The sequence below is a fragment of the Pseudomonas sp. FG13 genome (genome assembly GCF_057809755.1).
The window spans coordinates 57,672-113,412 of record NZ_JBMDKO010000002.1 but is presented as its reverse complement, the minus strand read 5'-3'; the positions used below and the strand labels follow the sequence as shown (position 1 = coordinate 113,412).

At 61.8% G+C, this 55,741-nt stretch carries 57 protein-coding genes (2 of these 57 only partly in view); 25 read left to right on the top strand and 32 right to left on the bottom strand.

From position 1 onward, the window contains the following. Together cysZ and ACODTO_RS03035 are read left to right on the top strand one after the other, a co-directional pair. Positions 1-256, top strand: partial view of a sulfate transporter CysZ gene (gene cysZ / locus ACODTO_RS03040; protein ID WP_139645815.1) — the 3' end only. The gene continues 500 nt to the left of window position 1, outside the view; the window shows 256 of its 756 coding nt (coding positions 501-756); its start codon lies off the left edge, out of view; it ends in the stop codon at positions 254-256. 40 nt (positions 257-296) lie between these two features. Beyond that, positions 297-1,493 (top strand): glycosyltransferase family 4 protein, encoded by a 1,197-nt coding sequence (locus ACODTO_RS03035; RefSeq protein WP_175385513.1) that lies wholly within the window; start codon positions 297-299, stop codon positions 1,491-1,493. 116 nt (positions 1,494-1,609) lie between these two features. Here the strand turns inward: ACODTO_RS03035 and ACODTO_RS03030 are convergent, their stop codons facing one another. The 3 genes from ACODTO_RS03030 to ACODTO_RS03020 form a co-directional block, all read right to left on the bottom strand. After that, a complete protein-coding gene (locus tag ACODTO_RS03030; protein WP_139645811.1) occupies positions 1,610-2,713 on the bottom strand; it encodes an NADH:flavin oxidoreductase in 1,104 nt (367 codons plus the stop codon). Positions 2,714-2,959: 246 nt separating this feature from the next. Continuing rightward, complete coding sequence (locus ACODTO_RS03025; RefSeq protein ID WP_024777508.1) at positions 2,960-3,442, bottom strand: glutathione peroxidase; 483 nt, start codon at positions 3,440-3,442, stop codon at positions 2,960-2,962. A gap of 103 nt (positions 3,443-3,545) precedes the next feature. Beyond that, the gene (locus ACODTO_RS03020) at positions 3,546-4,031 is read right to left on the bottom strand and encodes an FKBP-type peptidyl-prolyl cis-trans isomerase (RefSeq protein ID WP_024777507.1); all 486 of its coding nucleotides are present in this window, start codon (positions 4,029-4,031) and stop codon (positions 3,546-3,548) included. On the opposite strand from ACODTO_RS03020, the gene ACODTO_RS03015 reads away from it, so the two are divergent. The 3 genes from ACODTO_RS03015 to yihG are packed head-to-tail and all read left to right on the top strand — an operon-like array spanning position 4,000 to position 7,407. Continuing rightward, entirely contained in the window at positions 4,000-4,338 is a 339-nt protein-coding gene (locus tag ACODTO_RS03015) for a DUF3565 domain-containing protein (protein ID WP_139645809.1), read from the top strand. The two genes, ACODTO_RS03020 and ACODTO_RS03015, sit on opposite strands and share 32 nt — an antisense overlap. Before the next feature lie 60 nt (positions 4,339-4,398). Then, positions 4,399-6,498 carry a phosphate acetyltransferase gene (pta, locus tag ACODTO_RS03010; RefSeq protein WP_489105944.1) on the top strand — a complete coding sequence of 700 codons (2,100 nt, stop codon included), beginning with the start codon at positions 4,399-4,401 and terminating at the stop codon, positions 6,496-6,498. After that, entirely contained in the window at positions 6,499-7,407 is a 909-nt protein-coding gene (gene yihG, locus ACODTO_RS03005) for a 1-acylglycerol-3-phosphate O-acyltransferase, YihG family (protein WP_175385514.1), read from the top strand. Between the two features lie 174 nt (positions 7,408-7,581). Here yihG and cysN read toward each other — a convergent pair whose 3' ends face one another. The 3 genes from cysN to ACODTO_RS02990 form a co-directional block, all read right to left on the bottom strand. Next, positions 7,582-9,480, bottom strand: a complete 1,899-nt coding sequence (gene cysN, locus ACODTO_RS03000; RefSeq protein WP_175361737.1) for a sulfate adenylyltransferase subunit CysN — start codon at positions 9,478-9,480, stop codon at positions 7,582-7,584. A gap of 9 nt (positions 9,481-9,489) precedes the next feature. Further along, entirely contained in the window at positions 9,490-10,407 is a 918-nt protein-coding gene (gene cysD, locus ACODTO_RS02995) for a sulfate adenylyltransferase subunit CysD (RefSeq protein ID WP_024777503.1), read from the bottom strand. A 249-nt stretch (positions 10,408-10,656) separates the two neighbouring features. Next, complete coding sequence (locus tag ACODTO_RS02990; protein WP_139645801.1) at positions 10,657-11,415, bottom strand: Nif3-like dinuclear metal center hexameric protein; 759 nt, start codon at positions 11,413-11,415, stop codon at positions 10,657-10,659. A 104-nt stretch (positions 11,416-11,519) separates the two neighbouring features. On the opposite strand from ACODTO_RS02990, the gene algW reads away from it, so the two are divergent. From algW to ACODTO_RS02975, 3 genes are all read left to right on the top strand, one after another. Continuing rightward, positions 11,520-12,680: a Do family serine endopeptidase AlgW gene (algW, locus tag ACODTO_RS02985; RefSeq protein ID WP_139645799.1), complete on the top strand. Its 1,161-nt coding sequence runs from the start codon at positions 11,520-11,522 to the stop codon at positions 12,678-12,680. Positions 12,681-12,928: 248 nt separating this feature from the next. Then, entirely contained in the window at positions 12,929-15,034 is a 2,106-nt protein-coding gene (locus ACODTO_RS02980) for a TonB-dependent siderophore receptor (RefSeq protein WP_489105943.1), read from the top strand. Between the two features lie 15 nt (positions 15,035-15,049). After that, positions 15,050-15,769 carry a DUF4198 domain-containing protein gene (locus ACODTO_RS02975; protein WP_139645795.1) on the top strand — a complete coding sequence of 240 codons (720 nt, stop codon included), beginning with the start codon at positions 15,050-15,052 and terminating at the stop codon, positions 15,767-15,769. Positions 15,770-15,913: 144 nt separating this feature from the next. Here ACODTO_RS02975 and hisC read toward each other — a convergent pair whose 3' ends face one another. From hisC to ACODTO_RS02925, 10 genes are all read right to left on the bottom strand, one after another. Beyond that, positions 15,914-16,966 carry a histidinol-phosphate transaminase gene (gene hisC, locus ACODTO_RS02970; RefSeq protein WP_175361741.1) on the bottom strand — a complete coding sequence of 351 codons (1,053 nt, stop codon included), beginning with the start codon at positions 16,964-16,966 and terminating at the stop codon, positions 15,914-15,916. Position 16,967: 1 nt separating this feature from the next. Next, on the bottom strand, positions 16,968-18,305 hold the full coding sequence (gene hisD, locus ACODTO_RS02965) for a histidinol dehydrogenase (RefSeq protein WP_139645792.1): 1,338 nt from the start codon (positions 18,303-18,305) through the stop codon (positions 16,968-16,970). 123 nt (positions 18,306-18,428) lie between these two features. Beyond that, positions 18,429-19,064: an ATP phosphoribosyltransferase gene (gene hisG / locus ACODTO_RS02960; protein ID WP_041020859.1), complete on the bottom strand. Its 636-nt coding sequence runs from the start codon at positions 19,062-19,064 to the stop codon at positions 18,429-18,431. 125 nt (positions 19,065-19,189) lie between these two features. After that, positions 19,190-20,455, bottom strand: coding sequence for a UDP-N-acetylglucosamine 1-carboxyvinyltransferase (gene murA / locus ACODTO_RS02955; protein ID WP_139645790.1), 1,266 nt, complete (start codon positions 20,453-20,455; stop codon positions 19,190-19,192). 22 nt (positions 20,456-20,477) lie between these two features. Beyond that, positions 20,478-20,717, bottom strand: a complete 240-nt coding sequence (locus ACODTO_RS02950) for a BolA family protein (protein ID WP_041020861.1) — start codon at positions 20,715-20,717, stop codon at positions 20,478-20,480. A 115-nt stretch (positions 20,718-20,832) separates the two neighbouring features. After that, positions 20,833-21,138 carry an STAS domain-containing protein gene (locus tag ACODTO_RS02945; protein ID WP_139646128.1) on the bottom strand — a complete coding sequence of 102 codons (306 nt, stop codon included), beginning with the start codon at positions 21,136-21,138 and terminating at the stop codon, positions 20,833-20,835. A gap of 8 nt (positions 21,139-21,146) precedes the next feature. Further along, positions 21,147-21,800, bottom strand: coding sequence for an MlaC/ttg2D family ABC transporter substrate-binding protein (locus ACODTO_RS02940; protein ID WP_139645788.1), 654 nt, complete (start codon positions 21,798-21,800; stop codon positions 21,147-21,149). A gap of 11 nt (positions 21,801-21,811) precedes the next feature. Next, positions 21,812-22,279 (bottom strand): outer membrane lipid asymmetry maintenance protein MlaD, encoded by a 468-nt coding sequence (mlaD, locus tag ACODTO_RS02935; protein ID WP_041020863.1) that lies wholly within the window; start codon positions 22,277-22,279, stop codon positions 21,812-21,814. Further along, positions 22,279-23,076 carry a lipid asymmetry maintenance ABC transporter permease subunit MlaE gene (mlaE, locus tag ACODTO_RS02930; protein ID WP_489105942.1) on the bottom strand — a complete coding sequence of 266 codons (798 nt, stop codon included), beginning with the start codon at positions 23,074-23,076 and terminating at the stop codon, positions 22,279-22,281. Before mlaE ends, mlaD begins: the two co-directional genes overlap by 1 nt. Further along, the gene (locus tag ACODTO_RS02925; RefSeq protein ID WP_489105941.1) at positions 23,076-23,885 is read right to left on the bottom strand and encodes an ATP-binding cassette domain-containing protein; all 810 of its coding nucleotides are present in this window, start codon (positions 23,883-23,885) and stop codon (positions 23,076-23,078) included. The genes mlaE and ACODTO_RS02925 overlap by 1 nt, the downstream gene beginning before the upstream one ends. 275 nt (positions 23,886-24,160) lie before the next feature. Here ACODTO_RS02925 and ACODTO_RS02920 point away from each other — a divergent pair, with 275 nt between their 5' ends. The 10 genes from ACODTO_RS02920 to ACODTO_RS02875 all read left to right on the top strand — a co-directional run bounded on the left by ACODTO_RS02920 (position 24,161) and on the right by ACODTO_RS02875 (position 31,223). Then, a complete protein-coding gene (locus tag ACODTO_RS02920; RefSeq protein ID WP_139645782.1) occupies positions 24,161-25,135 on the top strand; it encodes a KpsF/GutQ family sugar-phosphate isomerase in 975 nt (324 codons plus the stop codon). Then, positions 25,136-25,660, top strand: coding sequence for a KdsC family phosphatase (locus ACODTO_RS02915; RefSeq protein WP_175385519.1), 525 nt, complete (start codon positions 25,136-25,138; stop codon positions 25,658-25,660). A gap of 7 nt (positions 25,661-25,667) precedes the next feature. Next, positions 25,668-26,240, top strand: coding sequence for an LPS export ABC transporter periplasmic protein LptC (gene lptC / locus ACODTO_RS02910; protein ID WP_139645778.1), 573 nt, complete (start codon positions 25,668-25,670; stop codon positions 26,238-26,240). Beyond that, the gene (lptA, locus tag ACODTO_RS02905; RefSeq protein WP_041020869.1) at positions 26,227-26,772 is read left to right on the top strand and encodes a lipopolysaccharide transport periplasmic protein LptA; all 546 of its coding nucleotides are present in this window, start codon (positions 26,227-26,229) and stop codon (positions 26,770-26,772) included. Before lptC ends, lptA begins: the two co-directional genes overlap by 14 nt. Continuing rightward, complete coding sequence (gene lptB / locus ACODTO_RS02900) at positions 26,772-27,497, top strand: LPS export ABC transporter ATP-binding protein (protein ID WP_041020870.1); 726 nt, start codon at positions 26,772-26,774, stop codon at positions 27,495-27,497. The genes lptA and lptB overlap by 1 nt, the downstream gene beginning before the upstream one ends. Positions 27,498-27,713: 216 nt before the next feature. After that, a complete protein-coding gene (locus ACODTO_RS02895; protein ID WP_139645776.1) occupies positions 27,714-29,210 on the top strand; it encodes an RNA polymerase factor sigma-54 in 1,497 nt (498 codons plus the stop codon). 76 nt (positions 29,211-29,286) lie between these two features. Beyond that, positions 29,287-29,595 carry a ribosome hibernation-promoting factor, HPF/YfiA family gene (gene hpf, locus ACODTO_RS02890; RefSeq protein WP_003178005.1) on the top strand — a complete coding sequence of 103 codons (309 nt, stop codon included), beginning with the start codon at positions 29,287-29,289 and terminating at the stop codon, positions 29,593-29,595. A 12-nt stretch (positions 29,596-29,607) separates the two neighbouring features. Next, on the top strand, positions 29,608-30,072 hold the full coding sequence (gene ptsN / locus ACODTO_RS02885) for a PTS IIA-like nitrogen regulatory protein PtsN (protein ID WP_024777484.1): 465 nt from the start codon (positions 29,608-29,610) through the stop codon (positions 30,070-30,072). A 2-nt stretch (positions 30,073-30,074) separates the two neighbouring features. After that, entirely contained in the window at positions 30,075-30,932 is an 858-nt protein-coding gene (gene rapZ / locus ACODTO_RS02880; protein ID WP_139645774.1) for an RNase adapter RapZ, read from the top strand. Positions 30,933-30,947: 15 nt separating this feature from the next. Next, positions 30,948-31,223, top strand: coding sequence for an HPr family phosphocarrier protein (locus ACODTO_RS02875; protein ID WP_139645772.1), 276 nt, complete (start codon positions 30,948-30,950; stop codon positions 31,221-31,223). Positions 31,224-31,379: 156 nt separating this feature from the next. Here ACODTO_RS02875 and ACODTO_RS02870 read toward each other — a convergent pair whose 3' ends face one another. The 6 genes from ACODTO_RS02870 to pmbA form a co-directional block, all read right to left on the bottom strand. Then, positions 31,380-32,270 carry a ZIP family metal transporter gene (locus ACODTO_RS02870; RefSeq protein ID WP_489105940.1) on the bottom strand — a complete coding sequence of 297 codons (891 nt, stop codon included), beginning with the start codon at positions 32,268-32,270 and terminating at the stop codon, positions 31,380-31,382. A gap of 29 nt (positions 32,271-32,299) precedes the next feature. Next, positions 32,300-32,911, bottom strand: coding sequence for a superoxide dismutase (locus tag ACODTO_RS02865; protein WP_139645768.1), 612 nt, complete (start codon positions 32,909-32,911; stop codon positions 32,300-32,302). A 2-nt stretch (positions 32,912-32,913) separates the two neighbouring features. Beyond that, the gene (locus tag ACODTO_RS02860) at positions 32,914-33,354 is read right to left on the bottom strand and encodes a DUF2753 family protein (protein WP_139645766.1); all 441 of its coding nucleotides are present in this window, start codon (positions 33,352-33,354) and stop codon (positions 32,914-32,916) included. Between the two features lie 27 nt (positions 33,355-33,381). Then, positions 33,382-34,758: a class II fumarate hydratase gene (locus ACODTO_RS02855; protein WP_489105939.1), complete on the bottom strand. Its 1,377-nt coding sequence runs from the start codon at positions 34,756-34,758 to the stop codon at positions 33,382-33,384. Further along, positions 34,751-35,146 carry a FagA protein gene (locus ACODTO_RS02850; protein WP_139645762.1) on the bottom strand — a complete coding sequence of 132 codons (396 nt, stop codon included), beginning with the start codon at positions 35,144-35,146 and terminating at the stop codon, positions 34,751-34,753. Before ACODTO_RS02850 ends, ACODTO_RS02855 begins: the two co-directional genes overlap by 8 nt. Positions 35,147-35,450: 304 nt before the next feature. Then, entirely contained in the window at positions 35,451-36,797 is a 1,347-nt protein-coding gene (gene pmbA / locus ACODTO_RS02845; RefSeq protein WP_139645759.1) for a metalloprotease PmbA, read from the bottom strand. Between the two features lie 107 nt (positions 36,798-36,904). On the opposite strand from pmbA, the gene yjgA reads away from it, so the two are divergent. Further along, positions 36,905-37,429: a ribosome biogenesis factor YjgA gene (gene yjgA, locus ACODTO_RS02840; RefSeq protein WP_041020876.1), complete on the top strand. Its 525-nt coding sequence runs from the start codon at positions 36,905-36,907 to the stop codon at positions 37,427-37,429. Positions 37,430-37,473: 44 nt separating this feature from the next. Here yjgA and tldD read toward each other — a convergent pair whose 3' ends face one another. The 8 genes from tldD to mreB all read right to left on the bottom strand — a co-directional run bounded on the left by tldD (position 37,474) and on the right by mreB (position 48,895). Next, positions 37,474-38,916, bottom strand: a complete 1,443-nt coding sequence (gene tldD / locus ACODTO_RS02835) for a metalloprotease TldD (protein ID WP_003197828.1) — start codon at positions 38,914-38,916, stop codon at positions 37,474-37,476. 5 nt (positions 38,917-38,921) lie between these two features. Beyond that, positions 38,922-39,785: a carbon-nitrogen hydrolase family protein gene (locus ACODTO_RS02830; RefSeq protein WP_489105938.1), complete on the bottom strand. Its 864-nt coding sequence runs from the start codon at positions 39,783-39,785 to the stop codon at positions 38,922-38,924. A 160-nt stretch (positions 39,786-39,945) separates the two neighbouring features. After that, entirely contained in the window at positions 39,946-43,749 is a 3,804-nt protein-coding gene (locus tag ACODTO_RS02825) for a YhdP family protein (RefSeq protein WP_489105937.1), read from the bottom strand. 61 nt (positions 43,750-43,810) lie between these two features. Beyond that, a complete protein-coding gene (gene rng / locus ACODTO_RS02820) occupies positions 43,811-45,268 on the bottom strand; it encodes a ribonuclease G (RefSeq protein WP_041024433.1) in 1,458 nt (485 codons plus the stop codon). Positions 45,269-45,324: 56 nt separating this feature from the next. Then, positions 45,325-45,921: a Maf family protein gene (locus tag ACODTO_RS02815; RefSeq protein WP_139645754.1), complete on the bottom strand. Its 597-nt coding sequence runs from the start codon at positions 45,919-45,921 to the stop codon at positions 45,325-45,327. Positions 45,922-46,076: 155 nt separating this feature from the next. Beyond that, a complete protein-coding gene (gene mreD / locus ACODTO_RS02810; RefSeq protein ID WP_041024434.1) occupies positions 46,077-46,565 on the bottom strand; it encodes a rod shape-determining protein MreD in 489 nt (162 codons plus the stop codon). Further along, positions 46,562-47,719, bottom strand: coding sequence for a rod shape-determining protein MreC (gene mreC / locus ACODTO_RS02805; RefSeq protein WP_139645752.1), 1,158 nt, complete (start codon positions 47,717-47,719; stop codon positions 46,562-46,564). Before mreC ends, mreD begins: the two co-directional genes overlap by 4 nt. Before the next feature lie 138 nt (positions 47,720-47,857). Further along, positions 47,858-48,895, bottom strand: a complete 1,038-nt coding sequence (gene mreB, locus ACODTO_RS02800) for a rod shape-determining protein MreB (protein ID WP_002555108.1) — start codon at positions 48,893-48,895, stop codon at positions 47,858-47,860. A gap of 238 nt (positions 48,896-49,133) precedes the next feature. Between mreB and gatC the strand changes: the two genes are divergently transcribed. From gatC to ACODTO_RS02770, 6 genes are all read left to right on the top strand, one after another. Next, on the top strand, positions 49,134-49,421 hold the full coding sequence (gatC, locus tag ACODTO_RS02795; RefSeq protein ID WP_053152244.1) for an Asp-tRNA(Asn)/Glu-tRNA(Gln) amidotransferase subunit GatC: 288 nt from the start codon (positions 49,134-49,136) through the stop codon (positions 49,419-49,421). A gap of 16 nt (positions 49,422-49,437) precedes the next feature. Then, positions 49,438-50,889 carry an Asp-tRNA(Asn)/Glu-tRNA(Gln) amidotransferase subunit GatA gene (gene gatA / locus ACODTO_RS02790; protein ID WP_139645750.1) on the top strand — a complete coding sequence of 484 codons (1,452 nt, stop codon included), beginning with the start codon at positions 49,438-49,440 and terminating at the stop codon, positions 50,887-50,889. Between the two features lie 10 nt (positions 50,890-50,899). After that, positions 50,900-52,345, top strand: coding sequence for an Asp-tRNA(Asn)/Glu-tRNA(Gln) amidotransferase subunit GatB (gene gatB / locus ACODTO_RS02785; RefSeq protein ID WP_041024438.1), 1,446 nt, complete (start codon positions 50,900-50,902; stop codon positions 52,343-52,345). Between the two features lie 133 nt (positions 52,346-52,478). Next, on the top strand, positions 52,479-52,856 hold the full coding sequence (locus ACODTO_RS02780; RefSeq protein WP_047699503.1) for a septal ring lytic transglycosylase RlpA family protein: 378 nt from the start codon (positions 52,479-52,481) through the stop codon (positions 52,854-52,856). A 49-nt stretch (positions 52,857-52,905) separates the two neighbouring features. Further along, positions 52,906-53,967 (top strand): calcium/sodium antiporter, encoded by a 1,062-nt coding sequence (locus ACODTO_RS02775; RefSeq protein WP_139646125.1) that lies wholly within the window; start codon positions 52,906-52,908, stop codon positions 53,965-53,967. Continuing rightward, the gene (locus ACODTO_RS02770) at positions 53,964-54,344 is read left to right on the top strand and encodes a carboxymuconolactone decarboxylase family protein (RefSeq protein ID WP_041024440.1); all 381 of its coding nucleotides are present in this window, start codon (positions 53,964-53,966) and stop codon (positions 54,342-54,344) included. The genes ACODTO_RS02775 and ACODTO_RS02770 overlap by 4 nt, the downstream gene beginning before the upstream one ends. 139 nt (positions 54,345-54,483) lie before the next feature. Here the strand turns inward: ACODTO_RS02770 and ACODTO_RS02765 are convergent, their stop codons facing one another. Continuing rightward, a complete protein-coding gene (locus tag ACODTO_RS02765; RefSeq protein WP_139645747.1) occupies positions 54,484-55,425 on the bottom strand; it encodes an AEC family transporter in 942 nt (313 codons plus the stop codon). 180 nt (positions 55,426-55,605) lie between these two features. Continuing rightward, positions 55,606-55,741: the final stretch of a galactarate dehydratase gene (garD, locus tag ACODTO_RS02760; RefSeq protein ID WP_139645746.1), read on the bottom strand. It continues 1,418 nt past the right edge of the window; the window shows 136 of its 1,554 coding nt (coding positions 1,419-1,554); its start codon lies off the right edge, out of view; it ends in the stop codon at positions 55,606-55,608.

The following is a 55,741-nucleotide window of genomic DNA, read 5'->3' as shown; positions in this document are numbered from 1 at the left end:
GTTGCTGTTCGGCGTGTGGATGATGGCGATCCAGTACATCGACTACCCGGCGGACAACCACAAGCTGGGCTGGAACGAAATGCTCGCCTGGCTGCGCCAGAAGCGCTGGCAGAGCCTCGGTTTTGGCGGCAGCGTGTACCTGGCGCTGCTGATCCCCGTGGTCAACATCCTGATGATGCCAGCGGCCGTGGCCGGAGCGACCCTGTTCTGGGTGCGCGAGCAAGGTGCCGAGACGGCGCTGGCCCGCCAAGGCTGAACCGGTCACAAATCCATCATCAAGGCGTCACACTGACGAAATGGCCCCGGTCGACACTGGGGTCATGAGCACACACCTGCATATCACCCTCATCACTGAAACCTTCCCGCCGGAAATCAATGGCGTGGCCAATACCTTGGGCCGCTTGCACGAGGGCCTGCGTGCCCGAGGGCACCGGGTGGAGCTGGTGCGTCCGCGGCAGGCTACCGATCTACGCCAGGCCAGTGACGAGTTGCTGTTGTGCAGGGGCTGGCCGTTGCCGGGGTATCCGGGGTTGCAGTGGGGCCAGGTGTCCATGCACAAGCTGTTGCGGCGCTGGAAGCGTCAGCGGCCCGATGTGCTGTACATCGCCACCGAAGGGCCGCTGGGTTTATCGGCACTGCGGGCGGCGCGACGCCTGGGAATCTCCGTGGTCAGTGGCTTCCACACCAATTTCCAGCAATACACCCGGCAGTACGGCCTCGGGTTGCTGAGTCGCGTACTCACCCATTACCTGCGCTGGTTCCACAACCGCTCCAATCTGACCCTGGTGCCTAGTCTCAGCCAGCAACTGGAACTGGAGCGGCGGCATTTCGAGCGCGTTACGCTGTTGTCCCGCGGCGTGGACAGCCAGTTGTTCCATCCGGTCAAGCGCTCGGTCAGCCTGCGGGAAAGCTGGGGCCTGGGCGATGACGACATTGCCGTGGTCCACGTTGGGCGCCTGGCGCCGGAGAAGAACCTCGGCTTGCTCAAGCATTGTTTCGACAGGCTGTGCAGTGCGTTCCCCGAGCGGCGGATCAAGCTGGTGGTGATCGGCGACGGCCCGCAACGGTCCGCCTTGGAGCAGGAATTGCCCGAGGCGATTTTCTGCGGCACCCAGCGTGGCGAGACACTGGCCAGCCACTATGCCAGCGGGGATGTGTTCGTCTTTCCTAGCCTGACCGAAACCTTCGGCAACGTCGTGCTGGAAGCCCTGGCCTCCGGGCTGGGCGTAGTGGCCTATGACCAGGCCGCCGCGGCACAGCACATCCGTCATGGCTACAACGGCGTGCTGGCAATGCCAGGGGATGAGGAAGCGTTCTGCGATGCGGCCCGTTGGCTGCTGGAGGAGTCCGAAACGTTACGTTGCGTGAGGCTCAATGCCCGTCAGCATGCCAGTCGCCAGGGTTGGGCGTCAGTGATCGAGCAGTTCGAGGCGCAATTACGGGGGGCTTGCCAGGCCATATCGACACTGCCGCAGGCAGTGCCGCATCGCTGAAAGCGCCGCGGGCAAGCCTTGCTCCCACAGGGTAATCAGCAGCTCACAAATGACCCGTCCGCTGAAGATCCAATATGGGAGCAAGGCTTGCCCGCGATGGCGTCGGCGCAGGCGATTCAGACCAGCGTCATCAGTGCTTCACGGCTGAACGGCAGGATTTCCTGCTCGCGACCTTCACGCACTTTCTGGGCCCAGTCCGGATCCACCAGCAGCGCACGGCCTACCGCCACCAGGTCGAACTCGTCATTGTTCAGGCGCTCCAGCAGTTTCTCCAGGCTGGCCGGTTGCGCGACCTTGTCGGTATTGACCATGAACTGCAGGAACTCGCCATCCAGGCCAACGCTGCCGACGGTGATGGTCGGCTTGCCGGTCAGCTTGCGGGTCCAGCCGGCCAGGTTCAATTCGGAACCGTCGAACTCCGGCTCCCAGAAGCGACGTGTCGAGCAGTGGAAAATATCCACGCCAGCCTCGGACAGCGGCTTGAGGAATTCGCCCAGGGCTTCGGGGGTCTGCACCAGACGTGCCGTGTAATCCTGCTGTTTCCATTGAGAGAAGCGGAAGATGATCGGGAATCCTTCGCCAACGGCGGCTCGCACGGCACGGATCAATTCGATGGCGAAGCGCGAACGGTTGGCCAGGCTGCCGCCGTAACCATCAGTGCGTTGGTTGCTGCCTTCCCAGAAAAACTGGTCCACCAGGTAACCATGGGCGCCATGGATCTCCACGCCATCCATGCCGATACTCTGGGCGTCTTTCGCTGCCTGGGCGAAGGCGGCGATAACATCGTCGATGTCTGCCTGGGTCATACCGTGGACCACCACCTGGCCGTCCTTGAGCTTCTCAGTCGGGCCATAACCCGGCACGCTGGCATCCGGTTCGGTCCCGGTGCGGCGCACACTGCCCACATGCCACAACTGTGGGACGATCTTGCCGCCTTCGGCATGTACTGCATCGACCACTTGCTTCCAACCGGCGAGCGCTGCATCGCCATAGAAGTGCGGCACGTTCGGATACCCGTTGGAAGCCTTGTGCCCGACCGTCGTGCCTTCGGTGATGATCAGGCCAACCCCGGCCGCTGCGCGGCGACGGTAATATTCGATGACCTTGGCATTCGGCACGCCGCCCGGTGAAAAGGAACGGGTCATCGGCGCCATCACGACCCGGGTCGGCAGCTCGAACGCACCGAGTTGGAAAGGTTTGAACAGGGCTTTTACAGGCATGGGACACTCCACGGGACAAGGTCGCAGTCGATATGACGACGATAATATGCAGCGTGGGGAGTGCTGGGTAGCACTATTGATTGGAGTGATAAAGGTTAAAAAGGGTGCGCAAAGGCAGCTGAATGTGGGAGCAACGCTTGCTCGCGAACCAGGCACCCCGATTTCTGAAAGGTCCCATCACCTTCATCGTGGGCAGCCTTGCTCCCACAGTACGCAAGCAAGCTCCCTCGCCACAACGGTGAAGGTTCAGCCCAGCGCTTTTTCAATCGCCTGGATCACCGCAGGGTCATCCGGTGCCGTGCGCGGCGAAAAGCGGGCCAACACGCGGCCGTCCTTGCCGAGCAGAAACTTCTCGAAGTTCCAGGTAATGTCCCCGGGGAACTCGGCGCCCTCGCCCGCCAGCAGGCGGTAGAGTTGATGCCGGTCATGACCGTTCACCTCCAGCTTGCTGGACAGCGGAAACGTCACGCCATAATTGTTGCTGCAGAACGCCTGGATTTCCTGCTCGGTACCGGGCTCTTGCCCGGCGAACTGATTGCAAGGCAGGCCCAGGATGCTGAAGCCCCTGGATTTGTACTGCTGATAGAGATTTTCCAGCGCAGCGTACTGAGGCGTCAGGCCACATTTGGAGGCAACGTTGACCACCAGCACGACTTGCCCCTTGAAAGGCGCCAGAGGAAGCTCCTGACCATCCAAGGCTTTCAGTTTAAGGTCGTGAAAAGCACTCATGACGAACTCCAAGTTTGCAGATCTTCGAAACAACCATGGCAGGTAACCGATTAAAAAAGGCGCCCATGGCGCCTTTCCGGTTCACTTCAGCGTAGCGCAGAAATCAGTGGTGATGACCACCTTCGCCATGGACGTGACCATGGGCAACTTCTTCCTGGCTGGCATCACGGATGTCGACAACCTTGACCTTGAAGTTCAGGCGTTGGCCGGCCAGAGGATGGTTGCCGTCCACAGTGACGTCATCGCCGTCCAGGTCGCGGATGGTGACGATCTGCATCTGGCCATCCGGCGCCGACGCGTGGAACTGCATGCCCACTTCCAGCTCATCCACGCCTTCGAACATGCTGCGGCTCAGGGTGCTGACCAGTTCGGCAGAGTACTCGCCGTAGGCGTCTTCCGGTTCGACGGTCACGTTCAGCTCGTCACCGGTGGTTTTACCTTCCAGGGCTTTTTCCAGGCCCTGGATGATGTTGCCTGCGCCATGCAGGTAGACCAGCGGAGCGCCGCCGGCAGAGCTGTCGATGACCTCACCAGCGTCGTTGGTCAGGGTATAGTCGATGGAGACAGCCTTATTGGCGGCGATCAGCATGGGGCGAGACCTTTTGCATAAGAATGAAGAACGGACAAGTCTAAACAAGGATTTGCCCGAAAGCGAACGGAACCCTGACAAACGGGCTTGCTCACACAGACCGACGGTCACCGGCTTCCATCAGGACGAGGAGGGTCACTGGGTGGCCGAGCTGTCCTGCGGGCATACCCAGCACCTGCGCCACCAGCCCCCTTGGCAATCCCGGGCGTGGGTGCTGGATCCCACGCAACGTATTGAAAAAATAGGCCAGCCCTTTGATTGCGGCTGGTGTGCTCAGGCACCGGTTAGCGATAATCTTGGTGACTGAATGGATGGTAGACGGCTATACATAGGCCTCGCCTTTGCCATGCTCCCTTAGAGAATCCGCATGCAAACTTTTTTTATCGCGCCCACCGATTTTGGTGTGGGCCTGACCTCCATCAGCCTCGGGCTGGTGCGCACCCTTGAACGGGCCGGGCTGAAGGTCGGATTTTTCAAACCCATCGCCCAACCTCACCCCGGCGATACCGGCCCGGAACGCTCAACCGAACTGGTGGCCCGCACCCACGGCCTCAAGCCGCCTCAGCCGCTGGGCCTGGCTCACGTCGAGCGCATGCTCGGCGACGGCCAGCTCGATGAACTGCTGGAAGAAATCATTACGCTTTACCAGCAGGCAGCCATCGGCAAGGACGTACTGGTGGTCGAAGGCATGGTCCCGACCCGCAACGCCAGTTATGCCGCCCGGGTCAACCTGCACCTGGCCAAGAGCCTGGACGCCGAGGTGATCCTGGTGTCGGCGCCGGAAAACGAAGTGCTGACCGAGCTTTCCGGGCGGGTTGAGTTGCAGGCGCAATTGTTCGGCGGGCCGAAAGATCCGAAAGTCCTCGGCGTGATCCTCAACAAGGTCCGTACCGACGAAAGCATGGAAGTGTTTTCCGCCCGGCTCAAGGAGCACTCGCCCTTGCTGCGCAGCGGCGACTTCCGCCTGCTGGGATGCATCCCCTTCCGGCCCGAACTCAACGCCCCGCGTACCCGCGACGTGGCCGATTTGATGGGCGCCCAGGTGCTCAATGCCGGCGATTACGAAAGCCGGCGCATGAGCAACATCATCATTTGCGCCCGCACCATGCGCAACACTGTGGAACTGCTCAAGCCCGGTGTGCTGGTGGTGACCCCCGGCGATCGCGACGACATCATCCTGGCCGTGAGCCTGGCCGCCATCAACGGCGTACCGCTGGCCGGTCTGCTGCTGACCAGCGATACCCTTCCCGACCCACGCATCATGGAGCTGTGCCGTGGCGCCCTGCAGGCGGGCCTGCCGGTACTGTCGGTGAGCACGGGCTCCTATGACACCGCCAACCTGCTTAATGGGTTGAACAAGGAAATCCCGATCGACGACCGCGAACGTGCGGAGATCATCACCGATTTCGTCGCCAGCCACCTGGACGCCCAGTGGCTGCACCAGCGCTGCGGTACGCCGCGGGAGATGCGCCTGTCACCGGCGGTGTTCCGCTATCAATTGATCCAGCGCGCCCAGGCCGCCAACAAGCGCATTGTCCTGCCGGAAGGCAGCGAACCGCTGACGGTCCAGGCTGCCGCCATTTGCCAGGCCCGCGGCATCGCCCGCTGCGTACTGCTGGCCAAACCGGCCGACGTCGAGGCCGTGGCCCGGGCCCAGGGCATCGAACTGCCGCCAGGACTGGAGGTTCTCGACCCGGACTCGATCCGCGAGCGTTACGTCGAACCGATGGTGCGGTTGCGCAAGAGCAAAAGCCTGAATGCCCCGATGGCCGAGCAGCAACTGGAAGACACCGTGGTGATCGGCACGATGATGCTGGCGCTGGACGAAGTCGACGGTCTGGTGTCCGGCGTTGTCCACTCCACCGCCAACACCATCCGTCCGGCCCTGCAGTTGATCAAGACGGCGCCGGGCTGCTCCCTGGTGTCATCGGTGTTCTTCATGCTGTTTCCCGAGGAAGTGCTGGTCTACGGCGACTGCGTGATGAACCCGCACCCCAGCGCGGCGGAGCTGGCGGAGATTGCCCTGCAAAGCGCCGACTCGGCTGCCGCGTTCGGTATCACGCCACGGGTGGCGATGCTCAGCTATTCCAGCGGTGAATCGGCCAGCGGAGAGGAAGTAGAGAAAGTCCGCGAAGCCACCCTGCTGGCCCACGAAGCGCAGCAAGGCTTGCTGATCGACGGCCCGCTGCAATACGACGCCGCCGCCAACGAAACCGTGGCACGACAACTGGCGCCCAACAGCCAGGTGGCCGGTCGGGCGACGGTGTTCATCTTTCCGGATCTGAACACCGGCAACACCACCCACAAGGCCGTCCAACGCAGTGCCGATTGCGTCAGCCTCGGGCCGATGCTCCAGGGCCTGCGCAAACCGGTGAACGACTTGCCCCGTGGCGCCCAGGTCGATGACATCGTGTACACCATCGCCCTCACCGCGATCCAAGCCGCCAACCGACCCATGGATATTTAAATGCTGGACTTCCTGCCTGCCCCGGCGCGAGGCGTCATCGCTTCGCTGCTGTTGGCGCTCAATACCATTGCCTGCTGTACACCGCTGTTCATCGTGGCGATCCTCAAGCTTCTGCTGCCCTTCCCCGCCGCCCAACGCTTCACCGACTGGCTCATGAGCCACATCCATGAAGCCTGGATCAGCAACAACAAGGCCTGGATGAACCTGCTGCGCCGCACCCGCTGGCACCTCAGCGGCCTGGAAGGCCTGGACTACCAACACTCGTACCTGATCACCAGCAACCACCAGAGTTGGGTCGACATCATGGTGTTGCAGTACGTGCTCAATCGCCGCGTCCGCCCGCTGAAGTTCTTTCTCAAGCAGGAGCTGATCTGGGTACCGGTGATCGGCCTGGCCTGGTGGGCGCTGGGGTTCCCGTTCATGAAGCGCTACTCCAAGGCCTATCTGGAAAAGTATCCGGAAAAAAGAGGCAAAGACCTGGAAACCACCCGCAAGACCTGCGCGAAGTTTCGCAACAACCCGGTGGGCATTTTCAATTTCGCCGAAGGCACACGCTTCACCGAAGGCAAGCATGCCCAGCAGCAGTCACCGTTTCGCTACCTGCTCAAGCCCAAGGCCGGCGGCATCGCGTTTGTGCTCGATGCCATGGGTGAACAGTTGGAATCGATTATCAACGTGACCATCCACTACCCTGGCGGTCGTCCGGGGTATTGGGACTTGCTGTGTGGCAAGGTTGATGAAGTGGTCGTGCACTTCCAGGAACTGACGATCCCGCCGCAATTCGTCGGGAAGAACTACGACCAGGACGGCGCCTATCGCCTGGAGTTCCAGGGCTGGATCAACCAGCTGTGGCAGGACAAGGATGCACTGCTGGAGCAGATGCATCGCGAATACCCAATGCGCCGCTGATCCCTTGTGGGAGCGAGCCTGCTCGCGATGGCGGTGCATCAGCTTGCAAAGATGGAGACTGACCCACCGCCATCGCGAGCAGGCTCGCTCCCACAGTTGACCCTGTTGGATTCAGACAATGAAAAAGCCCGCCGATGATCACTCATCGGCGGGCTTTTTCATTGCCAGAAGCGCTTAGATCGCGCCGCGACCGCGCAGCAGATCCAGCACCTGCTTGACGCTCTCTTCCAGTGTCAGCGACTGGGTATCGATCACCAGATCGGCGTCCAGCGGCACGTCATACGGGAAGGACTCGCCCGGGATGTTGTCGCCAGCAGCGGCGTATAGCCCTTGCGGATCACGCTGGGCACACACCGCAGGCGAGGCCTGGACGTAGACCGTCAGCAAACGCTCCCTGCCGATCAGGTCCTTGGCCTGCTCACGCCCTTCGGCGCTCGGTGCAACGAATGCCGCCAGAGTCAGCAGACCGGCTTCGTTGAACTGACGGGCCACATGAGCCGCACGGCGCCAATTCTCGGTGCGCCCGGCACGGTCTTGCGGCAAGCCCTTGTTCAGGTCATGGCGCAGGTTCTGGCCATCGAGGACGAAGACCGCACGGCCCATGTCGAACAGCTTGCGCTCCACGGCGTAAGCCAGTGTGCTCTTGCCGGCGCCCGAAAGACCGCTGAACAGCACCGTTGCCGGCTGCTGGCCGAAGCGCTGGGTGCGTTCTTCCACCGACACATGGGCGAGCTTGCCGTGGTGGGTGCTGCTGCCGTGAGCCAGCGGCTGGGCGACGATCATGCCGGCGCCGACGGTGCCATTGGTCAGGCGATCGATGACGATGAACGCGCCGGTGGTGCGGTTGCTCTCGTAACCGTCGAGGGCGATCGGCGCATCCAGGGCAATCTTCACCTTGCCAATTTCGTTGAGCTGCAACGCACTGGCCGGACCCTCTTCGAGGGTGTTCACGTCGACCCGGTTGACGATGCTGGCAATGGAGCCTGGCACGTAGCTGGTCGCACGCTTGATGTCGTATTTCTTGCCCGGCAGCATCGGCTCCTCGGCCATCCACACCAGCATCGCTTCGAAGCTGTCGGTGACCGGCGGGACGTTGTCGGCATGCACCAACAGGTCGCCCCGGGAGATGTCGATCTCGTCTTCCATGGTCAGGGTCACGGCCTGGCCCGGACCTGCCTGCTCCAGCTCACCTTCGAAGGTGACGATGGATTTGACGCGGCTGCTCTTGCCCGATGGCAACACCACCACTTCGTCGCCCTTGTGCACGATGCCGCTGGCCAGGGTGCCGGCGAAACCGCGGAAGTTCAGGTTCGGACGGTTGACGTACTGCACCGGGAAACGCAGGTCGGTGAAGTTGCGGTCGCCCGCCACTTCCACGGTCTCGAGGATTTCCATCAACGACTGGCCGGTGTACCACGGCGAGCGCTCGGACTTGTTCACCACGTTGTCGCCCTTGAGGGCGGACATAGGCACGAAGTGCATGCTCGAAGGCTTCATCTTCAGGCCTTCGGCGAACTTCAGGTAGTCGGCCTTGATCGACTCGAACACGCCCTGATCGAAGTCCTTGAGGTCCATCTTGTTGATGGCCACGACGATGTGCTTGATGCCCAGCAACGAGGCAATGAAACTGTGGCGACGGGTCTGGGTCTGCACGCCGTAGCGGGCGTCCACCAGGATGATCGCCAGGTCGCAGGTGGAGGCACCAGTCGCCATGTTGCGGGTGTACTGCTCATGGCCGGGGGTGTCGGCGATGATGAACTTGCGCTTGGCGGTGGAGAAATAGCGGTACGCGACATCGATGGTGATGCCCTGCTCGCGTTCGGCCTGCAGGCCGTCGACCAGCAGCGCCAGGTCGATGTCGTCACCGGTGGTGCCGACTTTCTTCGAATCGCGGGTAATGGCTTCCAGGTGATCCTCGTAGATCATCTTGGAGTCGTGCAGCAGGCGCCCGATCAGGGTGCTCTTGCCGTCGTCGACGTTACCGCAGGTCAGGAAGCGCAACAGCTCCTTACGCTCGTGCTGGCCCAGGTAGGCGAGGATGTCCTCGCTGATCAAATCAGATTGATGCGACATGACAGCCCCTTAGAAATAACCTTGACGTTTTTTATCTTCCATCGAGCCTGCGCCATCGTGGTCGATGACCCGGCCCTGGCGCTCGGAAGTTCGCGTCAGGAGCATTTCCTGAATGATGTCCGTCAGGCTCTCGGCCTCGGACTCCACCGCGCCCGTCAACGGGTAGCAGCCAAGGGTACGGAAACGCACTTTCTTCTTGACGATGCGGGCCTTCTCTTCCTCAGACAGGTGCTCGAGGATGCGCTCGTCGTCGATCATGATCAGCGTGCCGTTCTTCTCGATCACTTCGCGCTCGGCGGCGAAGTACAACGGCACGATTGGAATGCCTTCGAGGTAGATGTACTGCCAGATGTCCAGCTCGGTCCAGTTCGACAACGGGAAGACCCGGATCGACTCGCCCTTGTTGACCTTGCCGTTGTAGACGTTCCACAGCTCCGGGCGCTGGTTCTTCGGGTCCCAGCGGTGCTTGCTGTCGCGGAACGAGTAGACGCGTTCCTTGGCACGGGACTTCTCTTCATCGCGGCGGGCACCGCCGAACGCTGCGTCGAAACCATGCTTGTCCAGGGCCTGCTTCAGGCCTTCGGTCTTCATGATGTCGGTGTGCTTGGCACTGCCGTGGGTGAAGGGGTTGATGCCCTGCGCTACGCCATCCGGGTTCACGTGAGTGATCAGGTCCAAGCCCATTTCCTCGACCATGCGATCGCGGAACTTGTACATTTCCTGGAATTTCCAGCGCGTGTCGACATGCATCACCGGAAACGGCAGCTTGCCGGGGAAGAACGCCTTGCGTGCCAGGTGCAGCATCACGGCGGAGTCTTTACCGATGGAGTACAGCATCACCGGGTTGTCGAACTCGGCGGCCACCTCGCGGATGATGTGGATGCTTTCCGCCTCCAGCTGTTTCAGATGCGTCAGTTTGTCGACCATGGCTACTCACGAAAACTTTCTTATGAACGGCCAGCGGGCCGTGTTCGAGCGAAGAATCCTAGCACAGCGACCTCTTCTAATCAGGGCGCCAACTAGATCGAAACAGCATATGGATATGCCTGGTGGTTCGGGCTTCACAATGCCCTCTGTGGGAGCGAGCCTGCTCGCGATAGCGGTGGATCAGTCGACACTCGGCTGGCTGACGGATCGCATCGCGAGCAGGCTCGCTCCCACAGGGATCCAATTGCATCAGATCGGATTCGGGCAATCGATGAAGATGTGCTCCAGGGCAAAGCGTCGCGCCAGATAATCGCCCAGCGCCTGTACACCATAGCGTTCGGTCGCATGATGGCCGGCGGCAATGAAGCTGATGCCGTTTTCCCGGGCGCTGTGGTAGGTCTGTTCCGATGCTTCGCCGCTGAGGTACAAGTCGACCCCGGCCGCCACCGCCTGGTCGATATAACCCTGGCCCCCCCCGGTGCACCAGCCGACCCGGCGGATCATCTGCTCGCCTTCGATCAGCAACGGCTCACGGCCCATGACTTCCTGGACCTTGCGGGCGAAGTCCCGAGGCGTCATCGGTTCGGACAAGGAGCCGACCAGGCCGACGATCTTGGGGTTTTCCGGGTCCAGCGGTCCTTCGACGGTGATGTCCAACTGGCGGGCCAGTTGCACGTTATTGCCGACCTCAGGGTGCAGGTCCAGCGGCAGATGGTAAGCCAGCAGGCTGATATCGTGCTTGAGCAGGGTTTTCAGGCGACGCTGCTTCATGCCGGTGATGCAAGGGCTCTCGCCCTTCCAGAAGTAACCGTGGTGCACCAGCACCAGGTCGGCATCGGCCTCCACGGCGGCGTCGAGCAACGCCTGGCTGGCGGTCACGCCGCTGACGATGCGCATCACCTGGGGTGCACCTTCGACCTGCAGTCCGTTGGGGCAGTAATCGGCAATCCGGCTGCTTGCCAGGTAACGGTCCGCTTCTTCAACCAGGGTGCTCAGGGCTACGGCCATGAAAAGACTCCTAAATATCCCGTTCCGAGGCGCGCGCGGCCTCGTATAATGCGCGACATTATGGGCGGTCTCATTCCGCCTGCAACTCTTGTAGGACGTGATAGATGCTCAAGGCGCTGCGTTTTTCCGGCTGGCCGCTGTTGGTCGGCGTGCTCGTCGCACTACTGATTATCCAGCGTTACCCCGAATGGGTTGGCCTGCCGAGCCTCGATGTCAATCTGCAGCAGGCGCCGCAGAGCAAGGCACTGTTGCAAGGGCCCGTCTCCTACGCCGATGCCGTGACCATCGCCGCACCGGCCGTGGTCAACCTGTACACCACCAAAGTCATCAACAAACCCAGTCATCCCTTGTTCGAGGACCCGCAATTCCGGCGCTTCTTCGGCGACAACTCGCCCAAGCAGAAACGCATGGAGTCGAGCCTGGGGTCGGGCGTGATCATGAGCCCGGAAGGCTACCTGCTGACCAACAACCACGTCACCAGCGGTGCCGACCAGATCGTGGTAGCCCTGAAGGATGGCCGCGAAACCCTGGCCCGGGTGATCGGCAGCGACCCGGAAACCGACCTCGCGGTACTGAAGATCGACCTCAAGAATCTGCCGGCGATTACCATCGGCCGCTCCGACAGCATCCGCATCGGTGACGTCGCCCTCGCCATCGGCAACCCCTTCGGCGTCGGCCAGACCGTGACCATGGGCATCATCAGTGCCACCGGGCGAAACCAGTTGGGTTTGAACAACTACGAAGACTTCATCCAGACCGATGCCGCGATCAACCCCGGCAACTCCGGCGGCGCACTGGTGGATGCCAATGGCAACCTCACCGGGATCAACACGGCGATCTTCTCCAAGTCCGGCGGCAGCCAGGGCATCGGTTTCGCCATCCCGGTGAAACTGGCGATGGAAGTGATGAAGTCCATCATCGAACATGGCCAGGTGATTCGTGGCTGGCTGGGCATCGAAGTGCAGCCACTGACCCAGGAGCTGGCAGAGTCCTTCGGTTTGTCCGGACGGCCTGGCATCGTGGTGGCGGGGATTTTCCGCGATGGCCCGGCCCAGAAGGCCGGCCTGCAGTTGGGTGATGTGATCCTGAGCATCGACGGCGAACCGGCCGGCGATGGCCGTCGCTCGATGAACCAGGTCGCGCGTATCAAACCCACCGACAAAGTCACCATCCAGGTGATGCGCAACGGCAAGGAGCTCAAGCTCACCGCCGAAATCGGCCTGCGCCCACCGCCCGCGCCTGTAGCGGTCAAGGAAGAGCAGTAACCGGCTCACCCCCCCTGTGGCGAGGGGATTTATCCCCGCTGGGCTGCGGAGCAGCCCTAAAAGCTGCTGACTCGGCGTGTCAGACAGATTGAGTGCTCTGGGTTGGGGCTGCTCCGCAGCCCAGCGGGGATAAATCCCCTCGCCACAAGAGCCTGACTGTCTGAAAATTTAATGAGAAATCACAGATAGCATAAATTCTCATTAGTAGTGTTATATTGTTTCAATTAAGACAATTGGAACAACATAACATGTCATCTCTAAAACGGATTTCCCTCGCCAGCCTGGCCTTGGGTCTGCTGGGCGACCCGGCCTTTGCCGAGGAAACCCAGCCCCTGGAACTGGAGGCCACCAGCGTTACGGCCGACTACGAATCCCCCACCGGGCCGGTGAAGGGCTATCGCGCTTCCCGCTCCGCCAGCGCGACCAAAACCGACACGGCCCTGCGAGACATCCCTCAGGCGATCAGCGTAATCCCGGCTGATGTCCTCAAGGATCTGGGCAGCACCCGCGTCGAACGAGCGCTGGAGTTTGCCGGCGGCGTATCGAAGCAGAACAATTTCGGCGGCCTGACGCTCTACGAATACAGCGTGCGCGGCTTCACGACGTCGGAGTTCTACAAAGACGGCTTCAGCGCGAACCGCGGCTACCCAAGCACGCCGGACACCGCCAACATCGAACGCATCGAAGTATTGAAGGGGCCAGCGGCCAGCCTCTATGGACGCGGCGATCCAGGGGGCACGGTCAACATCGTCACCAAGAAACCCCAGCCCGAAGCTTTCACCACCCTGCAAACCAGTGCCGGCAGCTGGGATCGCTACCGCACCGCGCTGGACGTCAATACACCACTGGACGCCGAAGGCACCCTGCTGTCGAGGGTAAACCTGGCGGTGGAAGACAATCACAGCTTTCGCGATCACGTCGACAGCCAGCGGGTATTCGTGGCGCCTTCCATCAGCTGGCAACTGAGTCCCGACACACGCCTGCTGGTGGAGAGTGAAATCGTGCGACACAGCTCGACATTCGATCGGGGCATCGTCGCGCCAAACAATCGCTGGAGCGGCATGTCCCGCTCGACCTTCCTGGGCGAACCCAACGACGGTGACATCGACAACCACAACAACATGCTCCAGGTCGCCCTTGAGCATCAGCTCAACGATACCTGGCAACTGCGCCTGGCCAGTCATTACAAGCAAGGCGAACTCTGGGGCTTCGCCTCCGAAGCGCGTCCGCTGAATACCGACGGCCATACCGTCAACCGCCGTTACCGCGAACGCGACAACGATTGGCATGACAGCATCACTCAACTGGAACTGCGCGGCCTGTTCGACTGGGGACCATGGCAGCACGAACTGCTGATCGGCAGTGAATACGAGGACTATCGCAAGAACGAACGCGTCACCACCCTCAACGGCGGCGCCTATCCCATCGACATCTATCAGCCCATCTACGGCCAACCCAAACCCGACGGGCTGCGCACCGGCACGGATTTCTTCGAGCATGTCCAAAGCCGTGCATTGAATCTTCAGGACCAGATCGTCTTCACCGAAAAGCTGCGGGGCATGCTCGGTGTGCGCTACGAGCATTTCGAGCAGCGCATCGATGATCACATTACCCAGCTCATCAACCGCCAACGCCACGATGCCCTGACGCAACGGGCTGGCCTGCTGTACCAACTGACGCCTGAAGTCGGACTGTTCGCCAACGGCTCCACCTCGTTCAAGCCCAACAACGGCCTGGACGCTGGCGGCAAGACCTTCGACCCGGAGGAAGGCGTCGGCTATGAAGCCGGGATCAAGAGCGAGCTGTTCGACCATCGCCTGAGCACCACCCTGGCGGCGTTCCATATAGAGAAGGAAAACGTCCTGGCGCTGGACCCTGACACCAACACCAACCGCGCCATGGGCAAGGCCCGCAGCCAGGGGATCGATCTGCAGGTCAGCGGTCAGTTGTCCGACGCCATCCGCGTGATCGGGGCCTTTGCCTACATCGATGCAGAAGTGACCGAAGGTGACAAAGAGATCCCCACCGGCAGCCGGATCCTGGGCGTTGCCAAGCGTAGCGGCAGCCTGCTGGGTGTCTATGAATTCCAGGACGGGCACCTGCGCGGCTCGGATGTCGGCGCGGCGTTCACTTACGTAGGGGACCGTTCGGGCGAAGCCGGCAAGGACTTCGAGCTGCCGGCTTACCACACCGTGGATCTGCTGGCTCATTACAAGGCCAGTGAGAACGTCACCGTGGGCCTGAACCTGAACAACGTCTTCGATGAAAAATACTACGAACGCTCCTACAGCAACTACTGGGTCAATCCCGGCGAGCCGCGCAATTTCACCGTCAGCCTCACCCTCGATCTATAAAAAAGGAAAATCGGCATGAAATCCTCCAAGACACTCGCCCTTCTCGGTCTGTTCCTGGCGACACAAGCCTCGGCCCACGGTTTGTGGACCGAACAACGGCGCGGCAACATTGAGGTGATCTACGGCCACGGCGCCGAGGACAACGCGTTCAAGGCACAGAAAATCAGCGGGGCCTGGGCCTATGACCTGGGCGGCAAAATGATCCCCGTCACCGTGCAACGCCTGCCCGATCACGCGCGCCTGCAACCGCTCAAGCCACCGGCCGTGCTCGCGGTGGCGCTGGACAACGGCATGTGGTCCCAGACCGCCGACAAGAAGTGGATCAACGAAGGCCGCAGCAAAGTACCCGGCGCGATCGAGTCGACCCACACCTTCAAATACAGTCTGGCGATCTATGAGCCCGGAGCGAAGCTGCCAAAGCTTGAGCCGATCAAGTTCGTGATCCTGCCGGACGTCGACCCGCTGACCGTAGGTCCCGGCCAATCATTGCCGGTACGGGTCCTGCTGGATGGCAAGCCCGCGGCCGGGGTAAAACTGGTGGGCGATTACCGCAGCGCGCCGAACACCGTCTCCACTGAAACCGATGCCGACGGTCGGGCCCAGGTGTTGGTGCGCAATGAAGGCTTGAACGTCATCGCCGCGCAAATGGAAATACCGCTCAAGGATGACAAGGACGTGGCCACCCGTGGTGTGTTTACTTCGCTGACGTTCCTTGGCGAGCCGCATCACGAATAAAGCATCTGAATACACAGAACACACCTGTGGGAGCGAGCTTGCTCGCGATAGCGCCGAATCAGTCGACATTTGAGTCATTGACCCACCGCCATCGCGGGCAAGCCTTGCTCCCACAGAGGATTTCCTACAGTTCAGCGCAGAGCTTTAGAGTTCGCCCAGGGCGTCGATCAGCGCCTGGTTCTGCTCCGGTGTGCCAATGCTGATCCGCAGGAACTGGGCAATCCGCTCCTGTTTGAAGTGCCGCACGATCACGCCCTGTTCTCGCAGCTTCGCCGCCAACCCCGCCGCATCATGCCGGGGGTGACGGGCGAAGATGAAGTTGGCCGCCGAAGGCAACACTTCAAAACCCTTGGCCTCCAGTTGCGCCACCACCCACTCGCGGTGCTCGATGACCAACCGGCAGGTTTTCTGGAAATACTCGCGGTCGTCGAACGCCGCCGCGCCGCCCACGTTTGCCAGGCGATCCAGGGGGTAGGAGTTGAAGCTGTTCTTGATCCGCTCCAGTGCTTCGATCAGGTCCGGATGGCCCACCGCCAAGCCCACTCGCAACCCCGCCAGCGAGCGGGACTTGGACAAGGTCTGGGTGACCAGCAGATTAGGATAGCGGTCCACCAGGCTGATGGCCGTCTCGCCACCGAAGTCGATATAGGCTTCATCGACCACCACCACCGAATCCGGGCTGGCCTTGAGCATCTGCTCCACCGCGTCCAGCGCCAGCAGGCAGCCGGTCGGGGCGTTCGGGTTGGGGAAAATGATCCCGCCGTTCGGCTTGGCATAGTCCGCCGGATCGATCCTGAACTGCTCGTCCAGCGGTACCGCGTCGAACTGGATGCCATACAGCCCGCAATACACCGGATAGAAGCTGTAGCTGATATCCGGGAACAGGATCGGCTGGTCGTGTTGCAACAGGCCGTGAAAAATGTGCGCCAGCACTTCATCCGAACCGTTACCGAGGAACACCTGGTTGGCCTGCACGCCGTAGTAGCGGGCCACGGCGCTCTTGAGCAGATCGCTGTTGGGGTCCGGGTACAGACGCAGATTGTCATTGAGCTCGGTCTGCATCGCAGCAAGAGCCTTGGGCGATGGGCCGTAGGGGTTCTCGTTGGTGTTGAGCTTGACCAGGCGGGTCAGCTTCGGTTGTTCGCCCGGCACATAGGGCACCAGGTTCTTGACGAACGGGCTCCAGAATTTACTCATTTCAATTTCCCTGCCCGTCAATGGAGGACTCATCAAGAATTCGATACTCGGCGCTGCGCGCATGGGCGCTCAGCGACTCGCCACGAGCCAGCACCGAAGCCGTCTTGCCCAGTTCGGATGCACCCTGCTCGGAGCAGAAGATGATCGACGAACGTTTCTGGAAGTCATACACCCCCAGCGGCGACGAGAAACGCGCGGTGCCGGAAGTCGGCAACACGTGGTTGGGTCCTGCACAGTAGTCACCCAGGGCCTCGCTGGTGTGTCGGCCCATGAAGATCGCACCGGCATGACGGATCTGCGGCAACCAGGCCTGCGGATCGGCGACCGACAACTCCAGGTGTTCCGGCGCGATGCGGTTCGCGACCTCAATCGCCTGTTCCATGTCATCGACCTTGATCAGTGCCCCACGGCCATTGATCGAGGTGTTGATGATTTCGGCACGGTCCATGGTCGGCAACAGCTTGTCGATACTGGCCGCGACCTTGTCGAGGAAGTCGGCATCCGGGCTGACCAGGATCGCCTGAGCGTCTTCGTCGTGCTCGGCCTGGGAAAACAGGTCCATGGCAATCCAGTCCGGATCGGTCTGGCCGTCGCATACCACGAGGATCTCCGAAGGGCCGGCGATCATGTCGATACCGACCTGGCCGAACACGTGGCGCTTGGCGGTGGCGACATAGATGTTGCCCGGCCCGACCACCTTGTCGACCCTCGGCACGCTTTCGGTGCCATAGGCCAATGCAGCCACGGCCTGGGCACCGCCGATGGTGAACACCCGGTCCACCCCAGCGATGCAGGCAGCGGCCAGCACCAGTTCGTTGATTTCACCCCGGGGGGTTGGCACGACCATGACCACTTCGGTCACGCCAGCAACCTTGGCCGGGATGGCATTCATCAGCACCGAGGAGGGATAGGACGCCTTGCCGCCCGGCACGTACAGGCCGGCGCGGTCCAGCGGCGTTACCTTCTGGCCCAGCACCGTGCCGTCGGCTTCGGTGTAGCTCCAGGAGTCCTGTTTCTGTTTTTCGTGATAGCTGCGCACCCGGGAGGCGGCTTTTTCCAGGGCTTCGCGCTGGGGCACGGTGATCCGGGTCAGGGCCAGCTCCAGGCGCTCGCGTGGCAGGATCAGGTCGGCCATGGACGCCGCTTGCAGGCCATCGAACTTCTGGGTGAATTCCACCAGGGCAGCATCGCCACGCTCGCGCACGGCCTTGATAATGTCCAGCACCCGCTGATTGACCGAGTCGTCAGACACACTTTCCCAGCTCAGCAGATGATCCAGATGATGCGCGAAATCCGGATCGGCAGCGTTGAGTCGGCGAATCGAGGTGGGAGCGGTCATAGCGAGGGCCTCATTAATGGCAAATGCTCAGGCGCCCTAAGCTACCAGTCCATTCGCGTGGGCACCTGAGAAAATTGGCTATGACGCGGATAGACGGGCGCAACCAGAGGTCGCGCGGGTGTATCAGCCGTGGTGTCGAGATTCCACTGCCTTGCGCAGGGTATCGATCAGAGCCTGGATGCGGGCGTGTTGCATTTTCATCGACGCCTTGTTGACGATCAGCCGGGAGGTGATGTCCGCGATGAAATCCTGGGGTTCCAGGCCATTGGCCCGCAGGGTATTGCCGGTGTCGACGACGTCGATGATCTTGTCCGCCAGACCGATCAGCGGCGCCAGCTCCATCGAACCGTACAACTTGATGATATCGACCTGGCGACCCTGCTCGGCATAGTAACGCTTGGCAATGTTGACGAACTTGGTCGCCACACGCAGGCGTCCCTTGGGCTCCGGCGCACCGACCTTGCCGGCGGTCATCAGCTTGCACCGGGCGATCCGCAGGTCCAGGGGCTCATACAAGCCCTGGCCGCCGTACTCCATCAGCACGTCCTTACCGGCAACGCCGAGGTCGGCGGCGCCATGCTCCACATAAGTCGGCACATCGGTGGCACGCACGATCAGCAGGCGCACATCGGCCTGGGTCGTGGGGATGATCAGCTTGCGGCTCTTGTCCGGATTCTCGGTCGGCACGATGCCCGCTTCAGCCAGAAGCGGCAGGGTGTCGTCAAGGATGCGGCCCTTGGACAGTGCGATGGTCAACATGGGAACGTCAGTCCTTATCAAGGTACACATGCCCGGTCGCAAGCGGCGCCGGACACACATCGAGGGTGGACCACCCTCGATTTGAAACGAAATCCAGGCACATCCTTGTGCCCATGCAGCCGGAACTAGCCTGGTACGCGGCGGATCTTGGCGCCGAGCATCTGCAGTTTTTCTTCGATGCACTCGTAGCCACGGTCGATGTGGTAGATGCGATCGATCAGGGTATCGCCTTCGGCGATCAGGGCCGAAATCACCAGGCTGGCCGAGGCCCGCAGGTCGGTGGCCATCACTGGCGCGCCCTTGAGTTTCTCGGCGCCGGTGACGATGGCGGTGTTGCCTTCGACCTGGATCTTGGCGCCCATGCGGTGCAGTTCGTAGACGTGCATGAAACGGTTTTCGAAGATCGTCTCGATCACCGCGCCGGTGCCTTCGGCAATGGCGTTGAGGGAGATGAACTGTGCCTGCATGTCCGTCGGGAACGCCGGGTATGGCGCGGTCCGCACATTGACGGCCTTGGGCCGCTTGCCGTGCATGTTCACTTCGATCCAGTCTTCGCCGCAGGTGACTTCGGCACCGGCTTCCTTGAGTTTCTCCAGGACGGCTTCAAGGATGGTCGGATCGGTGTCCTTGACCTTGACGCGACCGCCGGTGACGGCAGCGGCAACCAGGTAGGTACCGGTTTCGATCCGGTCCGGCATCACTTTGTAGGTGGCCGAATGCAGGCGCTCGACGCCATCGATGGTGATGGTGTCGGTACCCGCACCACTGATCTTGGCGCCCATGGCGATCAGGAAGTTCGCCAGGTCCACCACTTCAGGCTCGCGAGCAGCGTTCTGCAGCACGCTGCGGCCCTTGGCCAGTGCAGCGGCCATCATGATGTTCTCGGTGCCGGTCACGCTGACGGTATCGAAGAAGAAATGCGCACCACGCAGGCCGCCTTCAGGGGCCTTGGCCTTGATGTAGCCGCCTTCGACGTCGATGACCGCGCCCATGGCTTCCAGGCCACGGATGTGCAGGTCCACCGGACGCGAGCCAATGGCGCAACCGCCAGGCAACGCGACTTCGGCTTCACCGAAACGGGCAACCATGGGGCCCAGCACCAGGATCGACGCACGCATGGTTTTCACCAGCTCGTACGGGGCGACCAGGGTCTTGATGGTGCGTGGATCGATCTCGACGCTGAGCTTCTCGTCGATGACAGGTTCGATGCCCATGCGGCCGAACAGCTCGATCATCGTGGTGATGTCATGCAGGTGCGGCAGGTTGGCCACGGTCACCGGGCCATCGCACAGCAGGGTCGCGGCCAGGATTGGCAGGGCGGAGTTCTTTGCCCCGGAAATACGGATTTCGCCATCAAGACGAACGCCGCCGGTAATAATCAGTTTATCCATAAGAATCTCGAGGCCCTTGGGCTCAGGTGCGCTCGGCCCAGGCCGCGCTGCTGAAAAATTTCATCGTGACCGCGTGGATGCTGCCATCGGCAATCCATGGGTTCAAATGGGCATAGATGCTCTGCTGACGCTTCACTGGGCTCAACGCCACCAGTTCATCGCTGATCACGTTCAGCTGGAAGTTACAGCCTTCGCCTTCAACTTCCACCTTCGTACCAGGCAGCTTTCCTTCAAGGAAGCTCTTCACTTCTACAGCCTGCATGCTCAACCTCAATCGGCGCCCTGTGCGCGCGGGTCGCACATCATACAAAAAAGCCCCGCGCCTGCGAACCCCGCGAAGCAGGACTCTGACGGGGGGACTTTTCCGGCGATGTGGGTCAGGATTGCGCCAACAGCTCGGTCAGTTCGCTGACCTGGGCTATTTCGCGCATGTCTTCGGGCATCCCACGGATGCTCCACGTTTTGCCGGCCGCCTTGGCGTCCCGCATGAAGCACAGCAACAGCGACAAGCCGACACTGCTGGATTTCTGCACCGCCGAGCAGTCAATGACCAGCTCGGCCGCACTGACGGATTTGATCAGCGCCTGGCCCTGCTTGCGCAGGGCAGGACCGGTGCGGTAGTCCAGTACACCACTGAGCAACAACTCGCCGGCGTCGCCCAGACGAATGGCCGACTCACTCACCGACTCGATCATTGTTCCTGCTTCTCTTTGGCTTGCTCGGTCACTTCCTTGGCCTTGGCGACTTCGCCGGCCCAGCCATCGATGGTCTTGTCCAGGTCATTGCCATTGCGCTGCATCGCATCGGCGAACTGGTCGCGGAACAACTTGCCGATGTTGATGCCGTTGATGATCACGTTGCGCACCCTCCATTCGCCGTTCAGCTGTTCGAGCGTGTAGGAAACCGGATAGATCGCACCGTTGTTACCCTTGACCTGCATGTCGACACTGGTACGGGTACCGCTTTCATCCTTGGCCGGCCCAACGGTGATGCCCTGGTTGTTGTATTCGAGCAAGGCGTTGCCGTAGAACTGCATCAGGCTGCGCTTGAAGTTTTCCTGGAAGCGGGTCATCTGCGCAGGAGTGGCCTTGCGCGAGTACTTGACCGTCATGATGCTGCGGGAGATGCCATCGGCGTCCACCACCGGACCGACAATGCCGTTCAGCGCATCATAGAATGCGCCCGGGTCCTGTTTGTATTTCTCTTTGTTGGCGGCGAGGTCCGCCAGCAGCCGGGTCGTGGTGTCCTGGATGATGTCATGCGCGGAAGGCGCCGCCAGGGCATTGGTCATCAGCGGCAGGGCTGCCAGCAGGACCAACAGGCTGCGTCGCAAGATAGAGATCATCGAAAAGCTCCTCATTTGGCGTCTTTGCTAACGGTATTGAGCAGAAATTTCCCGATCAGGTCCTCGAGTACCAGCGACGACTGCGTGTCATGGATGGTCCCACCATCCTTGAGCAGGGTTTCCTCCCCGCCTACGCTGATACCGATGTATTTCTCACCCAGCAGCCCCGCCGTCAGGATAGATGCAGTGGAATCAGTCGGCAGGTTATCCACGCGCTTCTCCAGCTGCAGCGTCACCCGTCCGGTGAAACTGTCGCGATCCAGATCGATTGCCGTGACCTTGCCGATGGTGACACCGGCCATGGTCACCTTGGCTCTGACCGTCAAACCGGCGATATTGTCAAAATAAGCATAAAGTTTATAAGTATCGGTGTTCGCGGTCGGCGCCAGGCCGCTGACTCGCAGGGCCAGCAGCAACAAAGCCAGGATGCCGGCCAGCAGGAAAAGGCCGACACCGATTTCCAGGGTGCGGTTTTGCATCAGAAATCTCCAAACATCAAGGCGGTCAAAATAAAGTCAAGGCCCAGGACCGCCAGCGAGGCGTACACCACGGTCTTGGTTGTGGCACGGCTGATCCCCTCAGACGTGGGCTCGCAGTCATAGCCTTGAAACACGGCGATCCAGGTCACCACGAACGCGAATGCGGCACTTTTGATGACGCCATTGAGCACATCATCCATGAAGTCGACGCTGTTCTGCATGTTGGACCAGTAGGAGCCTTCATAGACCCCCAGCCAGTCGACGGCTACCCACGAACCGCCCCAGATCCCGACGACGCTGAAGATGATTGCCAGCACCGGCAGGGAAATGAAGCCGGCCCACAGGCGCGGGGCAATGATGTACTTGAGCGGGTCGACGCCGATCATTTCCAGGCTGGACAGCTGCTCGGTGGACTTCATGTTACCGATTTCGGCCGTCAGCGCCGAACCGGCACGGCCGGCGAACAGCAGCGCGGTCACCACCGGACCGAGTTCACGCAACAGCGTGAGCGCGACCATCTGCCCGACCGCCTGCTCCGAGCCGTAGCTGGACAGGATATTGAAACCCTGCAACGCCAGCACCATGCCGATGAAGATCCCGGACACCACGATGATCACCAGGGACATCACCCCCACCGAATGCAGTTGCTTGACCAGCAGGCCAAAACCGCCGCCGGAGGCGTTGCGACCGAGCAAGGCATGGGCCAGGAACAGCGTGGAACGGCCCAGCACCGCCAGCACATCGATGCCGGAACGGCCGAACAGGCGAGTTCTTTCTATTAATGATTTCTTGCGCATCAGCGCTTCCCCAACAGATCGGTACGGTAATCCGTGGCCGGAAAATGGAACGCCACCGGACCGTCCGGATCCCCCTTCATGAATTGGCGAATGCGCGGGTTGTCCGAGGCATTCAATTCCTCGGGTGTACCCTGCCCCAATACCTGGCCATCGCCGACCACATAGATGTAGTCCGCGATGCTGGCGGTTTCGGCCAGGTCGTGGGACACCACGATGCTGGTGATGCCCAGCGCATCGTTGAGCAGGCGGATCAGGCGCACCAATACACCCATGGCGATCGGGTCCTGTCCGACGAAGGGCTCGTCGTACATGAGGATTTTCGGATCGAGGGCAATCGCCCGCGCCAGTGCGACCCGGCGCTTCATGCCGCCGGACAGCTCGTCCGGCATCAGTTCGAGGGCGCCACGCAGCCCGACCGCCTGCAGCTTGAGCAGCACGATATCGCGGATCATCTCCTCCGGCAGGTCGGTATGGACCCGCAGCGGAAACGCCACGTTCTCGAACACGTCAAGATCGGTGAACAGCGCGCCACTCTGGAACAGCACGCCCATGTGCTTGCGCGCATCGAACAGGTCGCTGCGCGACAACTTGGGAAGATTCTGGCCATTGACCCAGACTTCACCGGCATTGGGACGCAACTGTGCGCCCATCAGGCGCAGCAGCGTGGTCTTGCCACACCCGGAAGGGCCCATGATGCCGGTCACCTTGCCCCGTGGGATGCGAATATCGATGTCATTGAAAATGCTGCGCGTCCCTCGCTTGAAGGACAGCCCCTTCAGCTCGACCGCGTAGGCGTTGTCGGCACTCATCTAAACTCCTTGCGATGCAGCCTCACATCCGAATGCCCCAGCCAGCCGATCAACATCGGTACCGCCGGGCATCCGGACCGGCGGCGAACTATATCACTGCAACGGCCACGCGCCCAAGGCCCACCCCTGACCGGTTAAGCCTCGCTTAAGCTAAATGGATGCATTTTATTTCAAATCAGGCGGGGTGTTTGCACGAAGCATGACGAACTAGCGTGAGGGAATTGTTCATTGCCGCTATAATCGCCGCCTTTTCATCGGGCTATACGATTTCTGACATGAGCCAATCCAGCGATCTGATTCAATCGGCACAACGTACCATCCGCCTAGAGCTCGAAGCCGTGCAAGGCTTGCTGCCCCGCATCGACGCTGATTTCGTACACGCCTGCGAGATGATTCTGACCAGCAAAGGCCGCGTCGTCGTGGTCGGCATGGGCAAGTCCGGGCACATCGGCAACAAGATCGCCGCAACCCTGGCCAGCACGGGCACCACGGCATTCTTCGTCCACCCGGCCGAAGCCAGCCATGGTGACATGGGCATGATCACCCGGGACGACATCATCCTGGCGCTGTCCAATTCCGGTTCCACCAATGAAATCATTACCCTGCTGCCGCTGATCAAGCGCCTGGGCATCCGGCTGATCAGCCTCACCGGCAACCCGGACTCGCCGCTGGCCAAGGCCGCCGAAGTCAACCTCAATGTCCACGTCGAGCACGAAGCCTGTCCGCTGAACCTGGCACCGACCTCGTCCACCACGGCCGCCCTGGTCATGGGCGATGCCCTGGCCGTGGCCCTGCTGGAAGCCAGGGGGTTCACCGCGGAAGATTTCGCCTTCTCCCACCCCGGTGGCGCACTGGGCCGCCGCCTGCTGCTGAAGGTCGAAAACGTGATGCACGCCGGCGAAGAGTTGCCCCAGGTGCAACGCGGCACGCTGCTCAAGGACGCACTCATGGAGATGACCCGCAAGGGCCTGGGCATGACGGTGATCCTCGAGGCCGACGGCAAGCTCGCCGGGATCTTCACCGACGGCGACCTGCGTCGCACCCTGGACCGCACCATCGATGTGCACAGCGCCACCATCGAACAGGTCATGACACCCCACGGCAAGACTGCCCGCGCAGAAATGCTCGCCGCCGAAGCCCTGAAAATCATGGAAGACCACAAGATCAGCGCCCTGGTGGTGGTCGATGCCGAAGACCGCCCGGTGGGCGCCCTGAACATGCACGACTTGCTGCGTGCGGGAGTCATGTAAATGAACGCAGACCTGCTGCTACGCGGTAAAACCATCAAGCTGGCCGTGTTCGACGTGGACGGCGTGCTGACCGACGGACGCCTGTATTTCCTCGAGGACGGCAGCGAGTTCAAGACGTTCAATACCCTGGACGGCCAGGGCATCAAGATGCTGATGGCCGCTGGCGTGCAGACGGCTATCATCAGCGGCCGCAAGACCCCGGTGGTCGAGCGACGCGCGAAGAACCTCGGCATTCCCCACCTTTATCAGGGTCGCGAGGATAAACTGGTGGTCCTGGACGAGCTTCTGGGCCAACTCAACCTAACCTATGAACAGGTCGCCTACCTGGGTGACGACCTGCCGGACCTGCCGGTGATCCGTCGGGTTGGCCTGGGCATGGCGGTGGCCAATGCGGCCGGCTTCGTACGCGAGCACGCCCACGGCGTCACCACCGCGCGAGGCGGCGAAGGCGCGGCCCGTGAATTCTGCGAACTGATCCTGCGCGCCCAGGGCCGCCTCGAAGCGGCGAACGCCGCGTACCTGTGAGCCATTTATGCTGAGCAAGAAGATTCGCACCATCCTGCTGTTCGCGTGCATCGCGGCGATTTTCGCGGCGGTGGGCTACTGGAACATCAGCCCCGAACGTTTTCTCGACCGCCCCGCCGTCCAGGTCGAGGAAAACGATATCGACTGGTATGCGACCAACACGCATACACTGCAATACCTGCCTGACGGCAAGGTGCAGTACGAAATGACGTCCGACAAGGTCGATCACGTCAAGGCCACCGACATTACCCTGGTCGCCAATCCGGACCTGAACATGTTCCGCGGCACCGAGTTTCCGTGGCACGTGCAGAGCAAACGCGCCGAAGTGAATCCCGGCGGCACCGAAGTGGAACTGATCGACTCGGTACGCGTTGCGCGAACCGATGAGAAAAACCGCACGACCATCATCACCAGCACTCGCATGACCGTGTTCCCGCAGCAACAATATGCGCAGACCGAGCAACCCGTTAGAATCGACGGCGCCGGCGGTGTATCGACCGGCACGGGAATGAAGGCGTATCTGAAGGAAAGCAGGATACACCTGCTATCGAACGTAAGAGGACAGTATGAAGCTCGCTAAAACCCTCCCTATTTTGCTCAGTCTGGGCGCAGCACTGGGAAGCGCGAGCGCCTGGTCTCTTCCCAATGACCGTGACCAGCCTATCCGCATCCAGGCCGACGACGCCCAACTGGACGACAAGAACGGTATCGCCACCTATAAGGGCGACGTGATCATCACCCAGGGCTCGATGAAGGTCACCGGCAACACCGTGACCATTACCCGTACTCAGTCCGGCGATATCGACGTGGTGACTTCGGTGGGCAACCTGGCTTATTTCGAGCAATTGCAAACGGCTGGCGACACCAAGCCCGTGCAGGGTTACGGCGTGACCATCCAGTATCACGCCTCCCAGGACCGCGTCGTGCTGATCGATCGGGCCAAGGTCATCGACAAGGACAACAACGTCACCCAGGGCGAGAAAATCGTCTACGACACCAACAAGAAACTCGCCAGCGCCGGCCGCGCCACCGGCAACAAGGTGACCGAGCAGCGCCCACGGATCGACATGGTCATCCAGCCGAAAAAGAAAACCGAGCAAAGGCCCCAGTAATGGCAACTCTGAAAGCTCAGCACCTGGCCAAGAGCTACAAGGGCCGTCAAGTCGTGCGAGATGTCAGCCTGTCCATCGACAGCGGGCAGATCGTCGGCCTGCTCGGCCCCAACGGCGCGGGCAAGACCACCTGTTTCTACATGATCGTCGGCCTGGTCCAGGCCGATCAGGGCCGCGTCCTGATCGACGACCTGGACGTCAGCCATCAGCCAATGCACGGCCGGGCCAAGGCCGGCATCGGCTATCTGCCACAAGAAGCGTCGATCTTCCGCAAGTTGTCGGTCGCCGACAACATCATGGCGATTCTCGAAACCCGCAAGGAACTCGACAAGGCGGGTCGTCGCCAGGAGCTGGAAAGCCTGCTGCAGGAATTTCACATCAGCCATATCCGCGACAACCTGGGCATGAGCCTGTCCGGCGGCGAACGGCGCCGGGTGGAAATTGCCCGCGCCCTGGCCACCGCACCGAAATTCATCCTGCTCGACGAACCGTTCGCCGGCGTGGACCCGATTTCGGTGGGCGACATCAAGCAGATCATCCACCATCTCAAGGCCAAGGGGATCGGCGTGCTGATCACCGACCACAACGTGCGCGAGACGCTGGACATCTGCGAGACCGCCTACATCGTCAATGATGGACAATTGATCGCCGAAGGTGACTCCGCCACCATCCTGGCCAACGAATTGGTCAAGGAAGTGTATCTGGGCCATGAGTTCCGCCTGTAAGCGCGAAGTGTCTGGCAACTGTTCCGGCGCCGTCGGTTTTACCAGGCAGCGCCTCGGGAGAGGCTCAATGAATCCCCTCATCGGGAAACTAATTGAGTACTCCCTCTAGGCAAACACTTCAGTTTCAGGCATATAATTTGCTTAAGGTTTGGCGCTTCGGCGCCCTTGTAGTGGATGGCGCATGTGCGCCGGCGAATAAGGTGTTAAGCCCCTGCCATGAAACCATCGCTAGTCTTGAGAATGGGCCAGCAGCTGACGATGACACCGCAGCTGCAACAGGCCATCCGCCTGCTCCAATTGTCGACCCTGGACCTGCAACAGGAAATCCAGGAGGCCCTGGAATCCAATCCGATGCTCGAACGCCAGGAAGAAGGCGACGACTTCGACAACACTGATCCGCTGGCCGACAACGTCGAGCAAAAATCCAATACCGAGATCCAGGAGCCGTCCTACCAGGAGGAAGCCGCCCCGACGGTGGATAACCTCGAGGATGGCGAGTGGAACGAACGCATCCCCAACGACCTGCCCGTGGACACGGCCTGGGAGGACGTCTACCAGACCAGCGCCAGCAGCCTGCCAAGCAGCGATGATGACGAGTGGGACTTCACCACCCGCACCTCTGCCGGCGAAAGCCTGCAAAGCCACCTGCTGTGGCAACTGAACCTGGCGCCGATGTCCGACACCGATCGCCTGATCGCCGTGACCCTGATCGACTGCATCAACAATCAGGGCTACCTGGACGAGACCCTCGAAGAAATTCTCGAAGCTTTCGATCCGGAGCTGGACATCGAGCTGGACGAGATCGAAGCCGTCCTGCATCGGATCCAACAATTCGAACCGGCCGGCATCGGCGCCCGCAACCTGGGTGAGTGCCTGCTGCTGCAACTGCGCCAGCTGCCCGCCAAGACGCCGTGGCTGGCCGAGGCCAAGCGACTGGTCACCGACTATATCGACCTGCTGGGCGGCCGCGACTACAGCCAGCTGATGCGGCGCATGAAGCTCAAGGAAGATGAGCTGCGCCAGGTGATCGAACTGGTCCAGAGCCTCAACCCACGCCCGGGCTCACAGATCGAGGCCACCGAGCCCGAATACGTGGTTCCCGATGTGATCGTGCGCAAGCACAACGATCGCTGGCTGGTGGAGCTGAACCAGGAATCGGTCCCCAAGCTACGGGTCAACGCCCAGTACGCTGGCTTTGTAAGACGCGCCGATACCAGCGCCGACAACACCTTCATGCGCAACCAGTTGCAGGAAGCCCGCTGGTTCATCAAGAGCCTGCAGAGCCGCAACGAAACCCTGATGAAGGTTGCAACCCAGATCGTCGAGCATCAACGCGGCTTCCTGGACTACGGCGACGAAGCGATGAAGCCGTTGGTCCTGCACGACATCGCCGAGGCGGTGGGCATGCACGAATCGACAATTTCCCGGGTGACCACGCAGAAATTCATGCATACCCCACGGGGTATCTACGAATTGAAATATTTTTTCTCAAGCCACGTCAGCACCTCCGAAGGCGGCGAATGCTCGTCCACAGCCATCCGCGCGATCATCAAGAAACTGGTGGCTGCGGAAAATCAGAAAAAGCCGTTGAGTGACAGCAAGATCGCTGGTTTACTGGAGGCACAAGGCATTCAGGTGGCCCGCCGTACCGTCGCCAAGTATCGCGAATCCCTCGGGATCGCGCCTTCGAGCGAACGCAAGCGGTTGATGTAACAGGCCACGCCACAGCGTTCCAGTGGCAGGCATTTCTGCCTGCCGCTTTATGCACTGGCAACGAAGGAGAAGCTGTATGCAAGTCAACATCAGTGGACACCAACTGGAAGTGACCGAACCCCTGCGTACCTACATCGGCGAAAAACTCGACCGATTGGAAAGGCATTTCGACAAGATCACCAATGTGCAGGTCACGATGAACGTCGAGAAGCTGCTGCAGAAAATCGAAGCCACGTTGCATATTCCCGGCGGAGAGGTGGTTGCCAATGCGGAGCACACAGACATGTATGCCGCGATTGACCTGCTGACCGACAAGCTGGATCGCCAACTCAAAAAGCATAAGGAAAAGACCCAAAGCCTCCTCCAGGGCGCTACCGGTCGTTAATCCCCCCAATCCATGATCCGACTAGAAACCATCCTGACCCCCGGCCGTTCCATGGTGAACGCGCCGGGCGGCAGTAAAAAGAAAGCCCTCGAACAAATTGCCAACCTGATCCACCGCGAAGTGCCGGATCTGGAAATGCAGGACGTCTTCGAGGCCCTGGTTGCCCGTGAAAAACTCGGTTCCACCGGTTTTGGCAACGGCATCGCCATTCCCCACTGCCGCCTCAAGGGATGCATCACGCCCATCAGCGCACTGCTGCACCTTGAAGCCGCCATTGATTTCGACGCCATCGACGGCGCACCGGTCGACCTGCTGTTCGTATTGCTGGTTCCGGAAGCGGCGACCGATGCGCATCTTGAGCTGCTGCGCCAGATCGCCAGCATGCTGGACCGCAAGGAAGTGCGCGAAAAACTGCGTAGCGCACCGAGCAACCAAGCCTTGTATCAGGTAGTCCTGGACGAGCAGAACGGTCATTAATCATGCGCCTGATCATCGTCAGCGGTCGCTCCGGCTCCGGTAAAAGCACGGCGCTCAACGTGCTTGAGGACAGCGGCTACTATTGCATCGACAACCTTCCAGCCGGCCTGCTGCCGGAGCTGGCCGAACGGGCGCTGATCCACACCGAGCTGGCGCAACCGCTGGTGGCGGTTTCCGTCGACGCACGCAACCTGCCGAGCCACCTGTCGCGTTTCCCCGAACTGCTCGAGGAAGTGCGCAACCGGCATATCCAGTGCGATGTGCTGTACCTGGATGCCGATGACGAAACCCTGCTCAAGCGCTTTTCCGAGACCCGGCGACGCCATCCGCTGAGCAATGCCAACCGCTCGCTGGCCGAAGCCATTGAAGACGAAAGCCAGTTGCTTGGACCGATCGCCGACCTGGCGGACCTGAAGGTCGACACCACGAACCTGAACCTGTATCAGTTACGCGACACCATCAAGTTGCGCCTACTGAACCAGCCGGAGCCAGGCACGGCGTTCCTGGTGGAGTCGTTCGGTTTCAAGCGTGGCATGCCGGTAGACGCCGATCTGGTGTTCGATGTGCGTTGCCTGCCCAACCCTTATTGGAAACCGGAGCTGCGCGAGCAATCCGGGCTCGACCAACCGGTGATCGACTACCTGGCGGCCCAACCGGATGTCGAGGAAATGTTCCAGGACATCTCCGGCTACCTGCTTAAATGGCTGCCCCGGTTTGCCGCAAGCAACCGAGCCTATGTCACGATTGCCATCGGCTGTACCGGCGGTCATCACCGCTCCGTCTACCTGACTGAACGCCTGGGCCAGCTCCTGCAACAATCCCTGAAGAACGTCCAGGTTCGCCACCGCGACCTCAGCTAAAGGATTCACATCGCGATGCCTGCTCAGGAAATTGAAATCATCAACAAGCTGGGCTTGCACGCCCGGGCTTCAGCCAAGTTTGTCGGCGTGGCTGGCCAGTTCAAGGAAACGACCATCCGCGTCGGTCGGACGCCTGAATCCACGATCGACGGCAAAAGCATCATGGCCATGATGATGCTTGCAGCGGGCAAGGGCACCACGATCTATCTGGAAACCCAAGGTGAACAAGCGCAGGAGGCAATGGACGCCCTGGTGGACCTGATTAACCGCTACTTCGACGAAGGCGAATAACCCCCTGTGGCGAGGGGATTTATCCCCGCTGGGCTGCGAAGCAGCCCTGATATCTGTCACCGCCGAGCATCAGGTCGACTAAGCTCTTTTTGGGGCTGCTTCGCAGCCCAGCGGGGATAAATCCCCTCGCCACAAATAGATCACAGATTCTCCCTGTCACGCCAGCGCGGTATCCATCACCATCATCAGACAGAACCCCATCAGCAATCCCAGGCTCGCCAGCTTCTCGTGACCGTTGCGGCGGGCTTCGGGAATGACCTCGTGGGTCACCACCAGCAACATGGCCCCGGCCGCCAGTGCCAGGCCCAGCGGCAGCAACATCCCGGCCAGGCTCACCAGCCATGCGCACAATAGCGCGAACAGGGGTTCCACCAGTCCCGAGGCCGCGCCGATCAGGAATGCCTTGAACCTGGACATTCCGGCCGCGGCCAGTACCAGAGCAATGACCAGCCCCTCAGGTACATCCTGCAAGGCGATGCCCATCGCCAGGCTGTCGGCATCGGGCATGCCACCGCCCGCCGACACGCCGACGGCCATTCCTTCCGGAACGTTGTGGGCCACGATGGCAAACACGAACAACCAGATCCGCGGCGCAATGACCGGATGCCCGGGTGCACCAACCAGCTGTTCAGGACGGGCGGACACCTTTCGCTCCACCAGGTACAAGCCAAATGCACCGGCCAAGATGCCGAAACTGACCAGGCCGCTGGCCAGCCAGGGCGTAAGTCCCAATTGCTCGGCCGCAGCGATACCCGGCACGATCAGCGAAAACGCCGTAGCGGCCAGCATCACTCCCGCGCCGAAACCCAGCAGCGAATCGCTCACGGCCTGAGGCATTCGCCGGATGACCAGCACCGGTACAGCCCCCAAAGCCGTTCCCAAGGCGCAAAGCCCACCGCCTTGCAATGCACGCAGCAGTCTTGGCTCAAGGCCCAGCCACGCCAGGCCTTCGGCCGCCAGCAATGTCATCCCGGCCAACAGTAATAGCGACCCCAAGGCGTAGCGGAACATCCGCCCGCTCCTCGGCGCCAGAGTTTCAGTGTCCATAGTCAGCCTTGGATTGTTTGATGAACAGCTCAGGCAAGCGCAGCCTGGTAACGCCGGGCGACTGCAGGCCAGTTGACCACGTTGTAAAACGCGTTGATGTATTCCGGCCGGCGGTTCTGGTACCGCAGGTAATAGGCGTGTTCCCACACATCCAGACCGAGGATGGGTGTATGACCGGCCATCAGCGGGCTGTCCTGGTTAGCGCTGCTCTCCACCACCAGCCGCTTTTGCGGGGTTACGCTCAACCAGGCCCAGCCGCTGCCGAAACGGCTCAACGCCGCCTTGGTGAACGCTTCCTTGAACCGCTCCAGGCCGCCCAGTTGCGCCTCGATCGCCGCGGCAAGCGCACCATCAGGCTGCCCTCCCCCCTCAGGGGACATCACGTCCCAGAACAAGGAATGATTGGCATGGCCGCCTCCCTGGTTGATCACCGCGGCCCGCAAGTCCTGTGGCAATTGCTCCACGCTGGCCACCAGCTTTTCGATGGGCCATTGGGCGTACTCGGTGCCCTCCACGGCCGCGTTGAGGTTATTGATATAGGTCTGATGGTGTTTTGTGTAATGGATTTCCATGGTTTGCGCATCGATATGCGGTTCCAGGGCAGCGTAGGCGTAGGGCAGCGCGGGCAAGGTAAAAGCCATTTTCAATGAACTCCATGATGAAGGGGGATATCGCGGTGCAGGCATGACGTGTCGTTGCTGCGGAGCAGCCGTTGGGTGCGTGGGTACTCGCCGTGTTCACTGATGAAACCCAGCAGTTCGACATAGGTCTTGTGGCTCTGGCGCATCGCGGCGGCACGCAAGGCCGAAGGCATGCGCTCGTCCTGCAGGGTCTGCAGCAGCCGTTGGTGGATGGCGCACAGGTATTCGGCGCTTTCCTCCGGCTGGTTCAGCCGCAGGTGCAGATCCGCCAGGTTGTGATGGGACACAACGCAGGCAGCCACGGCTTCATCGGCATCAGCCCAGCGTTCGAACAACACCTGTGCCAGGGCCAGGGCTTGCAGGTAGGCCTCGCGGGCGTCCACCAGCTCGCCCAGGATGAAATGACGATTGGCCCTTTCGGTCGTGCGTTTCCAGTGCTCCATGATGAATCCTCCACGCAGGTGTCGGCACTACACCCCACCGGCGGTGAGCTTCTCGGGATCCAGCAGGACCTCCAGTTCGCTGCGCGACAGGTCGGTGTGTTCCAAGGCGACATCGATGACTGGACGGCCTTGCTGATAGGCCTTCTTGGCGATTTCAGCGGCTTTCTGGTAACCGATGATCGGGTTCAATGCAGTAACCAGGATCGGGTTGCGTGACAGCGCCTGCTTGAGCCCGGCCTCGTTGACCTTGAACGTGGCGATGGCCTTGTCCGCCAGCAGCCGGCTGACACTGGACATCAAGGCAATGCTGCTCAGCAGGTTCTGGGCGATGATCGGCAGCATCACGTTCAATTCGAAATTGCCCGATTGACCGGCCACGGTGATCACCGTGTCATTGCCGATCACCTGGGTCGCGACCATCGCGGTGGCCTCGGGAATCACCGGGTTGACCTTGCCGGGCATGATCGAGGAGCCTGGCTGCAAGCCCTCAAGCTCGATCTCGCCCAGGCCGGCCAGCGGTCCGGAATTCATCCAGCGCAGGTCGTTGGCGATTTTCATCAACGACACCGCGGTGGTCTTGAGCTGCCCGGAAACCGCCACAGCGGTGTCCTGGGAACCGATCAGCGCGAACAGGTTCTTGCCTGGGGTGAACTGCACATGGGTCAGCCGGGTCAGTTGCTGACTGAACAGCTCGGCGAATCGCGGGTGCGCATTGACCCCGGTGCCGACTGCCGTACCGCCCTGGGCCAGGGATTGCAGGCTTGGCAGCAAGTCCTGCAAATGATCGAGGTTGGCTTTCAACTGCTGCGCCCACCCCTCGAGCACCTGGCTCATACGGACCGGCATGGCATCCATCAAGTGGGTACGACCGGTCTTGATGAACGGATGAACCTCCACGGCCTTGTGCTCGATCACCTGCACCAGGTGCCTCAACGCCGGCAGCAGCTGTTCATGCAGGGCCAGCGCGGCACTGACGTGAATGCAGGTAGGAATGATGTCATTGCTGCTCTGGCCGCAGTTGACGTGGTCGTTCGGGTTGATCGTCTCCCCCAGCAAGCGGCTGGCGAGGGTGGCGATCACTTCGTTGGCGTTCATGTTGGAGCTGGTGCCAGAGCCGGTCTGGAAAATATCCACCGGGAAATGATCCATGAACTGCCCTTCGAGCAGCCCCTGGGCCGCATCGACGATGGCTTTGCCTTGGGCCACGCTGATCTGTTCCAGCTCCACGTTGGCCTGGGCCGCGGCTGCCTTGGCCAGGATCAGCGCACGGATGAACTGCGTCGGCATGCGTTGGCCACTGATGGGAAAGTTCTCCACGGCACGCTGGGTCTGGGCGCCATAAAGGGCATCTACCGGGACGTGAAGCTCGCCCATGCTGTCGCGTTCGATACGGGTGTTACTCATCGGGAAATCCTTGTACCGGTTCATTGAGACAAATCGAGGGTTCCAGGACGCAGGTCGCCAGCGCCCAGGCATGGCGCTGCCAGCGTGTGAGGCGGCAGCGACACAGTGATTGGCGTTCGAGGTCACGCAATGGGCGCCAGGCCTGGTCGAGGCAGAGCGTGCGCCAATGCCAGGGCAGCGCGACGTCCGAGGCGGTGTCGAGCAACAGGCGAAAGGCCGTTTCGCAAATCATCCACGGCGAAGTCGCGGTGCAGCGGGCCAGATAGCGGCCCTCGGCCAGGTATTGCTCGATCAGCCGCGGCTCGTCCGGGCTCATGGCACAACGGATCCGGCGACTCATCCAGCGCCAGCTTTCAAGGTAGGGTTGCTCGTGCAAGGCAGAACTCATGACCGGGGCTCAATCAGGTAATGAGATTCATTATTAGATGATAATGAGATTCAACACAAGCACAGGAGAGCGCCATTGTGGCGAGGGGATTTATCCCCGCTGGGATGCGAAGCAGCCCCAAAACCTACTCTCGCGGTGTCTTGGGTTGATTGCATGGACCTTTTTTGGGGGCGCTTCGCACCCCAGCGGGGATAAATCCCCTCGCCACAGGGTGTCCATGTCCTGAATCGAAACAGGGCCAAGCGGACACAAAAAAGGCGCGTCACCCGCTAGGATGACGCGCCATCTTTATTGCGATTACAGATCAGCTGCCCGCTACGGTCATCCGCTCGATCAACACCGAACCGGTGCGGATGTTGCTGCGCAGCTCCAGATCATTCCCCACCGCCACGATCTGCTTGAACATGTCGCGCATGTTGCCGGCAATGGTCACTTCCTGAACCGGGAATTGAATTTCGCCATTTTCGACCCAGAAGCCGGCCGCACCCCGGGAGTAATCGCCGGTCACCATGTTCAGGCCATGACCCATCAGCTCGGTCACCAGCAACCCTCTTCCCATCCGCCGCAGCAAGGCCGCCTGGTCCTCTTCGCCATGGGTCACGAACAGGTTGTGCACGCCGCCGGCATTGGCGGTGCTCGGCATGCCAAGTTTACGGCCCGAATACGTGCCGAGGATGTAGGACACCAGCTCCCCCCTCTCCACGAACGGCTTGGCATACGTGGCCAGGCCATCACCGTCGAAAGCCGAACTGCCCATGGCTTGCATCAGGTGCGGGCGTTCGTCGATGGTCATCCATTCCGGGAACAGTTTCTGGCCCAGGGCGCCTTCGAGGAACGAGGACTTGCGATACAGGTTGCCGCCGGACACTGCCGACAGGAAGCTGCCGAACAATCCGCCGGCCAGCTCGGCAGCAAAAAGCACCGGCACTTCACAGGTCGGCACCGGTCGTGCGCCCAGGCGACTGGCCGCCCGTTGCGCGGCTTTCTGGCCGATCACCAGCGGGTCCATCAGCAGATTGCCCTGGCGGTTCACGTCGTACCAGTAATCACGCTGCATCTGGCCATTGGCTTCGGCAATCATCACGCAGCTGAGGCTGTGACGGGTCGAGGCGTAGCCGCCGATGAAACCGTGGCTGTTGCCATACACCCGGCAGCCCTGGTGGGTATTGAGCGTCGTGCCGTCGGCGTTCTTGATCCGCGGATCGGTATCGAATGCTGCCGCTTCACAGCGCAACGCCTGCTCGATGGCCTGCTCGGGAGTGATGTCCCAGGCGTGGAACAGATCGAAATCCCGCGCTTCCTTGCACATCAGGGCCGCATCGGCCAAGCCCGAGGCTTCGTCTTCGGAGGTGTGCTGGGCAATCGCCAGTGCCGCGGCGACGGTTTCGCGAATGGCGTCCGGGCCGCTGGCCGATGTGCTGGCCGAGCCCTTGCGCTGGCCGACGTACAAGGTGATGCCAAAACCCTGGTCGCGATTGAACTCGACGGTTTCCACCTCACGCTGGCGTACCGACGTCGACAGGCCCTGCTCCAGGGACACCGCCACCTCACAGGCGCTGGCGCCCTGTCGCTTGGCTTCGGCAAGGATCTGCTCGACCTGCTCCTGCAGTGCCGGCAATGCCTGCGGGCCGACGCTCTGAACTGCACTCATGGCTTTCTCCACTCAAATTCTGCTTTCGGTAAGGCCTTCGAGCGACCGGGCCGGACAAGCGGCCCCCGACTGGTTATCATGGCGGCGTTTCTTTGCGGACTGCCCCCATGGTTGATTCTTACGACGACTCCCTCTACGAGGGTGAAAAAAGCAAATCCCAGGTCAAACGCGAGCTGCATGCTCTGGTTGACCTCGGCGAGCGCCTGACAACACTCAAGCCGGACTTGCTGGCCAAACTGCCCCTGACCGACGCCTTGCGCCGGGCCCTGGCCGATGCGCCCAAGCACACCGCGAACATCGCGCGTAAACGGCACCTGCAATTCATCGGCAAACTGATGCGCGATCAGGACACTGACGCCATCCTGGTGCTGCTCGATCAACTCGACGCCTCCACCCGGCAGTACAACGAACGCTTCCATAACCTGGAACGCTGGCGCGATCGCTTGATCGCAGGCGACGACGGCACCCTGGAAAAATTCGTCGTCGACTACCCGGAGGCCGATCGCCAGCAGTTGCGCTCCCTGATCCGTCAGGCCCAGCACGAAGTGGCGCAGAACAAGCCACCGGCTTCGAGCCGTAAAATCTTCAAGTACATCCGTGAGCTGGACGAGACTCAACGCGGCCTGCGCTGAGTGACGTCCGCGGGTGGAGGCTCGTACTCCACCCGCTGCTCCTGTCATGCGCCCGTGCCACCCACGGTAATCGCATCGATCTTCAGGGTCGGCTGACCGACACCCACCGGCACCGACTGCCCGTCCTTGCCGCACGTCCCTACACCGCTGTCCAGCGCCAGATCGTTGCCGACCATCGACACCTTGCTCATGGCCTCCGGTCCGTTACCGATCAGCGTCGCGCCCTTGACCGGCGCGGTGATCTTGCCGTCCTCGATCAGGTAGGCCTCGCTGGTGGAGAACACGAATTTGCCGCTGGTGATGTCCACCTGGCCGCCGCCGAGATTGGCGCAGTAGATGCCTTTTTTCACCGACGCGATGATTTCCGCCGGATCGCTTTGACCACCCAGCATGTAGGTGTTGGTCATGCGTGGCATCGGCAGGTGCGCATAAGACTCACGGCGGCCGTTGCCGGTGCGGGCCACGCCCATCAACCGGGCGTTGAGCTTGTCCTGCATGTAGCCTTTGAGGACGCCATTCTCGATCAGCGTGGTGCACTCGGTCGGGGTGCCCTCGTCGTCGACGCTCAGCGAGCCGCGCCGCCCAGCCAAAGTGCCATCGTCGACAATGGTGCAGAGTTTCGAAGCGACCATTTCGCCCATGCGCCCGCTATAGGCTGAACTGCCCTTGCGGTTGAAATCGCCCTCCAGGCCATGCCCCACCGCTTCGTGCAGCAGTACACCGGACCAACCGGACCCCAGCACCACCGGCAAAGTGCCAGCCGGCGCAGGAATGGCTTCCAGGTTGACCAGCGCCTGGCGCAGGGCCTCCCGGGCGTAGCCCATGGCGCGGTCTTCGCTGAGGAAATAGCGATAGTCGGTGCGCCCACCGCCTCCATGCCCACCGCGCTCGCGGCGACCGTTCTGCTCGACGATCACACTGACATTGAAACGTACCAGCGGCCGCACATCCGCCGCCAGACCGCCGTCGGTGGACGCCACCAGGATGCGCTCCCAGACGCCGGCCATGCTCACCGACACCTGCTGGATGCGCGGGTCGAGGGCCCGGGTCGCGACATCGATGCGCTTGAGCAGTTCGACCTTCTCGGCCCGGCTCATGACCTCCAGCGGATTATCCGGCGCATACAACTGCGCGACGTCCTGGCTGCTGAAGGCCTGGACCGTGCCATTCTGCCCGGCCCGGGAAATCGAACGCGCCGCACGGGCCGCAGCCCCCAGGGCTTCGAGGGTAATGGCATTGCTGTAGGCAAATCCGGTTTTCTCGCCGGACTGGGCACGCACGCCCACGCCCTGGTCAAGGTTGAAACTGCCTTCCTTGACGATGCCGTCTTCCAGCGACCAGGACTCGGAGATCTGGCCCTGGAAATACAGGTCGGCCGCATCGATACCCGGCCCGGCCAGGTCGCCCAGCACGCCTTGCAGGCTTTCGAGGGTCACGCCGCCGGGGGCTAGAAGGTGTTCACTGACTGAGGACAACAACCCGCTCATATGTTTTACGCCTTGAATTCGTCGTCTTGGACAGGTCGCTGTCGAGCGCCCTGCGAGAAAAAGCGCCGATGGCCGGCCACCGGCATGCGCGCCCGGATGGACGCCTGTTCGCTGCTGTCACGCTCGGCCAGCAGCACGGCTTCGCCTTGATCCTGTTGCGCCAGCACTCGCCCCCAAGGGTCGACAATGGCCGCATGGCCAAAGGTCTCCCGAGGCCCGGGATGCACGCCCCCTTGGGCGGCCGCCAGCACATAGCACTGGGTTTCGATGGCTCGGGCGCGAATCAGCACCTCCCAATGAGCCGCACCGGTGACGGCGGTGAACGCCGAGGGTGCCGTGATCAATTCGGCGCCGGCAGCCCGCAGCTCGCTGTACAGCTCCGGAAAACGCAAGTCGTAGCAGACCGTCAGGCCCACCCTGCCCACCGGCGTATCGGCGACCACCACGTTGCCGCCATAAGCATAGTCATCAGACTCGCGGTAGCGCCCACGATTGTCGGCCACATCAACGTCGAACAGGTGCAGCTTGTCGTACCGCGCCACGATCTGGCCCTGATCGTCCACCAGCAGCGAGCAGGCATGGGCCTTGGCCTCGGGCCGGTCCACCGGCGGCAGAGGCAAGGTGCCAGCCACTATCCATAACCTGAGGTCACGGGCGACCTGTTTCAACCAGGGCAGGATCGGTCCCTGACCAAAGGCTTCGGCACGACCGCTGTCGGCCACGTCCCGTCGCCCCATCGCCGCGAAATTTTCCGGCAGCACCGCCAGCCGCGCACCGCCAGCGGCGGCCTGCTCCAGCAGCACACGGGCACGCGCCAGGTTGGCGAGTACATCGCTTTGGCTGACCATTTGAATCACTGCGACTGGCATGGTGCTTTCCTCCTGTCCTTATCCTTGCCGTGAGGGCTGTGGGAGCAAAGCTTGCTCGCGATACGAACGACTCGGTCCAACCGTAAACCCGCGTCATCGTTCATCGCGAGCAAGCTTTGCTCCCACAGGCTCGCTCCCACAGAGGGATTGGCGTTGTCCATCAGAACGGCTTGTCGAAGGTGATCTTCGGCTCTTTCCAGGGTCCCTTGACGTCATATCTTACGCTGGCAAAACGCGCCACGCGGTCGCCGATCAACTTGTCGATCAGAAACAGCGCGCCGCCTACCGCTGGCGCGCCGACAATCAGCGCGGCAATCGGCAGGTTATTGGTCACCGGCAATGTCACCTGCAGCTTGGCATCGACCCGGTCGGCCACCATGTCCAATGTCCCGTTGAGTTCCAGGTTGCTCGAAGGCCCCGTCAGGGTAATGGGCTCACGGGTCACATAGACACCATTGCTTGCCACCAGCAGCCCCTTGACCCGATCGTAGCTCAAGCCTTTGCCGAACAGGTCGGAGAAGTCCAGGCGCAGCCGCCGGCCGATGGAGTTGAAGTTCAACAGGCCGAACACCCGCAACGCCTGGGCGCTGCCCTCGACCTCGACGAACTGGCCTTTGCTCAGCGAAGCGTCGAGACTGCCGGAAAAGCGCTTGGTCGCGACCCACGCCGGTGAGCCGGGCCAGTTGCCATCGACGTCCATGTGGAATTCCTGGCTGGTCACGCTTGGGGCGAATCCCCAGCCCTTGAGCACATCGGCCAGGTTCTTGCCGCCGATACGCCCCTTGTACCAGCTGCGGGTGGAACCGGGCACGCCTTCCCAGCCACCACTGCCTTGCAGCAGCATGCCCTTGAGGCCCATGTCCAGATTGTTCAACGCGATGCCTTTGCTGGTCGGACGCACCTTCAACGACCAGGCTCCGATCAGATCCGGTCCCTGGAACAACTGGTCGATCGCGATATCCATCGCCGGGATCCGTGTGGGGTCCACCGATGCCAAGGGGTCCGGCGCGTTTTCATCGGCCTGCACCGTCGGGTCCGCGGCCGGCAGGCGAACATAGTCAAGCTTGATCCCGATCGGAGCGGTCTTCGCATCCGGCAGGCTGGCGCCGCCCTTGGCCTGCTGGCTGTCGAGCCGCAAGGCCCAGGCGTCCGGCTTGCGGTCCAACTGCACCGATGCCTGGTCCAGGGTCGTCCCCATGGCCGTGAGCTTGCCCACCTTCAGGTCGACGCCACTGAGCAATTGCTTGGCGCTGCCGCTCGGGTCCTGCCCGGCATATTTGTTCATCAGGTCCTGCCACGGCCCGACATCCAGTTCCGACAACGTCCCACGCAGTCGCAACCCTTTGGCCCCAGGCAAGACCGCATCGCCGCCGCCCAGCAACAGCTCACCGCGACCGTCGGCCGGCTTCCCGCCCGGCGCTGCATACGTGAAGTTGGCGAGGTCGCCGTAATTGACCCAGTAACGTCGCTCCGGCCCCTGCAATGTCATGCGGAACACGGTGTCGCGACCGGTCTCGGCCGTCATGCCGAAAGGCGCCGGCAGGTCAACCGCCACGCCCTTGAGGTTGGAGCTGACCGATAACTGGCTGTCGGCCCCGTCGAGAATCACCTGCAACTGGTACGGAATGACCCCGGAAACGGGCAATGGCTGGGTAACGTTCAACCAGTCGGTGAGTTTCTTGACCTCCAGCCGTCCGGACGCAACCACCCGGGTATTGAGCGCACCGGCACGGCCATCGGCAAAGATCTGCGCGGTCAAAGGTCGATCGAACGCCCGGGCCGCGATGTTCTTGCCACTCAACCCCTTGCTGCTGTCGAAGCGGAATTCGCCCTTGAGCTGGGTCAACTCCAACACCGGGTCGCTGAGTTTGAGCCGGGCGTCGGCGGTGCTGAAGTCCACCAGGATCTTCGGTGGATCCCCCTTGGCCAATGGGATATCGAGTTTCACAGAACCTTGCAGGCCGCCTTCGCCTTCCCAGCCGGCGAACGTCTCGGCCGTACCGATCGGTGCCGTCTGCAGGATTTTCAGCCCGTCCCCCAATCCCCCGGCGAACCCACCCTCCAGCAGCAGGTGGGAAGGCTGCCCGCTGGGGACATGGGGAATGTTCACCGCCACGTCTTTGACCTGGGTGTCCAGCAACTGCCCCTGACTGGCGAAGATGCGCACACCGCTGTCTTCGACGAAGACGTCGCCACTGACCTTGGCGACCGAAGGCCAGCCTGGCTGGAAGGCCAGCTCGGCGTCATGCACCTTGAAGAACAGGCTGATGCTGCGGGCAGCATCCTCGGCACCGTGGTTCAGCGACCCCTGGTACTGGAAAAAACCTTCATCCACAGCGCCCTTGACGATAGCCGTGCGCAACCACTCATCCAGGGCCGGGCTCAGCACCGCCGGCAAATACTTGGCAGTGTAGCGGCCATCGCCATCCACCAGGCCGACCCGCAGGTCCATGTAGTCTTCCTGGCTGTGGTCGAAATGCAGGCGGATCAGGAAATCGCCGGCAATTCGGCCCTCCTCCCCCAGTACCTTCAAGTACGGCGCAATCAGGGTGAAACCTTGCTGGTCGAGCTTCCAGGTCAGTCGCGCATTGGCTTGCAGGTATTGCCAGGGCTTGGCGAAGATCGGGTCCAGGTGCAGGGAAAAATCCTTGCTGTCCATGCGCAGCTCGCCGCCACCGAGGTCGCCGCTGAGGCTGCCCGAGACGTTCCGCGCCGCCGGGGCGCCGTGATAGGCATCGAAGCCCACCGTATCCAGGTTCGTGGCGAAGCTGACCTTCTGGTCGCCGCTATTCTGCGGCCGGTAATCCACCCACGCATTGCGCAGGGCACCCGTGAACCTGAGACGGTCGATGGCCGTTGCCACGCCTGCGGGCAAAGGCGCCAAGGCGTTGAGCAGCGGTGTAAGCGGGGTCAGGTCGAGGCGATCGGCCTGCAAATGCCAGCGTTCTTCAGTCTTCTCGGTGGCAACGCTCTGCTGCAATTGCAGGCGCGACTCCCAGCGGGTTTCACCCAGGCTCATCGCCAGGGAGTCGAACGTCGCGGTGATCCCCTCGCTTTCGCGCTGGAAATACCCGTTGAGCGCCAGGTTGCGGATCTGTACCGGCTTGCGGTCTGCGTAGGCGCCGGTGATGTCCGGCGCATTCAGGCGCACGGCGGCGCTTTGCAGCATGCCGTTGCCCCAACTCAGCCAGAACTCGCCGCCGGCCTTGACCTGGGAGAAATTCCATTCCCGAGTCAGGCGCTTCGGCAGCCATTTCGACCAGTCGCTCTGCGGCAGGCTCAGATAGGCATCGGCCTGGCCGTTCTTCCAGTCGGCGGCGCGAATGCGGGTACGCAGGTTGATTGCCACCGGTTGCCCGTCGGGCAGGGTCAGGCGCGCATCCAGGCGCTGGCGGCTGACGCCGGTCCTGAGACTCAGGCCGACATAGGTCAGGCTCAGTGGCGCCTGGTCCAGCGGCTGCAAGGTCACCTGGCTGTCCAGGATCGAGAGCCTCGATACCACCTGCATGCGATCAAACAATTGCTGCGGGTCGAACGGCTGATCGTCCTTGACCGGCAGGCCTTCCAGCGCCCATTTGCCGTCGGCGCCTTCCTTGAGGCTGATTTTCAGGCCGCCGAGCGTCAGGTGGGCAATGCGCACCTGGCGGGCCAGCAGGCTGCCCCACAGATCGGGCACGGCACGCACCTCATCCAGGTGCATGGCATTGGCCCCTTCGCCGATCATCACGTCGCGAGCCAGCAGAATCGGCGCCAGGCCGCTCCACCTGCCCTCCAGGCTGCCAAGGTGAAACGGCAGGCCCAGCGCTTCGGTGGCCCGGTTCTCGACTTCGGTGCGATATTCGGCAACCAGCGGCGCCAGTTCTCGTCCGAGGCTGACATACAGCGCCAGCAGCACCAGCAGCAGCGCGCACAGACCCAAGCCCCAGCGGGTCAGTGCGGCCAGAATGCGGGTCAAACGCTCCATGTCAGTGGACTCCCCAGGCAAAGATATTCAAATCGGCGAGACCACCGCTTCAGGAGCCATTTCAGAGCAGCACAACGTCGTATTGTTCCTGGGAGTACATGGTTTCCACCTGGAAGCGAATCGTACGTCCGATAAAGGCTTCCAGCTCCGCGACATTACCCGACTCCTCATCGAGCAGGCGGTCCACCACTTTCTGGTTCGCCAACACTCTATAACCGGTGGCCTGGTAGGCGCGCGCTTCCCGAAGAATTTCCCTGAAGATTTCGTAACACACGGTTTCCGGGGTCTTGAGCTTGCCCCGGCCCTGGCAGGCGCTGCACGGCTCGCACAGCACCTGCTCAAGGCTTTCGCGGGTGCGTTTGCGGGTCATCTGCACCAGGCCCAACTCGGTGATGCCGATGATGTTGGTCTTGGCGTGATCGCGCTCGAGTTGTTTTTCCAGGGTCCTCAGCACCTGGCGCTGGTGCTCTTCGTCCTCCATGTCGATGAAGTCGATGATGATGATCCCGCCCAGGTTGCGCAGGCGCAGTTGGCGAGCGATCGCCGTGGCGGCTTCCAGGTTGGTCTTGAAGATGGTTTCTTCGAGGTTGCGATGGCCGACGAACGCGCCGGTATTGACGTCGATGGTGCTCATGGCCTCGGCCGGATCGACCACCAGGTAACCGCCGGACTTGAGCGGCACCTTGCGCTCCAGGGCTTTCTGGATTTCGTCCTCGACACCGTACAGGTCGAAAATCGGCCGTTCGCCGGGATAATGCTCGAGGCGGTCGGCGATTTCCGGCATCAACTCGGCCACGAACTGGGTGGTCTTCTGGAAGGTTTCCCGGGAGTCGATGCGGATTTTCTCGATCTTGGGGCTGACCAGGTCCCGCAGCGTGCGCAGCGCCAGGCCCAGGTCTTCGTAGATCACGCTGGGCGTGGCAATGGTCTTGATCTGCGCGGCGATCTGATCCCAGAGCCTGCGCAGGTAACGGATGTCCATGAGAATCTCATCGGCGCCGGCACCTTCGGCCGCGGTGCGCAGGATGAAGCCACCGGCTTCCTTGATCCCTTCTTTCTCCACGCAATCGCTGACCACCTGCTTGAGCCGCTCGCGCTCGGCCTCGTCTTCGATCTTCAGGGAAATGCCGACATGGGCGGTGCGTGGCATGTACACCAGGTAGCGCGACGGAATGGACAGTTGCGTGGTCAGGCGCGCGCCCTTGGAGCCGATGGGGTCCTTGGTGACCTGCACCACCAGGCTCTGGCCTTCATGGACCAGCGCGCCGATGCTCTCCACGGCAGGTCCCTCGCGCATGGAAATCTCCGAGGCATGGATGAATGCCGCGCGATCCAGGCCGATATCGACGAACGCTGCCTGCATGCCCGGCAACACCCGTACCACCTTGCCTTTGTAGATGTTGCCGACAATGCCACGCTTTTGCGTGCGCTCGACATGAACCTCTTGCAGCACACCGTTTTCAACCACCGCCACGCGCGATTCCATCGGCGTGATGTTGATCAGGATCTCTTCACTCATGGCAGGGTCTCGTTCAGGCATTTTCACGATAATGGCTGCATCTGGTCAGACGGCGTTCAACGCACGTTCAAGGTTTGCCAACAGGGTATGCCGAAATGGCCCAACAGTTGCGCGGTTTCGCACAGCGGCAAGCCAACCACCGCAGAATAGCTGCCCTCGAGCCCGGCGACGAACACCGCCCCCAATCCCTGGATGCCATAGCCACCGGCCTTGTCCCGGGGTTCACCACTGGCCCAGTAGGCCGCTGCTTCCTCCTCGGTGATAGGGCGAAAACGCACCCGACTGCGAACCACCCGGGATTCGCAGCGCTGGCCGTCCAGCACGGCAATAGCGGTCAGCACTTCATGGTCGCGACCAGACAGGCTCAGCAGCATCGAGCGCGAACCGTCCTGATCCAATGGTTTGCCAAGAATCTGCCCGTCGAGCACCACCGCCGTGTCGGCGCCCAACACGCAACCACCGTCGTCGATCGGCAAGGCCCGCCGCCCGGCCTCGGCCTTGCCGCGCGCCAGACGCTCGACATAGGCCGACGGGGTTTCGTGATCCAGAGGAGTTTCGTCAATGTCCGCGCTGATGGCGGTAAAGGACACACCGATCTGCGTGAGCAGTTCACGCCGACGCGGCGAGCCTGAGGCGAGGTAAAGCGGTTTCATCAATGCATCTCCCGCTTGAGCCCTAGGCTCTATACGGAAAGCCTTGATACTCGTTCATGCTGCGTTGAAAACAGCCTCGGAATGCTCATGTATCCTCGGCTGTTTTCGCCTTGCCTGACCTTCGTCTCAAGACCTTTCGTACAGAGCCTAGCGAATCAGTTGATTTTGAAACGCAGGCGCAGGCCACGCAAACCGAAGCTGACCCAAGGCCATAGCAAAGCACTGACCAAGGCTGGCAGCACCAGTGCCAGGGTTGGTTGGCGATTGCCGGTCAGTGCGCTGAGCCATAGCTGTACCAATTGCGCCAGGCCGAAGATCACCAGGATCACCAGGCACTGTTGCCACATCGGGAACATCCGCAGGCGCTGTTGCAACGACAGCACCAGGAAAGTAATCAAGGTCAGGATCAACGCGTTCTGCCCCAGCAGCGTCCCGTAGAGCACGTCTTCAGCCAGCCCCAGGCACCAGGCGGTGACCATGCCGACCTTGTGTGGCAGCGCCAGCGCCCAGAAGGCCAGCAGCAAGGCCAGCCACAACGGGCGAAGGATTTCCATGAATTGCGGCAGCGGCGAAACGCTGAGCAACAGGCCGAGAGCGAAGGTCAACCAGACTATCCAGCCGTTACCTGAGTGGGTACTGCTCATTCTTCTCGTGCTCCCCTGGTGGCGGGCGTGGCGGCGGGCGCTCTGGCGGCGGGGCGCGCCGGTTGGGCCGCTGGTGCATGAGTGGTCGGTGCACGCGCTGCGGGCTTGGCCGGTGTCGCGGCGGGCGCGGCAGGCGCAACCGACCTGGCAGGCGTAGTGGTCGGCGCAGCAGCCGGCGTGGTTGCCGGAGCTGGCGTAGCCGGTGTGGACACGGGTGGATTCGGCGTTGCGGCCGGCACGGGTGCGCCAGCGCCGGGGACAGCCGCTTCACCGCCCTGCCGGTCCTGGGCTTCCTGGGCCGCGGCAGCGTCGTTGGCGCGCTCCTCAGGTGTGCGGTTGTCGCTGAACACCAGAAGCAGGTAACGGCTGCGGTTCAACGCAGCGGTCGGTACCGCACGGACAATGGCGAATGGCTGGCCGGAGTCATGGATCACTTCCTTGACCGTCGCCACCGGGTAGCCGGCCGGGAAGCGCTGGCCGAGGCCGGAGCTGACCAGCAGGTCGCCTTCCTTGATATCGGCGGTGTCGGCCACGTGCCGCAGCTCCAGGCGTTCCGGGTTGCCGGTGCCGCTGGCAATCGCCCGCAAGCCGTTGCGGTTGACCTGCACGGGGATGCTGTGGGTGGTATCGGTCAACAGCAGCACGCGAGACGTGTAGGGCATCAACTCCACCACCTGGCCCATCAGGCCGCGGGCGTCGAGCACCGGCTGGCCGAGGACCACACCGTCGCGCTCACCCTTATTGATGACGATCCGGTGGGTAAACGGGTTGGGGTCCATGCCGATCAACTCGGCCACCTCGACCTTTTCGTTGACCAGCGCAGAGGAATTGAGCAACTCGCGCAGCCGCACGTTCTGCTCGGTGAGGGCCGCCAGTTTCTGCAGGCGCCCCTGCAGCAGCAGGTTCTCGGTCTTGAGTTTTTCGTTTTCGGCGACCAGCTCGGTCCGGCTGCCAAACTGGCTGGCCACACCTTGCCACAGCCGTTGCGGCAGGTCGGTGATCCAATAGGATTCCATCAGGACCAGCGACATCTGGCTGCGCACTGGCTTGAGCAGTGTGAAGCGGGCGTCGACCACCATCAGCGCAACCGATAGCACGGCCAGCACCAGCAGGCGCACACCCAATGAGGGGCCCTTGGCAAAAAGCGGTTTAATAAGCCGCTCCTCCCAGGCAAATGTTCTCTTTATTCATACGGCATCAAACCGGCCTGGATACGAATGACAGAAGATAAACGCCTACGGGCAGCACTGCAAAGTGCTGCCCGTAGACGAACAACATGGACCCGGCGAGACTTATTCGCTGGAGAGCAGGTCCATGGTGTGCTTGTCCATCATTTCCAGGGCACGGCCACCGCCACGGGCAACGCAGGTCAGCGGATCTTCGGCAACGATCACCGGCAGGCCGGTTTCCTGGGCCAGCAACTTGTCGAGGTCACGCAGCAATGCGCCACCACCGGTCAGCACCAGGCCGCGCTCGGCGATGTCCGATGCCAGTTCCGGTGGCGACTGCTCCAGGGCGCTCTTCACCGCCTGGACGATGGTCGCCAGGGACTCTTGCAGCGCTTCCAGCACTTCGTTGGAGTTCAGGGTGAAGGCCCGAGGAACGCCTTCGGCCAGGTTACGGCCACGAACGTCGACTTCACGGACTTCACCGCCCGGGTAGGCCGTGCCGATTTCCTGCTTGATGCGCTCGGCGGTGGACTCGCCGATCAGGCTGCCGTAGTTGCGACGCACGTAGGTGATGATCGCTTCGTCGAAACGGTCGCCGCCCACACGCACGGATTCGGCATAGACCACACCGTTGAGGGAGATCAGCGCGATCTCGGTGGTGCCGCCTCCGATGTCGACGACCATCGAGCCTCGGGCTTCTTCCACCGGCAGGCCGGCACCGATGGCCGCGGCCATTGGTTCTTCGATCAGGAACACCTCACGGGCACCGGCTCCAAGGGCCGATTCACGGATGGCACGACGCTCCACCTGGGTGGACTTGCATGGAACGCAGATCAGCACGCGAGGGCTGGGCTGCAGGAAACTGTTTTCGTGAACCTTGTTGATGAAGTACTGCAGCATCTTCTCGCAGACGCTGAAGTCGGCGATCACGCCGTCTTTCATCGGACGAATGGCTGCGATGTTGCCCGGTGTACGGCCCAGCATGCGCTTGGCTTCGGTACCAACAGCCACGACACTTTTCTGGTTACCGTGGGTGCGGATGGCCACGACCGAGGGTTCATTCAGGACGATACCGCGCTCGCGCACGTAAATAAGGGTGTTGGCAGTGCCCAGGTCAATGGAAAGATCGCTGGAAAACATGCCACGCAGTTTCTTGAACATGGGAAAGGGACCCTAGGCAACGCGTGGGTAAAAAAGTGCGGCAAACTCTAACAACGACAGGGATTTTGGGCAAGGCGCCAATATGTTAAATTGGCCGCTTTTCTGTGCACCAAACCCTACAATCGCGGCCAGTGCCCTGTTTATGACACAGGGCACTGGACCATAGAAATGCGGTAGTGTTCCGACAATCTAACACACGGACAGACTGCGTCTGTTCTGTTTTCCACTGGAGAATCCCATGGCGCTTGAACGCTCCGACGTGGAAAAAATCGCTCATCTGGCCTGTCTGGGCCTCAATGAAGCCGATCTTCCACACATCACTTCAGCCCTGAACAGCATTCTGGGGCTGGTCGACGAGATGCAGGCGGTCAATACCGACGGTATCGAACCGCTGGCCCACCCTCTGGAAGCCAGCCAGCGCCTGCGCGCCGACGTCGTGACCGAACCCAATAACCGCGAGGCCTACCAGTCCATCGCGCCAGCGGTCGAAAACGGCCTGTACCTGGTTCCGAAAGTCATCGACTAAAGGGAAAGAGCCTCTCATGCATCACATGACACTGGCCGAGATCGCCCGCGGACTCGCCGATAAAAAGTTTTCCTCCGAAGAGCTGACCAAAACCCTGCTGGCACGCATCGCCCAGCTCGACCCGCAGCTCAACAGCTTCATCAGCGTGACCGAAGAGCTGGCCCTGGGCCAGGCCAAGGCGGCCGACGCCCGCCGTGCCAACGGTGAAGGCGGTGCCCTGCTCGGCGCGCCGATCGCCCACAAGGACCTGTTCTGCACCCAGGGCGTGCGCACCAGCTGCGGCTCGAAGATGCTCGACAACTTCAAGGCCCCCTACGACGCCACCGTGGTCGCCAAGCTCGCAGCCGCTGGCGCCGTGACCCTGGGCAAGACCAACATGGACGAATTCGCCATGGGTTCGGCCAACGAGTCGAGCCACTACGGCCCGGTGAAGAACCCCTGGAACCTGGAACACGTACCGGGCGGTTCGTCCGGCGGTTCCGCCGCCGCCGTGGCCGCGCGCCTGTTGCCGGCCGCTACCGCTACCGACACCGGCGGCTCGATTCGCCAGCCCGCGGCGTTCACCAACCTCACCGGCCTCAAGCCCACCTACGGTCGCGTGTCGCGCTGGGGCATGATTGCCTACGCCTCCAGTCTCGACCAGGGCGGCCCATTGGCGCGCACCGCCGAAGACTGCGCGCTGCTGCTGCAAGGCATGGCCGGCTTCGACCCGAACGACTCCACCAGCATCGATGAACCGGTGCCAGACTACAGCGCCGGCCTCAGCGGCTCGCTGCAAGGCCTGCGCATCGGCGTGCCGAAGGAGTACTTCGGCGCCGGCCTCGACCCACGCATCGCCGACCTGATCCACAACAGCGTCAAGGAGCTGGAAAAGCTCGGCGCCGTGGTCAAGGAAATCAGCCTGCCGAACATGCAACACGCCATTCCCGCGTACTACGTGATCGCCCCGGCGGAGGCCTCCTCGAACCTGTCGCGTTTCGACGGCGTGCGCTTCGGCTATCGCTGCGAAAACCCGGAAAATCTGATCGACCTGTACAAGCGCTCCCGAGGCGAAGGCTTCGGCGCCGAAGTGCAGCGGCGGATCATGGTCGGGACTTACGCGCTGTCCGCCGGCTATTACGACGCCTACTACCTCAAGGCGCAGAAAATCCGCCGCCTGGTGAAGAACGACTTCATGGCCGCCTTCAACGAGGTCGACATCATCCTCGGCCCGACCACGCCGAACCCGGCCTGGAAACTCGGCGCCAAGAACAGCGACCCGGTCGCTGCCTACCTGGAAGACGTCTACACCATCACCGCCAACCTCGCCGGCTTGCCGGGCCTGTCCATGCCGGCCGGTTTCGTCGATGGCCTGCCGGTGGGCGTGCAGTTGCTCGCGCCGTACTTCCAGGAAGGCCGCCTGCTCAACGTGGCTCACCAGTATCAGTTGAACACTGACTGGCACACCCGCACCCCAACCGGCTTCTGAGGAGAAACACATGCAATGGGAAGTCGTGATCGGGCTGGAGATTCACACCCAGCTCACCACCCGGTCGAAAATCTTTTCCGGCAGTTCCACCACGTTCGGCTCCGAGCCCAACACCCAGGCCAGCCTGGTCGACCTGGGCATGCCTGGCGTGCTGCCGGTGCTTAACGCCGAAGCGGTGCGCATGGCGGTGATGTTCGGCCTGGCGATTGACGCCGAGATCGGCCAGCACAACGTGTTCGCCCGCAAGAACTACTTCTACCCGGACCTGCCCAAGGGCTACCAGATCAGCCAGATGGAACTGCCGATTGTCGGCAAGGGCCACCTGGACATCGCCCTGGAAGACGGCACGGTCAAGCGTGTCGGCATCACCCGGGCGCACCTGGAAGAAGACGCCGGCAAGAGCCTCCACGAAGAATTCAACGGCGCCACCGGCATCGACCTGAACCGTGCCGGCACGCCGCTGCTGGAAATCGTCTCCGAACCGGACATGCGTAGCGCCAAGGAAGCCGTGGCCTACGTCAAGGCGATCCACGCACTGGTGCGCTACCTGGGCATCTGCGACGGCAACATGGCCGAAGGCTCGCTGCGCTGCGACTGCAACGTATCGATCCGACCCAAGGGCCAGGCGGAATTCGGCACGCGCTGCGAGATCAAGAACGTCAACTCGTTCCGCTTCATCGAGAAGGCGATCAACAGCGAGATCCAACGCCAGATCGAACTGATCGAGGACGGCGGCAAGGTCATCCAGCAGACCCGCCTGTACGACCCGAACAAGGACGAGACCCGTCCGATGCGCAGCAAGGAAGAAGCCAACGACTACCGTTACTTCCCCGACCCGGACCTGCTGCCGGTGGTGATCGAAGATTCGTTCCTCGACGACGTGCGCGCCACCCTGCCGGAACTGCCACCGCAGAAACGCGAGCGCTTCCAGGCGCAGTTCGGGCTGTCGAGCTATGACGCCAACGTCCTGGCCACCAGCCGCGAACAAGCCGATTACTTTGAAAAAGTCGTCGGCATCGGCGGCGACGCCAAGCTGGCGGCCAACTGGGTGATGGTCGAACTGGGCAGCCTGCTGAACAAGCAGGGGCTGGAAATCGACGAGTCGCCGGTGTCGGCCGAGCAACTGGGCGGCATGCTGCTGCGGATCAAGGACAACACCATCTCCGGCAAGATCGCCAAGATGGTCTTCGAAGCCATGGCCAATGGTGAAGGCAGCGCCGACGAGATCATCGAGAAGCGCGGCTTGAAGCAGGTCACCGACACCGGTGCCATTTCCGCCGTACTCGATGAGATGCTCGCGGCCAACGCCGAGCAGGTCGAACAGTACCGTGCAGCGGACGAAGCCAAGCGTGGCAAGATGTTCGGCTTTTTCGTCGGCCAGGCCATGAAAGCCTCCAAGGGCAAGGCCAACCCGCAACAGGTCAACGAACTGCTGAAAAGCAAGCTCGAGGGCTGACTTATGGACGGTGATCGTTCCCACGCTCCGCGTGGGAACGCCTCACTGGACGCTCCGCGTCCGCTTTTTGTGACGCAGAGCGTCACGGGCTGCATTCCCACGCAGAGCATGGGAACGATCATGGGGTCATAGAATGAAGCGTCTTCTCGGCGCCTGCGCCCTGCTGTCCCTGCTGGCCGGTTGCGCCAGCCAGAGCGGGACGGTCGATCCACACGGCTACGACCAGACAGGCGTGGCCTCCTATTACGGCGCCCGACACCACGGCAAGCGCACCGCCAGTGGCGAGCGTTTCGACCAGCACAGCCTGACTGCAGCCCATCGCCAGTTGCCATTCGGCACACGGGTGAAAATCACCAACCTGGGCAACAATGACAGTGTCGTGGTCCGTATCAACGACCGCGGCCCGTATACCCGAGGCCGCCTGATCGACGTGTCCCGTGAAGCCGCCGAGCAACTGGGCATGTTGCGCACCGGCACCGCGCGGGTCCGCGTCCAAGCCCTCGACGATTGATAGACGGAGCCCGGCCATTTCCCTACTCGCCGATTTACCGCTGTTCAGCCTGATCGAACTGTTCGGTGGCCTGCTGTTGCTGATCGTCGGCGCCGAGTTGTTGGTGCGGGCCGCTGTCGGCCTGGCGGCGCGCTTGCAAGTACGCCCCCTGATCATCGGCCTGAGCGTCGTCGCCTTCGGCAGCAGCGCGCCACAGATGGCCGTCAGCCTGCAAGCGACCCTGACGCAGAACGCCGACATCGCCGTCGGCAGCGTGATCGGCAGCGGCATCTTCAACATCCTCGTGACCCTCGGCCTGTCGGCGCTGATCATTCCATTGCGGGTCTCGCGCCAACTGGTGCGCCTGGACATCCCCCTGATGATCGGCGCCAGTCTGTTGGTGTTCGTGCTGGCCTGGAACGAAGAGCTGACGCGGTTGGACGGCGTGCTGCTCCTGATCGCCCTGGCGGTGTACCTGGGCTTGTTGCTGCGTCAGTCACGGCACTCCGGGCGTCCCCATGCCGTAGCGGTCAAGGTGACACCAGCGTCCTGGCTCAAGAGCCTGTCGATGATCGCAGCGGGTCTGGCTATGCTGATTTTTGCCGGACATCTGCTGCTGGGCGCGGCGGTGGAAGTCGCCACCGACCTGGGACTTTCGGAACGCATCATCGGCCTGACCATCGTCGCTGTCAGCACCTCATTGCCGGAGCTTGCGACCTCGCTGATCGCCGCTCTGCGGGGCCAGCGCGACATCGCAGTGGGCAACGTGATCGGCAGCAACCTGTTCAACCTGTTGGGGGTACTCGGGGTGACCGCCCTTCTCGCACCGACGCCGCTTTCGGTTTCGCCGAACGCGCTGGATTTCGACCTGCCCGTAATGCTCGGCGTGGCGGTGCTGTGCCTGCCGGTGTTCTACTCCGGGTACCGGGTCACCCGCGCCGAAGGTCTGTTGCTCCTGGGCTTGTACCTGGCCTATGGGCTCCATGTGATGTCGTTCACCACCGGCATGCCCCTGGCTGGCCAACTGGAGCGGCTGATGCTGTTCTACGTGCTGCCGGTCCTGCTCGTATTCTTGCTGTTCACCTCGGTGCGCGCCTGGCGCCGCCAACACCACAAGAGGGATTTGCCATGACCGACACCCCAAAGACCGGCCTGGACATGCGTCGCCAGGTAATGGGCGATGCGTTCGTCGACCGCGCCCTGGGCAACGCCACCGAATTCACCCAACCCCTGCAGGACTTCGTCAACGAACATGCCTGGGGCAGCGTCTGGAGCCGCGAGGGTCTGCCCCTGAAAACCCGCAGCCTGATCACCCTCGCCGCCCTCACTGCCCTCAAATGCCCCCAGGAGCTCAAAGGCCATGTGCGTGGCGCGCTGAACAACGGCTGCACGGTGGAGGAGATTCGCGAAGCGTTGCTGCATTGCGCGGTGTATGCCGGGGTGCCGGCGGCGATCGATGCGTTTCGGGCGGCGCAGGAAGTGATCGAGGCGTATCAGAAGCCGGAGTAAAGCGCGGGATTGGGGCTGTATGGACTGGCGCCATCGCGAGCAGGCTCGCTCCCACAGTTGATCGGGTTTTTCAGAAGGAATGCGGTCGAATGTGGGAGCGAGCCTGCTCGCGATTGGACCTCAAGCGCACCACAAAAGCCTAGATCCACCCACCCCACTGCAACACAAAGATCCCCAGGTTGGTGGTAATCGCCGCCATCAACGTGGTGATGACGATGATCGCCGCCGCCAGTTCATGGTTGCCATCGGCGGCGCGAGCCATGACGAAGCTGGCGGCGGCAGTCGGGCTGCCGAAGTACAGGAACAGAATCCCCAATTCCGCCCCGCGAAAGCCCCAGAGCCAGGCGCCCAGGGTGGTCAGCACCGGCAGGCCGACCATCTTCACCAGGCTCGAACTCATGGCCATCTTGCCACTCTTGCGCAACGCCGCCAGCGACAGCGTACCGCCGATGCAGATCAGCGCCAGGGGCAAGGTCATCTGCGCCAGGTACTTGCCTGACGTCTCGAACCAGTTTGGTAGGCCGATCTGCCAATAGGCAAACGGCGCGGCGATGATCACGCTGATGATCAGCGGGTTGCTGAACACGCTTTTGCAGATGCTCCACGGGTCGGACTTGATCACCGGGCTATAGACCGCCAGCACGATGGTCGACAAGGTGTTGTAGAACAGGATCACCAACGCCGCGAGGATCGCCCCCAGGGAAATCCCATAGTCGCCATACATGCTCGCCGCCAGCGCCAGGCCGATGACCCCGTTGTTGCCACGAAACGCGCCTTGGGTGTAGATGCCGCGATCTTCCCGCGGGCAACGCCAGATCGCCCAGCCCCAGGCCATGGCAAAGCTCACCAGGGTGGCGATGGAAAAATAGATCAGCAGGTCCGGCTGTAACGCCGCATGCAGGTCGGCATGGAGGATGCCGAGGAACAACAGCGCCGGCATGGTGACGTTGAACACCAGGGACGAGGCGATGTGGATGAAGTTGTCGTTGATCCAGTCGATGCGCTTGAGCAACGCCCCCAGAAACAGCATGGCAAACACCGGCGCGGTGATGTTCAGGGTTTCGAGGAAAATTGCCAGCATGCCGGAGACCTTGAGAGGGGTGTCGTTAGGTGGCTAATGATAAGCCACTTTCCCACCGATCGTTCCCACGCTCTGCGTGGAAATGCCTCAACGGACGCTCCGCGTTCGGCTCTCGGGACGCGGAGCGTCCCTGGCTGCATTCCCACGCAGAGCGTGGGAACGATCAACGACAACGTCAGATCAGGTAATCGGCGCCGGGTTGAACAAGGTGATGTCGTTGTGCAGCTTATGCCGTTCCGCCCAGGTCTGCTTCTTGCCGCTGGCCACGTCCAGGTAATAGTGGAACAGCTCCCAACCCAGTTCCTCGATCGAGGCA

Excerpts from the sequence above, each read along its gene's own strand:
- ACODTO_RS02780 (WP_047699503.1), top strand. The coding sequence starts at position 52,479 with ATGAAGCGTCTTCTCGGCGCCTGCGCCCTGCTGTCCCTGCTGGCCGGT.
- ACODTO_RS03020 (WP_024777507.1), bottom strand. The coding sequence starts at position 4,031 with ATGCTGATCGCCGCCAATAAGGCTGTCTCCATCGACTATACCCTGACC.
- ACODTO_RS02860 (WP_139645766.1), bottom strand. The coding sequence starts at position 33,354 with ATGGAGCACTGGAAACGCACGACCGAAAGGGCCAATCGTCATTTCATC.
- ACODTO_RS02865 (WP_139645768.1), bottom strand. The coding sequence starts at position 32,911 with ATGGCTTTTACCTTGCCCGCGCTGCCCTACGCCTACGCTGCCCTGGAA.
- cysN (WP_175361737.1), bottom strand. The coding sequence starts at position 9,480 with ATGTCGCATCAATCTGATTTGATCAGCGAGGACATCCTCGCCTACCTG.
- ACODTO_RS02825 (WP_489105937.1), bottom strand. The coding sequence starts at position 43,749 with ATGGAGCGTTTGACCCGCATTCTGGCCGCACTGACCCGCTGGGGCTTG.
- gatB (WP_041024438.1), top strand. The coding sequence starts at position 50,900 with ATGCAATGGGAAGTCGTGATCGGGCTGGAGATTCACACCCAGCTCACC.
- ACODTO_RS02875 (WP_139645772.1), top strand. The coding sequence starts at position 30,948 with ATGCCTGCTCAGGAAATTGAAATCATCAACAAGCTGGGCTTGCACGCC.
- hisD (WP_139645792.1), bottom strand. The coding sequence starts at position 18,305 with ATGACCGCTCCCACCTCGATTCGCCGACTCAACGCTGCCGATCCGGAT.
- hisG (WP_041020859.1), bottom strand. The coding sequence starts at position 19,064 with ATGTTGACCATCGCACTGTCCAAGGGCCGCATCCTTGACGACACCCTG.
- tldD (WP_003197828.1), bottom strand. The coding sequence starts at position 38,916 with ATGAGCGGGTTGTTGTCCTCAGTCAGTGAACACCTTCTAGCCCCCGGC.
- murA (WP_139645790.1), bottom strand. The coding sequence starts at position 20,455 with ATGGATAAACTGATTATTACCGGCGGCGTTCGTCTTGATGGCGAAATC.
- mlaD (WP_041020863.1), bottom strand. The coding sequence starts at position 22,279 with ATGCAAAACCGCACCCTGGAAATCGGTGTCGGCCTTTTCCTGCTGGCC.
- pmbA (WP_139645759.1), bottom strand. The coding sequence starts at position 36,797 with ATGAGTGCAGTTCAGAGCGTCGGCCCGCAGGCATTGCCGGCACTGCAG.
- hisC (WP_175361741.1), bottom strand. The coding sequence starts at position 16,966 with ATGAGTAAATTCTGGAGCCCGTTCGTCAAGAACCTGGTGCCCTATGTG.
- ACODTO_RS03015 (WP_139645809.1), top strand. The coding sequence starts at position 4,000 with ATGGAGACAGCCTTATTGGCGGCGATCAGCATGGGGCGAGACCTTTTG.
- ACODTO_RS03035 (WP_175385513.1), top strand. The coding sequence starts at position 297 with ATGGCCCCGGTCGACACTGGGGTCATGAGCACACACCTGCATATCACC.
- ACODTO_RS02975 (WP_139645795.1), top strand. The coding sequence starts at position 15,050 with ATGAAATCCTCCAAGACACTCGCCCTTCTCGGTCTGTTCCTGGCGACA.
- ACODTO_RS02870 (WP_489105940.1), bottom strand. The coding sequence starts at position 32,270 with ATGGACACTGAAACTCTGGCGCCGAGGAGCGGGCGGATGTTCCGCTAC.
- lptC (WP_139645778.1), top strand. The coding sequence starts at position 25,668 with ATGCTGAGCAAGAAGATTCGCACCATCCTGCTGTTCGCGTGCATCGCG.
- ptsN (WP_024777484.1), top strand. The coding sequence starts at position 29,608 with ATGATCCGACTAGAAACCATCCTGACCCCCGGCCGTTCCATGGTGAAC.
- ACODTO_RS02850 (WP_139645762.1), bottom strand. The coding sequence starts at position 35,146 with ATGAGTTCTGCCTTGCACGAGCAACCCTACCTTGAAAGCTGGCGCTGG.
- ACODTO_RS02920 (WP_139645782.1), top strand. The coding sequence starts at position 24,161 with ATGAGCCAATCCAGCGATCTGATTCAATCGGCACAACGTACCATCCGC.
- gatA (WP_139645750.1), top strand. The coding sequence starts at position 49,438 with ATGCATCACATGACACTGGCCGAGATCGCCCGCGGACTCGCCGATAAA.
- yjgA (WP_041020876.1), top strand. The coding sequence starts at position 36,905 with ATGGTTGATTCTTACGACGACTCCCTCTACGAGGGTGAAAAAAGCAAA.
- ACODTO_RS02895 (WP_139645776.1), top strand. The coding sequence starts at position 27,714 with ATGAAACCATCGCTAGTCTTGAGAATGGGCCAGCAGCTGACGATGACA.
- ACODTO_RS02950 (WP_041020861.1), bottom strand. The coding sequence starts at position 20,717 with ATGCAGGCTGTAGAAGTGAAGAGCTTCCTTGAAGGAAAGCTGCCTGGT.
- hpf (WP_003178005.1), top strand. The coding sequence starts at position 29,287 with ATGCAAGTCAACATCAGTGGACACCAACTGGAAGTGACCGAACCCCTG.
- ACODTO_RS02915 (WP_175385519.1), top strand. The coding sequence starts at position 25,136 with ATGAACGCAGACCTGCTGCTACGCGGTAAAACCATCAAGCTGGCCGTG.
- rapZ (WP_139645774.1), top strand. The coding sequence starts at position 30,075 with ATGCGCCTGATCATCGTCAGCGGTCGCTCCGGCTCCGGTAAAAGCACG.
- ACODTO_RS03030 (WP_139645811.1), bottom strand. The coding sequence starts at position 2,713 with ATGCCTGTAAAAGCCCTGTTCAAACCTTTCCAACTCGGTGCGTTCGAG.
- ACODTO_RS02765 (WP_139645747.1), bottom strand. The coding sequence starts at position 55,425 with ATGCTGGCAATTTTCCTCGAAACCCTGAACATCACCGCGCCGGTGTTT.
- mreB (WP_002555108.1), bottom strand. The coding sequence starts at position 48,895 with ATGTTCAAGAAACTGCGTGGCATGTTTTCCAGCGATCTTTCCATTGAC.
- lptA (WP_041020869.1), top strand. The coding sequence starts at position 26,227 with ATGAAGCTCGCTAAAACCCTCCCTATTTTGCTCAGTCTGGGCGCAGCA.
- lptB (WP_041020870.1), top strand. The coding sequence starts at position 26,772 with ATGGCAACTCTGAAAGCTCAGCACCTGGCCAAGAGCTACAAGGGCCGT.
- gatC (WP_053152244.1), top strand. The coding sequence starts at position 49,134 with ATGGCGCTTGAACGCTCCGACGTGGAAAAAATCGCTCATCTGGCCTGT.
- ACODTO_RS02830 (WP_489105938.1), bottom strand. The coding sequence starts at position 39,785 with ATGCCAGTCGCAGTGATTCAAATGGTCAGCCAAAGCGATGTACTCGCC.
- mreD (WP_041024434.1), bottom strand. The coding sequence starts at position 46,565 with ATGAGCAGTACCCACTCAGGTAACGGCTGGATAGTCTGGTTGACCTTC.
- algW (WP_139645799.1), top strand. The coding sequence starts at position 11,520 with ATGCTCAAGGCGCTGCGTTTTTCCGGCTGGCCGCTGTTGGTCGGCGTG.
- ACODTO_RS02990 (WP_139645801.1), bottom strand. The coding sequence starts at position 11,415 with ATGGCCGTAGCCCTGAGCACCCTGGTTGAAGAAGCGGACCGTTACCTG.
- ACODTO_RS03025 (WP_024777508.1), bottom strand. The coding sequence starts at position 3,442 with ATGAGTGCTTTTCACGACCTTAAACTGAAAGCCTTGGATGGTCAGGAG.
- ACODTO_RS02925 (WP_489105941.1), bottom strand. The coding sequence starts at position 23,885 with ATGAGTGCCGACAACGCCTACGCGGTCGAGCTGAAGGGGCTGTCCTTC.
- yihG (WP_175385514.1), top strand. The coding sequence starts at position 6,499 with ATGCTGGACTTCCTGCCTGCCCCGGCGCGAGGCGTCATCGCTTCGCTG.
- mlaE (WP_489105942.1), bottom strand. The coding sequence starts at position 23,076 with ATGCGCAAGAAATCATTAATAGAAAGAACTCGCCTGTTCGGCCGTTCC.
- ACODTO_RS02980 (WP_489105943.1), top strand. The coding sequence starts at position 12,929 with ATGTCATCTCTAAAACGGATTTCCCTCGCCAGCCTGGCCTTGGGTCTG.
- cysD (WP_024777503.1), bottom strand. The coding sequence starts at position 10,407 with ATGGTCGACAAACTGACGCATCTGAAACAGCTGGAGGCGGAAAGCATC.
- ACODTO_RS02770 (WP_041024440.1), top strand. The coding sequence starts at position 53,964 with ATGACCGACACCCCAAAGACCGGCCTGGACATGCGTCGCCAGGTAATG.
- pta (WP_489105944.1), top strand. The coding sequence starts at position 4,399 with ATGCAAACTTTTTTTATCGCGCCCACCGATTTTGGTGTGGGCCTGACC.
- rng (WP_041024433.1), bottom strand. The coding sequence starts at position 45,268 with ATGAGTGAAGAGATCCTGATCAACATCACGCCGATGGAATCGCGCGTG.
- ACODTO_RS02815 (WP_139645754.1), bottom strand. The coding sequence starts at position 45,921 with ATGAAACCGCTTTACCTCGCCTCAGGCTCGCCGCGTCGGCGTGAACTG.
- ACODTO_RS02940 (WP_139645788.1), bottom strand. The coding sequence starts at position 21,800 with ATGATCTCTATCTTGCGACGCAGCCTGTTGGTCCTGCTGGCAGCCCTG.
- ACODTO_RS02855 (WP_489105939.1), bottom strand. The coding sequence starts at position 34,758 with ATGAGTAACACCCGTATCGAACGCGACAGCATGGGCGAGCTTCACGTC.